At 62.5% G+C, this 57,671-nt stretch carries 33 protein-coding genes and 9 pseudogenes (2 of these 42 only partly in view); 23 read left to right on the top strand and 19 right to left on the bottom strand.

Features of this window, described 5'->3' with window-relative positions; translation table 11 throughout:
* From MTX23_RS30690 to MTX23_RS30680, 3 genes are all read left to right on the top strand, one after another.
* Positions 1-1,281 carry the 3' portion of a PQQ-binding-like beta-propeller repeat protein gene (locus MTX23_RS30690; RefSeq protein ID WP_280973841.1) on the top strand. 441 nt of this gene lie to the left of the window's left edge, so the window shows 1,281 of its 1,722 coding nt (coding positions 442-1,722); the start codon falls outside the window, past its left edge; its stop codon occupies positions 1,279-1,281.
* A gap of 93 nt (positions 1,282-1,374) precedes the next feature.
* Positions 1,375-1,743: a cytochrome c gene (locus MTX23_RS30685; RefSeq protein ID WP_280973840.1), complete on the top strand. Its 369-nt coding sequence runs from the start codon at positions 1,375-1,377 to the stop codon at positions 1,741-1,743.
* 39 nt (positions 1,744-1,782) lie between these two features.
* Complete coding sequence (locus MTX23_RS30680; protein WP_280973839.1) at positions 1,783-2,544, top strand: transporter substrate-binding domain-containing protein; 762 nt, start codon at positions 1,783-1,785, stop codon at positions 2,542-2,544.
* A gap of 205 nt (positions 2,545-2,749) precedes the next feature.
* On the opposite strand, the pseudogene MTX23_RS30675 reads toward MTX23_RS30680, so the two are convergent.
* From MTX23_RS30675 to MTX23_RS30630, 10 genes and pseudogenes are all read right to left on the bottom strand, one after another.
* Positions 2,750-2,901: pseudogene (locus MTX23_RS30675) on the bottom strand (N-acetyltransferase); the annotation flags it as partial.
* A gap of 29 nt (positions 2,902-2,930) precedes the next feature.
* A complete protein-coding gene (gene ugpC / locus MTX23_RS30670) occupies positions 2,931-4,022 on the bottom strand; it encodes a sn-glycerol-3-phosphate ABC transporter ATP-binding protein UgpC (protein WP_280973837.1) in 1,092 nt (363 codons plus the stop codon).
* A gap of 25 nt (positions 4,023-4,047) precedes the next feature.
* The gene (locus MTX23_RS30665; protein WP_280973836.1) at positions 4,048-4,899 is read right to left on the bottom strand and encodes a carbohydrate ABC transporter permease; all 852 of its coding nucleotides are present in this window, start codon (positions 4,897-4,899) and stop codon (positions 4,048-4,050) included.
* Positions 4,899-5,840 (bottom strand): sugar ABC transporter permease, encoded by a 942-nt coding sequence (locus tag MTX23_RS30660; protein WP_280973835.1) that lies wholly within the window; start codon positions 5,838-5,840, stop codon positions 4,899-4,901. The genes MTX23_RS30665 and MTX23_RS30660 overlap by 1 nt, the downstream gene beginning before the upstream one ends.
* A gap of 91 nt (positions 5,841-5,931) precedes the next feature.
* Complete coding sequence (locus MTX23_RS30655) at positions 5,932-7,266, bottom strand: extracellular solute-binding protein (RefSeq protein ID WP_280973834.1); 1,335 nt, start codon at positions 7,264-7,266, stop codon at positions 5,932-5,934.
* 457 nt (positions 7,267-7,723) lie between these two features.
* A complete protein-coding gene (locus MTX23_RS30650) occupies positions 7,724-8,125 on the bottom strand; it encodes a hypothetical protein (RefSeq protein ID WP_280973833.1) in 402 nt (133 codons plus the stop codon).
* Positions 8,122-8,622: pseudogene (locus MTX23_RS30645) on the bottom strand (HupE/UreJ family protein); the annotation flags it as partial. The pseudogene MTX23_RS30645 and the gene MTX23_RS30650, both read right to left, overlap by 4 nt.
* Positions 8,623-8,760: 138 nt before the next feature.
* Positions 8,761-9,300 (bottom strand): annotated as a pseudogene (locus MTX23_RS30640) (HupE/UreJ family protein); the annotation flags it as partial.
* Positions 9,301-9,356: 56 nt separating this feature from the next.
* Positions 9,357-10,325, bottom strand: coding sequence for a HupE/UreJ family protein (locus MTX23_RS30635; RefSeq protein ID WP_280973832.1), 969 nt, complete (start codon positions 10,323-10,325; stop codon positions 9,357-9,359).
* 5 nt (positions 10,326-10,330) lie between these two features.
* Complete coding sequence (locus MTX23_RS30630; RefSeq protein WP_280973831.1) at positions 10,331-11,227, bottom strand: peptidylprolyl isomerase; 897 nt, start codon at positions 11,225-11,227, stop codon at positions 10,331-10,333.
* A gap of 282 nt (positions 11,228-11,509) precedes the next feature.
* Here MTX23_RS30630 and MTX23_RS30625 point away from each other — a divergent pair, with 282 nt between their 5' ends.
* The 3 genes from MTX23_RS30625 to MTX23_RS30615 all read left to right on the top strand — a co-directional run bounded on the left by MTX23_RS30625 (position 11,510) and on the right by MTX23_RS30615 (position 14,692).
* Positions 11,510-13,450 (top strand): hypothetical protein, encoded by a 1,941-nt coding sequence (locus MTX23_RS30625; RefSeq protein WP_280978270.1) that lies wholly within the window; start codon positions 11,510-11,512, stop codon positions 13,448-13,450.
* 129 nt (positions 13,451-13,579) lie between these two features.
* Positions 13,580-13,957, top strand: a complete 378-nt coding sequence (locus MTX23_RS30620; protein ID WP_280973830.1) for a hypothetical protein — start codon at positions 13,580-13,582, stop codon at positions 13,955-13,957.
* 111 nt (positions 13,958-14,068) lie between these two features.
* Positions 14,069-14,692 carry a 2OG-Fe(II) oxygenase family protein gene (locus tag MTX23_RS30615; RefSeq protein ID WP_280973829.1) on the top strand — a complete coding sequence of 208 codons (624 nt, stop codon included), beginning with the start codon at positions 14,069-14,071 and terminating at the stop codon, positions 14,690-14,692.
* A 25-nt stretch (positions 14,693-14,717) separates the two neighbouring features.
* Here MTX23_RS30615 and MTX23_RS30610 read toward each other — a convergent pair whose 3' ends face one another.
* Positions 14,718-16,868, bottom strand: a complete 2,151-nt coding sequence (locus MTX23_RS30610) for a spermidine synthase (RefSeq protein WP_348637537.1) — start codon at positions 16,866-16,868, stop codon at positions 14,718-14,720.
* 1,157 nt (positions 16,869-18,025) lie between these two features.
* Here MTX23_RS30610 and MTX23_RS30605 point away from each other — a divergent pair.
* Positions 18,026-20,049 (top strand): annotated as a pseudogene (locus tag MTX23_RS30605) (TonB-dependent receptor).
* A gap of 372 nt (positions 20,050-20,421) precedes the next feature.
* Here MTX23_RS30605 and MTX23_RS30600 read toward each other — a convergent pair.
* The gene (locus MTX23_RS30600; RefSeq protein ID WP_280973828.1) at positions 20,422-21,099 is read right to left on the bottom strand and encodes a metalloregulator ArsR/SmtB family transcription factor; all 678 of its coding nucleotides are present in this window, start codon (positions 21,097-21,099) and stop codon (positions 20,422-20,424) included.
* Positions 21,100-21,282: 183 nt separating this feature from the next.
* Here MTX23_RS30600 and MTX23_RS30595 point away from each other — a divergent pair, with 183 nt between their 5' ends.
* From MTX23_RS30595 to MTX23_RS30565, 7 genes are all read left to right on the top strand, one after another.
* Entirely contained in the window at positions 21,283-22,023 is a 741-nt protein-coding gene (locus MTX23_RS30595) for a L,D-transpeptidase (protein ID WP_280973827.1), read from the top strand.
* A gap of 47 nt (positions 22,024-22,070) precedes the next feature.
* On the top strand, positions 22,071-24,536 hold the full coding sequence (locus MTX23_RS30590) for a thioredoxin domain-containing protein (RefSeq protein WP_280973826.1): 2,466 nt from the start codon (positions 22,071-22,073) through the stop codon (positions 24,534-24,536).
* Positions 24,537-25,192: 656 nt separating this feature from the next.
* Positions 25,193-26,764 carry a cytochrome c/FTR1 family iron permease gene (locus tag MTX23_RS30585; RefSeq protein ID WP_280973825.1) on the top strand — a complete coding sequence of 524 codons (1,572 nt, stop codon included), beginning with the start codon at positions 25,193-25,195 and terminating at the stop codon, positions 26,762-26,764.
* A gap of 195 nt (positions 26,765-26,959) precedes the next feature.
* Positions 26,960-27,421 carry a hypothetical protein gene (locus MTX23_RS30580; protein WP_280973824.1) on the top strand — a complete coding sequence of 154 codons (462 nt, stop codon included), beginning with the start codon at positions 26,960-26,962 and terminating at the stop codon, positions 27,419-27,421.
* Between the two features lie 1,395 nt (positions 27,422-28,816).
* Positions 28,817-38,110 carry an Ig-like domain-containing protein gene (locus tag MTX23_RS30575; protein WP_280973823.1) on the top strand — a complete coding sequence of 3,098 codons (9,294 nt, stop codon included), beginning with the start codon at positions 28,817-28,819 and terminating at the stop codon, positions 38,108-38,110.
* A gap of 447 nt (positions 38,111-38,557) precedes the next feature.
* Positions 38,558-40,192 carry a type I secretion system permease/ATPase gene (locus MTX23_RS30570; protein ID WP_280978268.1) on the top strand — a complete coding sequence of 545 codons (1,635 nt, stop codon included), beginning with the start codon at positions 38,558-38,560 and terminating at the stop codon, positions 40,190-40,192.
* Between the two features lie 10 nt (positions 40,193-40,202).
* Positions 40,203-41,558, top strand: coding sequence for an HlyD family type I secretion periplasmic adaptor subunit (locus MTX23_RS30565; RefSeq protein ID WP_280973822.1), 1,356 nt, complete (start codon positions 40,203-40,205; stop codon positions 41,556-41,558).
* A gap of 545 nt (positions 41,559-42,103) precedes the next feature.
* Here MTX23_RS30565 and MTX23_RS30560 read toward each other — a convergent pair.
* Complete coding sequence (locus MTX23_RS30560) at positions 42,104-43,075, bottom strand: hypothetical protein (RefSeq protein WP_280973821.1); 972 nt, start codon at positions 43,073-43,075, stop codon at positions 42,104-42,106.
* 17 nt (positions 43,076-43,092) lie between these two features.
* On the opposite strand from MTX23_RS30560, the gene MTX23_RS30555 reads away from it, so the two are divergent.
* Both MTX23_RS30555 and MTX23_RS30550 read left to right on the top strand, forming a co-directional pair.
* Positions 43,093-43,815, top strand: coding sequence for a GTP-binding protein (locus MTX23_RS30555; RefSeq protein WP_280973820.1), 723 nt, complete (start codon positions 43,093-43,095; stop codon positions 43,813-43,815).
* A gap of 11 nt (positions 43,816-43,826) precedes the next feature.
* Entirely contained in the window at positions 43,827-44,018 is a 192-nt protein-coding gene (locus MTX23_RS30550) for a hypothetical protein (RefSeq protein WP_280973819.1), read from the top strand.
* Here the strand turns inward: MTX23_RS30550 and MTX23_RS30545 are convergent.
* On the bottom strand, positions 43,957-44,730 hold the full coding sequence (locus MTX23_RS30545) for an alpha/beta hydrolase (protein WP_280973818.1): 774 nt from the start codon (positions 44,728-44,730) through the stop codon (positions 43,957-43,959). The genes MTX23_RS30550 and MTX23_RS30545 overlap by 62 nt on opposite strands.
* A 306-nt stretch (positions 44,731-45,036) precedes the next feature.
* Between MTX23_RS30545 and MTX23_RS30540 the strand changes: the two genes are divergently transcribed.
* Entirely contained in the window at positions 45,037-46,062 is a 1,026-nt protein-coding gene (locus MTX23_RS30540; protein WP_280973817.1) for a DUF1007 family protein, read from the top strand.
* A gap of 84 nt (positions 46,063-46,146) precedes the next feature.
* Here the strand turns inward: MTX23_RS30540 and MTX23_RS30535 are convergent.
* From MTX23_RS30535 to MTX23_RS30525, 3 genes and pseudogenes are all read right to left on the bottom strand, one after another.
* Positions 46,147-46,518: pseudogene (locus MTX23_RS30535) on the bottom strand (nickel transporter); the annotation flags it as partial.
* Positions 46,519-46,915: 397 nt separating this feature from the next.
* A complete protein-coding gene (locus MTX23_RS30530) occupies positions 46,916-47,674 on the bottom strand; it encodes an SDR family oxidoreductase (protein ID WP_280978267.1) in 759 nt (252 codons plus the stop codon).
* 80 nt (positions 47,675-47,754) lie between these two features.
* Entirely contained in the window at positions 47,755-49,032 is a 1,278-nt protein-coding gene (locus MTX23_RS30525; RefSeq protein ID WP_280978266.1) for an ROK family protein, read from the bottom strand.
* Positions 49,033-49,104: 72 nt separating this feature from the next.
* Between MTX23_RS30525 and MTX23_RS36495 the strand changes: the two are divergent.
* From MTX23_RS36495 to MTX23_RS30510, 3 pseudogenes are all read left to right on the top strand, one after another.
* Positions 49,105-49,930: pseudogene (locus MTX23_RS36495) on the top strand (sugar-binding protein); the annotation flags it as partial.
* 77 nt (positions 49,931-50,007) lie between these two features.
* Positions 50,008-50,673 (top strand): annotated as a pseudogene (locus MTX23_RS36490) (ATP-binding cassette domain-containing protein); the annotation flags it as partial.
* Positions 50,674-50,713: 40 nt separating this feature from the next.
* Positions 50,714-51,754, top strand: a pseudogene (locus tag MTX23_RS30510) (ABC transporter permease).
* Between the two features lie 319 nt (positions 51,755-52,073).
* Here the strand turns inward: MTX23_RS30510 and MTX23_RS30505 are convergent.
* Positions 52,074-53,513 (bottom strand): helix-turn-helix transcriptional regulator, encoded by a 1,440-nt coding sequence (locus MTX23_RS30505; RefSeq protein WP_280973815.1) that lies wholly within the window; start codon positions 53,511-53,513, stop codon positions 52,074-52,076.
* 145 nt (positions 53,514-53,658) lie between these two features.
* On the opposite strand from MTX23_RS30505, the gene MTX23_RS30500 reads away from it, so the two are divergent.
* Positions 53,659-55,296, top strand: a complete 1,638-nt coding sequence (locus MTX23_RS30500; RefSeq protein ID WP_280973814.1) for an isocitrate lyase — start codon at positions 53,659-53,661, stop codon at positions 55,294-55,296.
* 126 nt (positions 55,297-55,422) lie between these two features.
* On the opposite strand, the pseudogene greA reads toward MTX23_RS30500, so the two are convergent.
* Positions 55,423-55,906 (bottom strand): annotated as a pseudogene (gene greA / locus MTX23_RS30495) (transcription elongation factor GreA).
* Between the two features lie 266 nt (positions 55,907-56,172).
* Here greA and MTX23_RS30490 point away from each other — a divergent pair.
* Together MTX23_RS30490 and MTX23_RS30485 are read left to right on the top strand one after the other, a co-directional pair.
* The gene (locus tag MTX23_RS30490) at positions 56,173-56,646 is read left to right on the top strand and encodes a MarR family transcriptional regulator (protein ID WP_280973813.1); all 474 of its coding nucleotides are present in this window, start codon (positions 56,173-56,175) and stop codon (positions 56,644-56,646) included.
* A gap of 2 nt (positions 56,647-56,648) precedes the next feature.
* Positions 56,649-57,671, top strand: the start of a protein-coding gene (locus MTX23_RS30485; protein ID WP_280973812.1) for an FUSC family protein. It continues 1,029 nt past the right edge of the window; only the first 1,023 of its 2,052 coding nucleotides appear in the window; it begins with the start codon at positions 56,649-56,651; its stop codon lies beyond the right edge, outside the window.

Below are 57,671 nucleotides of genomic sequence, written 5' to 3'. Positions count from 1 at the left end.
GTCGGCACGGTAGATGGTCGTCTCATCGCCCTGAACATGAAGACCGGAAAGGTCGAGTGGGAGAACAAATTGCTCGACTCCGAGAAGCTGACCGTCGGCTTCACCGGTGCGCCGCTTTATGCCAAAGGCACGGTGATCATCGGCGCGCAGGGTGGCGAATGGCCGGGCCGCGGCCCGATCTTTGCTGTCGACGCCGCCACCGGCAAAAAGAAATGGGAGTTTCTGACGGTTGCTGGCACCGACGAAGCCATGAAGACATGGGGAAATGAGTCCTGGCGCACCGGCGGGGGTGGCGGCTGGATGCCGGGCACCTACGATTCCGAGACCAACACCGTCTGGTGGGGCACCGCCAACCCGGCGCCGCTCTACGACTGGTCGGGCAACGATTATAAGACGCAAGGTGCTCGCCCGGGCGACAACCTTTATACGAGCTCGGTGATCGGTCTCGATATCGATACTGGCAAGCTGAAATTCTATCATCAGGAGCTGCCGCACGATGCTTGGGACTTCGATAGCGCCGTCGGAGAGTTCGTGATGCTCGAACGCGACGGCCAGAAGCTCGTCGTGCACCCCAACAAGAGCGGCTACGTCTTTGTCTATGACCGCAACGCCGGCCTGAAGAACGTCTGGCGGCTCGTCGAGAACAGTAATTTCGTCAAGAACATCGATCCCAAGACCGGCGAACTGATTGGCCGCCGCGACTTCACGGCGGGGAAAGTCGACCCGCCGCTGTGCCCATACATTGGTGGCGGCTTCAGCTGGAACTCAGGCTCCTACAATCCCAAGACGGGCCTCTACTACAAGCTTGGCCAGGAATGGTGCATGAACCTCACGGTCATGAAGACGACGCCGGTGACCGTCCCACAGGCGCAGCTGAACATCGGCGCCGACTTCAAGTTGGCGCCTACTCCTAGCGGCGACATTTATGGTCACCTGGATGCGCGCGATCCTGTGACGGGGGCTAAGAAGTGGGAAGTTCGCTACCCCGAGCCGCCGCTCGGCAGCGTCCTGTCAACCGCGGGAAATCTCGTGTTCGTGCCTGACTCGCGCGGTATCCTTCATGCCTACGATGCCGAGACGGGAACCGAGCTGTGGAACCACTCCGACGGCACGGGTCATCAGGGCGGAATCATCAGCTACGACGTAGGCGGCAAGCAATATATCGCCGTCACCGCGGGATTCGGCGGCATGCTGTCGGATGACTACGCACCGACCTTCGGCGGCGTTTACAAGAGTATGCCGCGCGACGACGGCGCCCTGATCGTCTACAGCTTGAAATAGGCTGGTGGCACGATTTGTCGGGGAGCGGGCGCAAGCTCGCTCCCAGTGCGTTGAAGCGGCAGGAGCGACTTCACGACAAGGGAGCCGGACGTCATGAATTTGAAGTGGCAAATCGTGGCGCTGTTGCCGGTGATGGCGGCGGCCTATTTGGCAGACGCGATGCCGGCTCTGGCGCAGCAACAGCCCCAAGCGCAGCAGCCTGGCGGCGCTGCCGGGGGAAATGAGAATGTCAATGGCGAAGTGTTGTTCGCATCGACCTGCGGCTTTTGTCACTCTGACGGGGGCCGCCAGGCCGGCAAGGGGCCGCAGCTCATGAACGACTCCCACGATGACGACTTTCTTCGCAACCGTATCAAGAACGGCAAGGCGGGCGCGATGCCCGCGTTCGGAGCAACCTTCAGCGATGCGCAAATCGATGAGATCATCAAGTACATCCGGGGTCTCAAGCCTCACGAGGGTTGAGGCCGGCCGAGATTCGAGCCATCCGCACGGGAACCCGTAATGAAGACAGTTCTCTTAGCGTGCGCCATTGTCGGACTGACGACTCCAGTGCACGCACGATCCCTCGACGCCATCCGATCGGCCGGGGTGATCGGCCTGTGTGCGCATCCCAACTCGCTTCCGTTCGCGAGCAAGGCCGGTGATCCTCCCGGGTTTCAGATCGAACTGGGGCAAGCCTTGGCCCGCGAGCTCGGCGTCTCGCTGCGGCCTGACTGGACTATTACGCAATATCAGATGCGCAGCGCGGGCTGCGACATTGTTCTGGATGTCATTGCCGATCCCGAAGCTCAAGGCGAAACCCATCTGAGAATTTCAAAACCCTATTATCACACGGGTGTCGCGCTTGCGGTGCCCGCGTCGAGCAAGCTCACCTCGTTCAAGAGCCTCGACGAGCACACCAAGGTCGGGGTTCAGGTCGGATCGGTCGCCGCCATGATGATCGGTCAGCGGCATGTGCCGACATCGACCTTCGGGTTTGAAGCCGACAGTCTCGAGGCCCTGGCCAACCATGAAATCGATGCCGCGGCGGTCACGCCGACGGTGGCTGGCTACTACAATCTGACGCACCCCGAAAAGGCCGTTCGCATCCTGGGCCTCGCCGAGAGCGAGCCGAACCTTAGCTGGAATGTCGCGGTTGGCATGGTCCGCCCGGATGACAGCCTGCGCGAGGCAATTGATCACGCGTTGGAGCGGCTGCGTGCTGACGGTACAATCGACAAAATCTACAGCCATTATGGCGTGACACTGCAAAAGCCGAGATAGCCTCGCGAGTGTCTGATGTCTCTGCAGAGTGCAGCAATAGGCGGAAGCGGTTAAACGGGAAAACTCACTCTCGAAGTGCCCTCATCGCGGCACTTGCTACTACCGGCATCACGCGGCTTGCTGCTCTCGATGCCGGCTTTGTCGGTCCTGTGAGCACATGCCCTAACCTAGCCCCGTGCCTTGCTCCGATGGGGCCGGCGGGCGTCGACACGCCCTCGAATGCGTCGTCGACGAGCTCGAACACCAGGATGCGGCTGGCGTCGACCGGGCAGGGCATGGTGAGGCGCCCTATCGGTACCGGCTTGAAGCCGAGCGGCTGTAATGGGACTCGTCGGCGACCAGCAGCACCAGGCGGTTACGGCAAACTCGGTCACCGTGAAAAGCTTTCAGATTGCCGCTTGCGACACTCCGTCAAAGAAGTACAGCCGGTCGGGATTCACCGCGAGGCGAAGGCGGTCATGAACTTTCGCTTTGACGGTCGGCTCCACTGCGGCCACCATCGTGTTGGGGCCTACCTTCACGTCCAGGAGAATCTCGGAGCCGAGCTTCTCGATGACCTCGACCACGGAATCGAAGCTAAGGTCCGCCGTGTCGCCGCTAGACGCGACGCGAAGATCCTCCGGCCGAATCCCAAGTGTGACCTTCTCCCCCACATACCGCCGGAGCCGGTCCCCGATCCCCGCCGGCAGCTTGATGCGGATGCCCTCATGGCGAGCCCAGAGGGCACCCTCAGCGTCGGCCATCTCTACCGTGGCGAAATTCATGGCTGGGGAGCCGATGAAGCCTGCGACGAAGCGGTTAGCGGGCTCGTTGTAGAGCTCGAGCGGTTCCCCCACCTGCTGAACGACACCATCCTTCATGACCACAACGCGGTCGCCGAGCGTCATCGCCTCGACCTGATCGTGTGTCACGTAGATCGCGGTGGTGCCGAGGCGGACGTGAATCTTCTTGATCTCCACTCGCATCTGGATGCGCAGCTTGGCGTCGAGGTTCGATAGCGGTTCATCAAACAGGAACACCTGCGGATGCCGTACGATGGCGCGGCCCAAAGCGACGCGCTGCCGCTGGCCGCCGGACAGCTGCCGCGGCTTGCGCTGCAGGTGTTCCTGGATGCCGAGGATTTCGGCGGCAGCCTGCACGCGCTTGGCAATCTCGGTGCGGTCGAACCCCCGCATCTTTAGGCCGAAGGCCATGTTGTCGTAGACGCTCATGTGCGGGTAAAGGGCATAGTTCTGGAACACCATGGCGATGTCCCGATCCATCGGAGGCAGCTCGTTGACAACCCGATCGCCGATCAGGACCTCACCCGAAGTGATCGATTCGAGGCCGGCCACCATACGGAGCGTCGTCGTTTTGCCGCAGCCCGAGGGACCGACGAGAACCACGAATTCCTTGTCATGGATCTCGAGATTCACGTCCTTGACGGCATGGACTCCGTCAAACCTCTTGTTCAAGCTCCGTATGATGACCCGAGCCATGGCTCACCCTTCGGCGGATTTGTGGTTACCCCTTGACGGACCCGGTAATGCCGGCGACGTAATACTCGACGAAGAATGAATAGATCAGCGCCACTGGTACGGAACCAAGAAGGGCACCGGCCATCAGCGAACCCCAGTAGAACACGTCGCCGCGGACGAGCTCCGACGTGATGCCGACGGAGACCGTCTTCTGCTCCGGCGAGGACAGGAAGACGAGCGCATAGATGAACTCGTTCCACGACAGGGTGAAGGCGAAGATTCCGGCCGAGAGGATGCCCGGCACGGCGACCGGGAAGACGATGTAGACCATCGCTTGCCACCGCGTCGCGCCGTCGATGCGTGCGCATTCCTCGAGCTCGCGCGGGATCGCCTTGAAGTAGCCCATCAACAGCCAGGTGCAGAAAGGGATGAGGAAGGTGGGGTATGTAAGAATGAGCGCCCAGGGTGTATCGCCGAGGCGAAAGTTACGGATGATATCGGCGAGCGGAATGAACAGCAGCGTCTGCGGTACGAGATAGGTGATGAAGATGCCGGTGCCGAGGCTGCCGGCGAACGGAAATTTGAGCCGGGAGAGGGCGTAACCCGCGAGGAGCCCGCAGAAAAGCGAGATCGCCGTCGCAAGCACGGAGATGAAGAAGGTGTTCAGCATCCACCTGCTGAACAGCGTCTCATCCAGCAGGTACCGGATATGGTCAAAGGTAGGATGAAGCGTCCAGAAGGGTGTGTAGTTCGGCGCCATCCACGGCCGATAGAGCTCGGCGTCCGGCCGCACCGTCGTCACAACCATCCAATAGAACGGGAAGAGCAGCCCGAGCACGAACAGCGCGAGCGGGAGATTGAAGAAGACCCAACGTCGCCAACGCGCGCCCTCGATCATCAGTGTATCTCCACGCGGCGGATATAGAGGAGCTGCACGACGACGACGACGAGCAGCACCGGAAACATGGCGAGCGATATCGCCGCGCCCTCGCCCAGCAGACCCGTGCCGACGCCGATCTGATAGGCGTACGTGGCGAAGAGCTGCGTGGCGTTGGCCGGTCCGCCGCCGGTTAGCACATAGACGAGCTGGAAATCGGCGAAGGTCTGGATCACCGAGAACAACACAACAACCATGGTGACCGGCAGCAACAGCGGCCAGGTGATGTAGCGGAAGCGCTGCCAAGGTCGCGCTCCATCGATCGCTGCGGCCTCGGCCAGCTCCGGGTTGATGGTCTGCAACCCTGCCAGCAAGCTGATCGCGTAGAACGGAACTCCGCGCCAGATATTGACGATGATCACCGAGATGAGCGCAAGTCCGGGATCACCCAGCCAGTTGATGCGGGTGCGGATGATGCCAAGGTGAAAGAGAGTCCAGTTGATAACGCTGAACGTCGGATCGAACATCCACTTCCACGCAAAGGTCGACAGCACGGTCGGGATGATGAAGGGCAACAGGACGAAGGCGCGGGTTACGGCCTTCCCCCTGAAATGCCGGTTGAGCAGCAGAGCAAGCCACAAGCCCAGAGCCAGCTTAAACACGGTCGTCACCACCGTGTAGACGATGGTGTTCCAGACTGCGATCCTGAAGATGCTGTCGTTCAGCAGTGCCGCGAAATTCTGCAGTCCGACGAAACTGCCGGGTACGCCGACCTTGGCGTCACTCAAGGCAAGCAGCACGCCCTTGACGAAGGGATAAGCCATGAATAGGCCAAGCAGCACCGCCGTCGGCAGCAGTAAGAAGAAGGCGAACCAGCGCTCGTTCTCGAGGACTCGCGTGACGGCGCCGCGCCGCGGCGCGGTAGCATAACGTTTTGCGGCGACGACGGATTCGACGACCATCGAGCACCTCTCCGAACGGTCGGCCGGAGCGCAGCGCCCGCAGGCGGTAGCACCCGGGCGGCAACAAACCTACTGCGCCGAGGCAGATGCTTCAAGCGGCATGGACCCTCGCAACCTCGTCGTGCGCCCATTTCACCGCGTCCTGCGCCGGCATGCCTTGTATCGCCTTGGCAGTCATGTCGACGATGATGTACTTGCTCAGCACCTCGGCTGCCTTCCGGTCGGCCGGTCCGGCATAACCGGGGAAACGCCCGGCCCGCGCTGCTGTCCGGAACGGCAACATCACGGGGTCCTTGTCCCAGAGCTTGTCCTTCTCCCAGATTGTGGTCGCCCCAACTGAATAACCCTGCTGCGAATCGAACCACGGCTGATAGACCGGTTTCGAGGTGATCCAGCGCAGGAACTCCTTGGCGGGCTTTGGGTCCTTCACATACTTCATCAGCATGTTCGACATCGGCAGATGATAGCCGAACTGGCCGGCGGCGCCCTTTGGGAGCGGCGCGTGGAGGATATCCTGAAAAAGCGGCGTGCCGGTTTCGGTAAGGTAGACGTTGGGCTTGCGCTTGGCCTCAATATAGATCGAGGCGCCGTTTAACGTGCTGCTGATCGTGCCTGCGAGGAAGGCCCGGTTATTGCTGCTGTCGTCCCAGGCGAGCCCGCCATCGTCATAGGCGTCCTTCCAGAAGCCGACGGCGAAGTTGACGGAATCGACCGTCTCCTTCGAATTCAGCACCACCGTCTTGCCGTCCGCCTCGACCTCCTTGCCGCCCCATGACCAAAGATAGGGATAGGCATAAGTCGGCGGGTCGCCAAAGCTGTGGCTGACCGCCTGACCGAAGGGCCGCTGCTTCGCCTTGAGCTTCTTGCCGGCCTCGCGGTATTCCTCCCAGGTTTGCGGGAATTTCGGCGCGTCGTAACCGATCTCCGCGAACCAGGACTTGCGGTACGCCAATTGGGCGCCGAGCACACACCACGGCACCGCGATCCATCTCTTGCCGTCATTGGCGACGACGCGCGATGCTTCGTAGAAGCCGCCTTGCGCCTTGCCGATCTCCTCGGCCACGTCGCTCACATCGACGACGCTCTCGGGATAGAGCTGGGCCCAGTTGTTGAGCGCGCAGATCACGTCCGGCCCGTTGCCGGACTGAATTGCCGAGGTGGTGCGCGCCTGGATGTCATTGCCGTTGATCATCTCGATGTTGAGCTTGATGCCAAGCGCCTTCTCGCATTCGGGTGTGATCACTTTGCGCAGCACCTCGTCTGACGCAGGAACGAAATCGTTCCAGCGCAGCCAATGGATCGTCGTCCCTTGTGCGTAGGCCGGCGCTTGCTTCAGGGCGAGAATTGAAGCTATTCCACCGGTCCTTGCCGCGACTGCGCCCCCACCGGAAAGCGCAAGAAGCTTGCGTCGAGTTATGCGGGCCATGATGGTCCTCCCTGTTGTTGGTGAGCCGAGTCCTCCGTTTTCTTAGTCTCACCAACACACTTGGGAGTGGTGGATTTGAAATTCAATGACGGCCCGGGTGACAGTCATTCCTGACGTGCTTGCTGCGCTGCGGGCCGGCCGGCCGTCGTCGAGACTGGCGGGGAGAGCAGCAACTGCAGCGCATCGACGATGCAACTGCGCCGAGCGCACGTTGAGACATCTCCACCGGGGGGATTGGTACTGTTCTTGGGCGATACTAAAGTAGCATTCTGAGGGGCGTGCTTGCCTTCAAACGGCTGCGACGTTGCTCGTCAACGCGATTCTAAGGTCCAGGGTCTTTCGACGCTCAGGGTGAGAGACGTAAAGGCTAACCGCACTGCTGCTCACGACAAGTCGGCGAAGGGCCATTCGAAGTCGATCCAACTGCAGTTCCACGACGATCAGTTTCCCCAAGAACTCAGGGCTCGTGAGAAGATCGAAGGCGCCGCAGCTCTCGATTTTGGCGTCGAATGGACGTGTACACCTTGGGGCCGGCAAGGAGTGGGTGACCAGCGGCGCCCGCCGTGCCGAGGCCGCTTCGCGAACTGAAGCTGTTCATGGTCACCGGGGCATTGCCGCTCAGCGACAGGCGGTCGCCGCTCGACAGCGTCGTACCGCCGGATCCCGGCGCCATCTGGTTGTCGACGCTGTCCAGCGGGCTGGAGGAGGCCCCTCCCAGGAACATGTCGGTCAGAACCCGCGCGATCCGCTGCGCCTCGCCGTACTTCACCCAGTAGACGTGAACCGTGGTGCGGGCGATGTCGTTGCGATCGAGCCGCTTGATCCAGGTCGCCGCGGCGCGTTCGCGACGCGAATTCACGAGGCGAGCGAGAGGCCGGTCATCATCATGCCGACTGCCGCGATCCAGCCTCCGAGGGCCCGGATTGCGATGCCGTGCCATGCCATCGGAGAGCCAGTTTCCCTGAACGTGACGGTCAATGCCATGACAAGCGTGATCACGGCATAGCCGACGCCGGCCAGTCCAGCCGCAAACAGGAGTCGATCGGTCTGCGGCACGAGGTCACCGGCATTTGCCGCTCCACGGGTGACCGCGAGGACGAACGCCATCGTGCACAACAGGAGTGTGGGAATGCGCAACGCAGCCGCGAGCAGCAGCCCGACCAGAAGAGTCATGCAGGCGTTCACGGCAGGGCCTCCCGCAAATGTGCCGAGAACGTGGGCTGAGAGCAGCCCGGTCAACAGACCCACCGGGAAGACCAGGACCAACCAGCGCCCCCTCGCTGCTCCGAGCGACCCGGCCAGCACGCCGAGCGAGATCCACAAGATCAGGTCCTGAAGGTCCGTAAGGGGATGCAGGGCGCCTTCATAGAAATCACCGAGCCGCAACGAGACGATATGCGCGCCCGCCGGCCGCACGCCTGCGAACAGAACTCCGATCGCGATCGAGATCCGCCGGCTTGCAGCGATCATGCGACCGCTCCAAGAGTTTTGGGCGAGGAAATAACCTCCGAGGAGGGCGATGATCGCTCCGAGCCCCTGGATCAGGAACTCACCCGTGCGCCACTGGGTCAATGTTCCGATCGTGATCCCGCAAAAGTGGAGCAGGCCTGTGGCAACGACGAACCCGAGGCCGTAAGCCAAAGGGTTCGCAGAGGTCGGAAGCTCTGCTCCATGTGCGTGGCCGTGAAAGATCGCAAATACCGCAACGATGGCGGCCGCCACCACGAACGGCACGCGCAGCCTGAGAGCAACCGCCGCGCCGAGGACCAGGGCTGACAAGGCGATCACCACTTCCGGCGCCGGCAACGGGATCTTCATGACGCCGAGGACACCGCCAAGCGCCATCACCAAGGGGAATGTGATGGGCAGCACCCAAAGGGCTGGCGCACCAAGCTGCGCGCCCCAAATTCCCACGGCCACCATCGCGATCAGATGGTCCATGCCGGTCAGAGGGTGAAGCAGCCCTTGCGTGAGGCCGCCGCCGACGCCTGACTGCTCATGTGCAAACGCCGGCTGCGCGAGCAGCAGGACCATACTGGCTGCGAGAATCCTGCTGGCGCAACCAATCGACATGGTTCGCAATCGTCTTGTCATGTGATCACCAGAACCCGGACAAGCCGGCCAAAGAACCAGAACATCGAGATCGAGCCTATCCCGTAGGCGGGGAGAGCATCGCCCCAGCGCGGCAACACGGCGTTCAGCCGCCGATGCGCCCACATCAAGGCCAGCACCAGCAGCACGAAAGCGACCTGTCCGATTTCGACGCCGACGTTGAAGAAAAGCAGTGCCGCAGGCAGCAGACGGCGTTCGAGTCCAAGTCCCGCCAGCGCGCCGGCGAAGCCGATGCCATGGACCAGACCAAAAGCGAACGCGACGGCCCAGGGATAGCGCGCGGTCAGGCCGATCTCGCCGCGCTGCTGCTTCACGATCTCGACGCCGACGAACACGATGCTCAGCGCGATGCACGCGTTGAGCGGGGCCTCGGGCAGGCCGATCACGCCGAACGCGGCAAGGGCCAGGGAGACACTGTGCCCGATGGTGAAGGAGCTAATCGTCTTCACCAGCTTCCAGCCGCCGCGTACGATCCAGATCAATCCCAGCACAAAAAGCAGATGGTCCGCTCCGAGAAGGATGTGGTCGATGCCGTAGTTCACATAGGTCTTGGCGAGTTCGAGCCAGGTCTGCCATGTCGGCGCATCGCCGCCCAGCAGCGAAACCGACGGATTGGCGGCTGAAAGCGTATAGCTTTGCGGCTCGCCCTTGATGGGCAGAACCTTGATCAGCACGGCCGACAGGCCGGAGCCGAGATTGGGAATGCTGATCGAGCCAACCAGTCCTTTCTTTCCGCAATTCATCTCCGGCATCTGGAGGAAGCAGTGCGGTGGCACCCGCAAGTCGACGCGATTCGCGCCGATGCCCGGCTCGGCAAGCCAGCGGCCGATGAATGCACCGGGCCGCACCTCTCGGAACTGCAGCACGCCCAGCGAGGCTTCATGCGCCTTGATTTGCGACGGCAGGATGACAGCGGCGAATACGAGCAACCCCCACAGACATCGCATGGCGATCACTCGTAACGCACTTTATAGCTGGCCTTGAGGCGATTGATTGCCTCCCATGCCTGTCGGTTTGTTTCTTCCGAGAGCCAGAGCTTTGTGGCCTGCTCCTTCACGCCTTCGAATTTGGCGAGCGTACCCTCGCGATGGGAATCCAGGCGGACCACGTGCCACCCGTCCTTCGATTGCAGCAGGCTCCATTCTCCTTGCGGCAGTTTCAAGAGTCCGTCGCGGAAGGCTTCGCCGAAGGCAGGAGACAGGCTCGCAACCGGGCGTGCGAGACTCGCTCGCGTCTGATTGCGGATCTCCTCGGATTCGCGCTGCGACAGAATGTCGTCGAGCCACCGTCGCGCGGTCACTTCATCGGCGGCGGGCGTGTAGTAGAGGCCGACCGTCTCGGGCTGGTCGAACCGCTCGTGATTTTTTGCGAACCACCCGCGCAATTGTGCTTCGGTCGGTTGCGCGACGTGGACCTGCTCGAGGAGCAATTCCTTCAATTTGAAGACGATGCGGTCGTGAATCATGTCGTCGCCGCGATCGACGCCGAGCGCCTTCCCCTCACGATAGAGGATCTCGTCCGCGACCCAGTTCTCGATTCTGCTTGCCAGTTCGGCATCGGTGGGGGTGCGCTCCTTGTCCTCGTCGAAACCATCGATGAAGGACTGACGGAGCGCCCGGGTTACCGTGATGGCTTTGTCATCCTTCGCGGGCGGATGCAGAACAGCATCGGCGCCAAAGATCAATGCGCCGAGAATGGCGAAATGCACCAGTGGTTCGCGCTGCAGAAACTGCATGACCGATGACGCAATCGAGCGTGAGGGGCGTGTTGCTGTATCTGCAGAATTTTCTGCACGGCGATCGGTCTGTTGGCTTGGCGATATTGCGAAAGCTTGCGTGGCGTCGGACATCACTGACTTCGACATATCTGTTTCACAAAGCTGTCATCTTGCGATGTTCGCTTGTTGACGGCGGCAGTCTTATGCAACGGGCTGCATGTCTTGTCACCGACCGCGACAAAAAATCGCGAAAAATTCTTTGAGCTAGAAATTCAGCCGAATTCGGTTCGCGACGGCCACTCAAAATAAAACCTTCACCAAACTGTATCCGAGATTTGCTTTGGTCCGGCGCGGACGCGGAGATTGCGCGAGCAGCATCGTCCTCGATATCGATGAAAATTTACTGGGGCTATTATCATGGCATCTACTTCCAAAATCCTGGTGACTGCAGCGGCTGCCTCGCTGGCGCTGACGCAGACGGCTGCGGCTGATCCGAAGCCGAAGGGCAATCCGTATGTCGCGGGCGACATGCACAACCACAACACCTGCGCCGACGGCTCGGTGTCGGCGAAGTACTCCGTCGATCGTTCGGTCGCTTCCGGTGTCGCCGCCAGCGGCGGCCAGAACTTCGATCTCGACTGGTTCACGCTTGGCAACCATGGCGGTTCGGGCAACCGTGACTGCCGCTTCAGCGACAACAGCGCCAATCTTCCGGGCGACACCACTCATACCTGGGATCAGACGCTCGGCCAGACCATTGACGGCGTCACCGTCACCAGCCTCAAGGGCACGCCGAATGGCAACAACATGTGGCGCTGGCAGTCGATCGAGGAAGTCGAATATCGGATGATCGTCGGCCGCACCCACATGTACAGGAAGGTTCTGGTCGAGGGTCTGGAATGGGTCACCCCGGGGCACGAGCATACCGACGTCGCGGTGCTCTCCGGTCAGACCCCGGCCGGCTACAATTCCGGCAACGCCAGCAAGATGGCCGAATTCGAATTTCGTTTCGACCGCAGCGACACCGACGCCATTGGTCCGGTTGATGCAAACAATCAGCAGGTCTGGACCGGCAAGGACAACGTCAACAACTCCGGCGATGCCGGCCATGCCAAGGCGCTTGCGGGCCTCAAGTGGTTGCAGGCGAACCACCCGCGGGATTCGTATGCGATCCCCACCCATACCGAACGGCAGGGGCCATACAGCTCGACCGGCAACAAGGGCTTCAACATCGAGAGCTTCCGCGATTTCAACAACGCGGCTCCGACGGTTGCATTCGGCATCGAATCGCCCGGCCACCTGGCGCAGGGCGGCCTCAACGGCGGTTCTGGCTCTTACGGCTCGGGCGCGGTCGGTGGCGGCACGTACGGCATGGCCGGCGTCTACACCGCCAAGGTCGGTGGCCTGTGGGACGGTATGCTCGGTGAAGGCCGCAACTTCTTTAATTTCGTCAGCTCCGACTGGCACGAGCGTGGCGTGTATGGTGCTCGTGACGCATCCACGTCGTCGGACTTCATGCCCGGCGAATACACCAAGCTCTACGTTCCGAACACCGACAACTTCTCGTCGCAGTCGATCATCGACGGCATGCGTTCGGGCAACTCGTATTCCGTCAACGGCGACATTATCGGACCGGATATGGTGTTCCGCGCCAAGGCTCCGCGTGACGGCGGCTGGAAGACGATGGGCGAAACCATGGTCGTGAGGCCAGGCGACAAGATCCAGGTCGAGATGGAGATGACCGTTCCGGCCAGGAACAACAGTCCGTACAGCTTCAACAACCCGCTGCTTGCTCAGGTCGGCATAAGCCAGCCGCTGAACAAGCCGTCACTCGACCACGTCGATCTGATCACCGGTCAGATCACCGGTCCGATCGATCCGACCAACCCGCTCTATAAGGGGCCGCAGCCGAATGCTGCGGGTGTTGCCGGCGCGGCGATCGTGTACAACACCACCACGGCCATCTCGCAGCAGTTTTCTGCCACGCAGATGCACAGTGAAAAGCAGAAGGACGGCTCGACCCGGCTGCGCTTCACGACCACGTTCGTGGCGGGCAACACGCCGTTCTACATTCGTGCTCGCGGAACGAACATTCCGCCCGCGACGCCGAACGTCACCGACAGCGCCGGCAATGCGCTGCTCGACTCCAACAACGCCAAGGTGGACTGCTCCGACGCGGCCTGCCCGGCGCACATGGAGGCCGTCAACGGCGTGAAGAAGGTGACCCACGACGTTCAGGCCTACTCGAACCTCTGGTTCTACGCCAATCCGATCTTTGTCCGGCCGGAAGGTTCTCCGAAGCTGCTCGTTGAAAAGAACGCGGAGCTCGCCCAGAAACTTGCCAGCAAGAACTAAGCTCCAACTGAAGCTATCGCTGGCGGGGCACGTTGTGCCCCGCCAGCTTCTTGTCCGGAGACAGGTGACGGGACTTTTGCCATGCGCCTTCCGGCCATCAGGACTATGGATCGACCTATGTTGTGCCGGATGAATATGTTCGCGCTCTGTTTTGCCGCCTACCTGGCGTGGGGCGCTGCGCCGGCGGGCATCGCTCGGGCTGTTGCTGCCGGCTCCGAACCCACCAGCGAAGAATGTCATGCAAAGGTGGAGGAGGCGCGTGCGCTGGCGGAGACTTTGCCCGTGCAGCATATGTCCCGGTATTTTGCCGAGCGATATTTGGAGCGGTCGCTGGCCGAAGACGGCAATGGTGAGTTCGACGAATGCATGGAGTTTGCCGAGAGCGCGATCCTGGAAGTCCGGGAGTTGCGTCACGACTATCCCTTGGGAACGAAGCTGAATGTGCTTGGCCCCAACGAGTACCCCACCGAGGTTGGTAGCAAGTTTCAATCAGGTCGGGGCAACTGAAGTATTTTCCTTGTGAGAATGTGCACTTGCGGGCGGGTGCGTCATCTCAATGTCATTCTCACCCGCTTTATCGTCCACTCACATTTTCAGTACCGGCGTGGGCTTTGAAATATGGACCAGATCGAGGGGCTTTTTCCGATTCCCGTGATGCGTTCGCCGGGACTTCTTCCTCAGGAACTGATCGACGCGGCGGCTTTGGTCATCCGCAGCGCCAAGATCGAAACCAATCTGCGTTCGGGACAGCTCTTCCACACCCAGGTTGCCGATCCGCGCGAAAACAATCTGTTTCAGGAAATCGCCGATCGGACGATCCCCAAGCTCATCGATTTTGGAGAATTGCTGTTCGGCGAGAGGCTGGCATGGTCGGTCAAGGAGATGTGGACCAACATGCTCGAGACAGGGGGAAACCAGACGCTGCATTCCCACGCGAACAGTTTCATTTCGGGTATTCTCTATCTGACGCCTTCGCATCCTGCAAGCAACACGGTGTTCGTGCGGCCTCCGGGCGGTTTTGAATTTTCCTTCCGCCATCACACGCGCAGCGCGACGATCGGGCCTTACAACGCGGGCAAGTACAAGCTGCCTGAAATCGAACCGGGCGATCTGGTTCTTTTTCCGAGCTACCTCTATCACGAGGTGCCGACGAACCAAGGCGAGCAGCGGATGACGATCGCCTTCAACGCAATCCCCAACCAGCTTGATTGCTGGGGTTACCGGATCACCTTTGCGCCTTAGGTGGCCCTGTCGGGCGTGGCATCCGCTACTCGCCAAATGCGCGGGTGAGCAGCTCCTTGGCATCCGTGCGCGACGGCGCCGCATCGTTGATCGCGCGCAGAAGGCGTGCAGCAGCCGCGCGATCGGATGCTATCAAGGATTTCGCCATGCCCATCAGAGGCCCGTAAGCGGGTTCGAACTCGGCACTGAGGCGAACCGAATCCAGTAGTCCTGGAGCCGCGGCGGCGATCAGCGCGGAACCGCGAGGATCACCCGGCAGGGCCGCACCGGCCTCAAGAAAGCGATTTCGCGCCTGCCAGTAAGCGGTCAGTCGACCGCTCCAAATTTCGCGCTCCGGTGGAGCCAGCAATTCGGCCGGCTCGGGCCGAATTGCGCGGACGACGGAAAGCAGCAGCGACCATGGCGGCGCCGACAGTGCGAGCACATTTCGCCGTGCATCGAATGCCACGAAGGGATAGTCGTCGCTGTTGCGCGGGCCCTCTCCGGCAAACGAAGCGAGGGCGTTCCGGCCGCCGAGAAATTGACCAAGCAGGTCAATCGGTGTGTCGAATCCCAGCGGGCCAACAGCCGACCGGATGCGAGGATCGAGCAGCCGTGCTGCGAGCGCGCCCAGATCGAGATGGCCTTCATTGCTCGGACCGATCAAGGCGAGCATTGGCGTGCGGACGCTGTAATGATTGAGCCACGCCGAAGCGTTGGGATAGACCGCAAGAAATCCGCGAATGATCGCGCGGAGGGACGGCAGATCGAGCTGGTATAGTGGTAACCATTGGCAAAAGATACCGCCCGGCGCCAATCGCTCCTTGACGGCTGCGAAATGCTCGACGGTGTAAAGCGCCCCGCTTCCGTCGAGCGCTGGGTGGAAAAGATCGGCGACAATCACGTCGTAACTGTCGGAATCGGCGACCACGAACCGGCGCGCGTCTGCGACGGTCAGCCTAGGCGGTTCACCGGTGACGGCCGGATTGGCAAACCAGGGCAATAGGTCGACGACCTCGCGCGACAGTTCGACCCCCTGGACCTTGAGGTCAGGCATCTGCGTGGCACCAGCCACCGTCGCACCGGTCCCGATACCCAGAAACAACGCCTTACGCGGGCGTTCATGCAGCAGCAGCGGTAGCATGGCTTGCCGATAGTCGGAGCGGACCGAGTTCGTGCCGCCCATGCGGAAGCGGCCGTTGACCTCCAGATAACGAGCGCCGGTTGCATCATCGACGACGCTCGCGGTCGCCATCGACCCTTCCCTGACGGCGAGCAGCTTGGCTCCAGCTGGTACCTTGACGAGGGTTGGCGCAGGCCGAAGCAGCAGGGCGAGAGCGATACATGCGGGGATCGCCGCTTGAAGCACTGCAGCGCGCCTGATCGGCAGCAGGAGCAGGTAACCCAGCACGATCAGGACGAGCGAGGTCCAGGCGCCGAATGCCGGGATCAGAGCTTGAGTTGCCACCAGCGGGGCGATCGCCGCCCCGATGCTGTTGACGCCCACCGCCCAGCCGAGCGACCCTCGCCGATCGCGCACCTGTTGGGCGAGGTGGCCGAACAGGGCACCCATCGCGGTGGCCGGCAACAGGAACAGCACCATCGCAATCGCGAGCTCGCCCGCGATTCCGGCTTCGCCCGCGGTATCGGCGATCCTGGCAATGAAAGGCGTGAAGACGGCGGTGATTAGACAGGCGGCCGCCGTTCCGGCCAATAGCGGAACGAGGCTTTCGCTTCCGGTATGGCGTCCGACTCGCTGCCAGATGAGGCCGCCGGCCGCCGTGCCGAGCAAATAGACCGCTAAGAGACCGGCGAACGTATACACCGTGTCCTGCATGAGCTGTGCGGCAAGCCGGACGACAAGGACCTCGAACGCGATTCCCAACAGGCCAGTGGTGAAGAGCGTGGCGCCGAGCCGCAGGTCGCCGAAACCGAGCCTGATCGGCTTCTCGAATTCGGGCCGGCTGCGATCGCGAGTCCATCCGGTCATGAGGGCGGTCAGTGCGCACAGCCCGTTCAGTCCGGCGAGACAGATCAAGGTCCCGGAGAATCCAAGCGAAGGGATCAGGAGGAAGGAGGAGACAAGTGTTCCGGCCACCGCGCCGGCGGTGTTAGCGCCGTAGACGCCGGCACTGACCTTTGGATTGCGCCGAGCTTCCCGCGTCATGCGTTCCAATGCGGCGAGGGTGCCGCCCATTGCGACGGTTGCGGGTAGCAGCGCGAGCGTCGGCAGTGCAAAGCTGGCGGCCCACAGCAGCACCGGCGGCGGGGCGGTCCCGATCAGAAGGGCCAGCATGCGACCCGCAGCGGGAAGCAGCCAGATTGCCGCCAAGCCCCATGTGCCGACCACCGCTTCGAGGACGGCATAGACGTGTCGAGGTGAGGATGCGCGACGGATCAGGCCGTCGAGGGTGAAGGCGCCGAGCGCAAGCCCGGCAAAAAAGCCGGCAATCGATCCGAGAACCGCCATCATCTCGGTGCCGAGCGCGAGGCTGAGCTGGCGCGTCCACACGATCTCATAACCAAGGCCCGCAAAACCGGACGTCGCGACGATGGCGATGAGCGGCCAACCAGGGACGGTTCGGCCCGCCGGTGCTGTCGGCGTCTCCGTGTCAGTCGCTACGGCGGCGTCGGTTCGTGAACGCATCCTCTCGACATTCAGGGCGGACTGCATGCTTTCGTCCCTGGTTTCAGATCCAAGACAGCCGCAAGGGACCGCCAACCGCGCGCATCTCACGTCCGAGGGGAGACGGTGCAAGCGTGTGGATGAATGTGCTCGCGATCCCAACCCGCCGGGAAATCGGCAAGCGATCACGTCAGAGCACCCGTTCGATCGCAGATTATTTCATTTGTCATGACGGCCATTTGACAAGCCGAGACATTGCCCCTCGGCTTGTCGGTCGGTATGACGTTTAGCGGCTGACATCACACTGTCGCCTGATCGGGTTAAGGGCCCTTCACAGAACAGAACTCCGGACGGGCCGCAGGACCCAAGCCGGTAGACGTGGCGCTCTTGCGAGCGCCGTGAGGGGGCGGCGCGTGTACGGCGTTCGGCGCGAGTTGTCGCTCGCAGCAATGGTGATGCTGGCATTTCAGGTATCGGCTTGGGCGCAGTCACCGCCTGCTCCCGACACGTCGAACACGGATATCATCGGGGCGACCCCACCAACTGTCCTGCCGCCTGTCACGATCGAAGCGTCGAGCAAGCCATCGAGAGCTGCCAGGCCTTCCAGACTCATCGCTGGGACCCACGCGCGACCGACGCAACACAGGACCGCATCCGATCACGAGCCGGCGCCCGTTGCGGTGCCGGGTGCACCTAACGTCGGCTCCGGACCTGTCTCACCGCTGAGCATGGCGAGCCAGATCACCCTATCAGGGCAAGAACTCAACGCGCGTCCGGCGACACGACCGGGCGAGGTGCTTGAGGCCGTGCCAGGACTGATCGTGACCCAGCACTCGGGTGAGGGCAAAGCCACCAGTATTTTTTACGCGGCTACAATCTGGACCACGGAACGGATCTCGCGATCTATGTCGACGACGTCCCCGTCAACATGCGAACGCATGCGCATGGCCAGGGCTACGCCGACCTCAACTGGCTAATCCCGGAGACGATCGGCGCGATGGACGTGCGCAAAGGTCCGTACTTCGCCAATGAGGGGGATTTCGCTTCGGTGGGCAGCGTGCAAATCGGCTTGATGGACCGCACCGCCGGGGGCCTTGCGCAAATGACGGCCGGCAGCTTCGGCTACCGCCGTCTGCTCGGCATGGATTCGGCGAACGTTGGCGACGGATCCCTGCTCGTCGCCGGCGAGATCGGCACCTACAACGGTCCCTGGGACAATCCGGACAACGTCCGCAAGCTGAACGGTCTTGTGCGCTACAGCGAGGGCACGTCGACCGAGGGAATCTCCGTCACCGGAATGGCATACTCCAACGGGTGGAATTCGACCGACCAGGTGCCACAGCGGGCGATCACGAGCGGCACTTTGGACCGATTCGGATCGGAGGATCCCAGCGACGGCGGCAACGCCAATCGATTTGCGCTCTCGGCGCGCGTGGCGCAGAGCGACGATATCGGTGGGTGGAAGGCGAACGCCTATGTCGTGAGGAGCCAGCTCGATCTCTTCAACAACTTCACCTATCTCCTCAGCGATCCCGTGCTTGGCGACCAGTTCCACCAGCATGACGATCGGGTGATGGCAGGCGCCAACGTCGCGCGCACGCTGAACGGCTCCTTCGCAGGACTTCCGATGCAGACCACTATCGGCCTGCAATCGCGCTATGACGCGATCGACCTGGCGCTGACCAACACCTTTCAGCGGGGCTTCCTCTCCAACATCCGTAGCGACAAGGTCGCCGAGGGCAGCGTCGGCGTCTATGCCGAGAACACCGTGCGCTGGACCGATTGGCTGAGGACCACCGTTGGCTGGCGCGGCGACTGTTATGCTGCCGAGGTCACCTCGCTGTTCGACCCCAACAATTCCGGCCGCGTGAACGCGGCGATCGGCAGCCCGAAATTCCGGATGGTGCTGGGTCCCTTCAACCAGACCGAGTTCTTCTTCGGCGCCGGCTACGGCATGCATTCGAACGACGCGCGCGGCGCGACGGCGACAGAAGACCCGAGCGATCCCGCCACAAAGCTCACGCCGTCGCCGCTGCTGGTGCGCACCAAAGGCGCGGAGGTCGGTGTCCGCAGCCGGCTCGTTCCTGGCCTCGACACCTCGCTCAGCGTCTTCATCCTCGACCAGGACTCCGAGATCCTGTTCTCGGGCGATGCCGGCGACACCGAGGCAACCCGCGCCAGCCGCCGCTATGGCTTCGAGTGGACCAACCATTATCGCCCGAAATCCTGGATCGACATCGACGCCGATCTCGCGATGACGCATGCCCGTTTTCGCGGCGACGACAGTGAACAGGCGGCGGTCTACGCCTCGCTCGCAGGCTATCCCGAGGCGCAGATCGGGAACGCGCCGGGCAACGACATCCCGAATGCGCCGGCGATGGTGGCTTCCGCCGGCGTCACGCTCGGCGAGAAGGCCGGATGGTTCGGCGTTGCGCGCTGGCGCTATCTCGCCGCGAGCCCGTTGACGGAAGACAACGCGTTCCGCTCCGCAGCCACGAGTATCGTCAATGCGCGGCTCGGCTACCGGACTGACAATGGCTGGCGCATCCAGCTCGACGTGCTCAATCTCTTCGATACCAAGGCGAACCAGATCACCTACGCCTATGGGTCGCTGCTCAAGACCGACAGGCTCTTCAATCTCTGTAGCGCGAGTGGCGCGCCCGTCGCGGTGTGCCAGAACGGGGTGATGGACTACGTGCTGCATCCGGTCGAGCCGCTGACGTTCCGGCTGACGATGGCGGGCACGTTTTAGCGCAGAACGACCTCGAGGAGATTGTGTCTGCCGTGGTTGATACGGAGTTGCCTCGGGGCGCCGGTAGCCAGCTGCATTCGTCAGCCCGGCCCGCGCTGCGTCGTTGGCAACAAAATCGGCCGGATTACGACCACCGGCTCAGTCACCGAATTCACGATCCGCTCGGACGGTAGCGGACCTCACAGTATCACGACCGGGCCAGACGGCTCGCTGTGGTTCACCGAGTATTATGGGAGCAGGGTAGGGCGCTTAGTGCTTCCTTGATCGGCGGCGACTGGCTGTACTGATTGTGATTTCGGGGTCAGCGTGTCCAAAACGCATTATCATCGCGGAATGCGATCGAGCTGATCCGCAACGAAACGTCTCCCGCCTTCAGTGCTGGGACGCAGCCCGCCTCTCGATAGGAAGGCCAGCGGCCAGCCACTCGGAGAACCCGCCATCGAGACGCCGCACACGGAAACCCAGTGGGCGGAGAATCTCGATGGCGTCGTACGAATAGACACAATATGGACCACGGCAGCAGGCCACAACGTCCTGTCCTTTCGGGACTTCCTTCAGCCGTTGCTTGAGCTCGGATACCGGGATGCTGACTGCCCCGGGAAGATGCCCCGCGGCATATTCTTCTGCGGGACGCACATCGAGTACGACGACCGCGCGCTTACGCAGGCGAGCGCACAGCTCGTCTCGCGAAACCGGCTCAAGGCTGTCGCGGTCGCGATAATACCGCGCAATCACCTGGCTGATCTCGGCGATGTTGCGCTCGGCAACCTGTCGCAGTGTCCTGATTAGCGTGATTACCTCGGGATCGGCCAGGGAATAGATGACCTGCGTTCCGCTCTTACGGCTGGTCACCAGACCGGCGCGCCGCAGTTGCTGCAGGTGCTGGGAAGTGTTGTTGATCGTAAGGTGAGCGGCCTGGGCAAGACGTTCGACGCTGCGCTCACCCTGAATCAGGATGTCGAGCAGTTCCAGACGATGCTCGCTGCCCAACGCGCGCGCCAACAGCGCAAACTGCTCGAAAGCCAAAAGCTTGGGTCTGCGTTCCGCCATCGCCTCTGCCCTTGTATCGCCTCTTTTTTGACTACACTATTCCGGTTATAAATGGAATAATAAGATGTGGGGTGGACGGTCGTGGTGGTGGTGGTGGTGCTGCCATCCGGCCAGGGTGGCGCGCCGCCAAGTGCGTGAATTGGTTCCATCGCTCTCCACAGTTGAGCACACCGGAGGGGTGCAATGAACCGTCGTACGTTCTGCATCACACTCATCGCCGCCTCGATCGGAAGTCGCGCCTCAGCTCAAAACTGTGATCGCGATCTCTGGTGCGAGGGATCGGTTAGATCGCAGCTCGGGCCTATGTCGAGAGAGCGGGCAAATGAGCCAACCCAAACCGGGTTGCAAACCGATATCAACCTCGCTCAATACGCGGCCATTTATGGCCGGATCGAGAGCGAACCCTTTCCTGTTCCGGCGGTCAAGCTATCCGATATTGATCCGCGCTACCTCCGCCAATTGGTCAACTACTCGACCGATGCGATTCCGGGAACGATCGTTGTCGATCCGCACCGTCACTTCCTGTACCTGATGAGGGAGGATGGCACAGCGCTCCGCTACGGCGTCGGCGTCGGACGCGCGGGCTTCGCCTGGTCCGGCGTCGCGGCGGTCCACGACAAGCGGGAATGGCCGGACTGGTATCCGCCCAAGGAGATGCTGTGGCGGCAGCCCGAGCTCATGGAACGGGTGAGCGAGCTGCAAGGCGGCCTCGGCATGCCCGGAGGCCCGCGCAATCCGCTGGGCGCCCGCGCCATGTACCTTTGGCAGGGCAACAAGGACACGCTTTATCGAATCCACGGCACCAATGAGCCCTGGACGATCGGCAGGAGCGTCTCTTCGGGCTGCATTCGCATGATCAACCAGGACGCCATTGATCTCTATCAGCGCACCTCGATTGGCGCCGAGGTTGTGGTGCTGGCGTAGCGCGTTACGGCCTCATGTGGCGACAATCGTCAACAAGGATAATTGCAATGACCCGGTTCGCAGTCGGGATGGTCAAGCGTCTCCTAATGCGAAATTGCATCCGCCTTGCTATCGTGGCCGGCATGGCTTGGCCTCACGTGAATGCGGCGCTAGCCGAGGATGCGGCGGGGAGCGGACAAAATCCTTCTGCGGCACCACATGAACACACCAACAAGCTGATCGACTCCAACGATCCCTATTTGCTGTTGCACGCTCATAATCCGGTCGACTGGTATCCCTGGGGTCCTGAGGCATTCGCCAAGGCAAAAAGGGAGAACAAGCCGATCTTCCTCTCGATCGGCTACAGCACCTGCTTCTGGTGCCACGTTGCCGAGCGGACGATCTATTCCAATCCGGAGATCGCGAAACTGATGAACCAATGGTTCATCAACGTGAAGGTCGACAGCGAAGAACGGCCCGATGTGGATCGCATCTACATGCTTGCGCGCGAGATCATGACCGGAGGCGGCGGCTGGCCGAACAATCTGTTTCTGACGCCGGATCTGAAGCCCTTCTATGCCGGCAGCTATTTCCCGCCGAAGGATGATCCCCGCGCCGGCCCGGGATTTCCAACCATTCTCGCCGCGCTCAATCAGGCATGGTCGTCCGACCGGGCTAAGCTGCTCGGCGTTGGCGAAAACGTCATGACTGCGCTGCATCGTCTGCAGTCGGCCATGAGCGGCCACGGCACGGCGCCCGTCGATCCGGCCGCATGGCTGGCCAAGGCTCGAGACAAATTGTTGTCGCAGTTTGATCCGCTCCAGGGCGGGCTTGCGGATCGCAGCGGCACCAAATTTCCCAATGCGCCGCGCCTTGCCCTTCTGCTGACCGACTACCAGCTCAATCGCACGCCAAACGCCCTATCGAGCGTGTTGACGACGCTCGATGCCATCGCTTTCGGCGGCATCCACGATCAGCTTGCCGGCGGGTTCCATCGCTACAGCACCGAGCCGTCATGGTCGGTCCCGCATTTCGAGAAAATGCTGTACGACAATGCGCAGCTGCTGCAACTCTATTCGACGGCGTTTCAGCTCACCAAGAAGCCGCTCTACCGGGAGATCGCCCTCGAGACCGCCCGGTACCTGGCAAAGGACATGATGGCGCCGGAAGGCGGCTTCTACACCGCGCGTGATGCGCAGCTCGATGGTGTGGAAGGGGCAGGCCATTTGTGGACGCACGGCGAGATCGTATCGATATTGGGCGCCAAAGAGGCCGAGCGGTTTCTCAGTATCTATGGATTGACGCCGCTGCCGAGGTCGGATGTCCCTGATATCGCCCATCCGCAGAGCGTCAATGGCGAGCCGCCGGCCATTTTGAGGCTGCGTGTACCGATCGACCAAGCGCTCAAGGACGTCGGCTTCAACGATACTGCAGGGATGCTCGCTGCATTCGCATCGGACCGAGCTGCGCTGATGGCGGTCCGGGAGAAACGGCCGCAACCGGCGCGTGACGAAAAGGTGGTGGTTGCGCTGAACGGGCTCACGATTGCCGCGCTCGCAGAAAGCGGACGAATCCTGGACCAGCCCGAATTCGTCGGTTGGGCAAAGGCAGCCGCCGACCGGCTCTGGTCGCTCGCCTTTAACCAAAGGACCGGCACGCTCCAGCATGAGGTCTTCCGTGGTCAGGCACAAACGGATGGCTTTCTGCAGGATTATGCGTCGCTCGGCTCGGCTTTCATGGCACTGCTCGACGTGACCGGCGAGAAAATCTGGCAGAAGCGCGCGGCTGAGCTCGCCGACCAGATGCTCGGTCGGTTTGGTCGTTCGGATGGATCATTTTTGACCACGCACACTGAAAATGGCGTTCTGATCGCGATCGGAGATGAGGGTGACCTGGAAATGCCGTCCGGCACGTCGATGGCCATCGATCTTCTTCTCAGGTTGTATAAGGCCTCCAGTGAAGCGCGCCATCTCACCGCAGCGACGAACGCCGTCCGCCAATTGAGCGGTGAATTCCAGGATCGTCCGGAAGCATGGGCATCTGCCATCACCACCCTCAATCGTTTTCCGCTCCCATCCAGCCGCGAAAGCGCGGCGGTTGCAAACGCGACGACGGGGATAAATCCGCCGGGAGATCTCCGGGAGCTCGCTTCGGCCGATCACGTTCAGGTGGCCGCTTCCGTGAAATCGGTCCCGGACGGAGATGCGATCGTCGTCACGGTCAGGGTGGATGACAACTTCCACATCAACGCCAACCCGGCTTCTTACGACTTCCTCATTCCGACTGCCCTGGAGTTCAAAGGTGTCAAGCCGGCGAACGTTGAGTATCCGAAATCGGTTCGATTTACCTCGCGGTTCGCGCCCGAAGGCCTCGATGTTTACGAAGGCTCGACCGCGATCGTCGCCACGTTTCCCAAGGGCAGTCTGCAGGGGATTGACGCGATTCAAGGCGCCGTCACGGCTCAGGCCTGCACCAAACTAATCTGCCTGCCACCTTCGACGTTGCCAATTTCCATCGCCGTGAAAGAGAAGTAAGCCGATTCAGCCTGATCAAGGCCGACAATCAGACGACAAAAGCCATTCACAGGCAAAGCTTCTTCGCCCCGCTTGGGCGACACTCAAATCATGGCCATCATGCCGTCCGATCTTCGAGAGACAGTAAAGCTCTATCTCGATCGGAAAATCCGCTACTGGCATTCGCGGGGCGATGGCAAAGCGAGAAAGCGGGCGGATAAGCCTCAAAAGAAGTTGACCCAGAGCGTGATTAGAACGCCTCAAATTGCACCGACCCGAAACCGGCGGTACGACCGTCGCCGGACCCAACTTTCAATTGGCATCCCGTGAGGCTGTTATCCTTACCATTGCGTCTAGCACTGCTCGCCATGCTGTTGGCTTCGGCTCTCTTTGGCGCAGCGAGGGCCGAAACGAGCGATGTCGAAACCACGTGGCGACTATTGGATTACATCGCGGTGGATTACGCAGGCGCCGTGTCGCATGGTACGGTTACGAGTCCTTCCGAATATACCGAGCAGAACGAGTTCGCTGCGACCGTCGCTGCGAAGCTCGCTGCGCTCCCGCCCAAGCCGCAACGGCAAGCGCTTGCGACCGAAGCCGCTCGCCTGCAGCGCGCCATCGCCGACAAGGCTGATGCCGAGCAAGTCGCAACTATAGCGCATGGTCTGGCGGCAGCGTTGCTCGCGGCCTACCCGGTGCCGCTGGCGCCGAACAAGGTTCCGGACTTCGCACGTGGCGCGACGTTGTTCTCTCAGAACTGCGCCGCCTGCCATGGCGAGGCCGGCGACGGCCATGGACCAGAAGCCGCCAAGCTTGGCACCCCGCCCATCGCGTTCACCGACGTCGAACGCGCCCGCCAACGCAGCGTGTTCGCACTCTACCAGGTGATCACCCAGGGGCTCGACGGAACCGCGATGCCGAGCTTCGACAGCCTGCCGACCGATGATCGTTGGGCTTTGGCGTTCTACGCTGGTCGTTTTTCCTTCCCCGATCCCGCTGCGGCGGAAGGCGGACGGCTGTGGGGGCAGGACGCCTCGCTTCACCGGCTAGTTCCCGATCTGAAGACACTCGTCGGCACAATACCCGCAGCGCTCGCCAGCAAGATCGGACAGGACAAGGCCGACGCTCTCATGGCTTATTTGCGTCGCCATCCCGACGCGGTCATGCTGCAGCAGGGCGGAGCCCTGTCGCTGGTGCGCGGGCGTCTCGCCGAGAGCCTTGCCGCCTATCGAGCGGGGGATCGCCAGCACGCCGGTGACCTGGCCTTGTCCGCCTATCTCGATGGCTTCGAGCCGGTAGAGCCGACGCTCGGGACGCGCGATCGTCCGCTCATGGAGCGGATCGAGGGGGCGATGGGCGACTACCGCGCCGCCATCCAGAGCGGAGAAAGCGCGGATGCGCTGGCTGGGCGCGTGCAGGTCCTCGACAACCTTTTCGATGACGCCGAGGCGTCGCTTTCGCTCGATTCGGCAAGCGACCTCTCGACGTTTCTCGGAGCGGCGACAATCCTGCTGCGGGAGGGATTGGAAGCGCTATTGATCGTCGTTGCGATGATCGCCTTCCTCCGCAAGGCCGAGCGGATGGAGGTCATGCCCTACGTCCATGCGGGTTGGGTAGGCGCCCTCGTCGCGGGCTTCCTGACCTGGGTCGTCGCGACCTGGGTGATCGGGATCAGCGGCGCGAGCCGGGAGCTGACGGAAGGATTCGGTTCGGTCTTCGCCGCCGTCGTCCTGCTCTCGGTCGGCATCTGGATGCACGGCAAGGCGCAAGCCGATCAATGGCAACGCTACATTCGCGAGAAGGTGGCGAAGGCGCTATCCGGTGGTTCGGCCTGGTTTCTGTTTCTGCTCGCTTTCATCGTCGTCTACCGAGAGGTGTTCGAGACGATCCTCTTCTACGCAGCGCTGTGGACCCAGGGAAACGGCGGCATGATCCTCGCGGGCGCGCTGAGCGCGTGTGCGGCGCTGGCGCTCGTCGCGTGGGCGATGCTGCGCTATAGCCGCCGGCTGCCGATCGGCAAGTTTTTCACCTACAGCTCATGGCTCATGGCGGTCCTGACGGTCGTGCTGGCCGGCAAGGGCATTGCCGCCCTGCAAGAGGCCGGCATCGTCAGCATCGCACCGTTACGCCTGGTACCGCGTATCTCGCTGGTGGGGCTGTTCCCGACCACCCAAACGGTCGCGGCCCAGGTACTCATGATCGCGGCTCTGGCTATAGGCTTCGCTCTCAATCGTCGAAAGGTCGCATAGAAGAATGGATCGAGCTTTGGTCGGTGCCAGCGGCGTTCTCCGCGAGAACATCGCGACGAAATCGACGAAACGCCCCAAACGTGAGGGACGCGTGTGCTACAGCAAGAAAAAAGTCAGCGACTGGTTTCGGTATGCAGGGGGCGCATGTCCAACAAACTTTGCGAATTGCTCGCTTAACCATCACGGAATCGAGTGATGCAAGTCGGCAATGTGAACCCTGCTGGAGTTGATCCGACTAGGCGTAAATCGCACCCAGCCCACGGCTCCGCTAACGACAACAGCCGGCCCTGGTCGCCCCCAAGCCCAGCGCCTCGGCTCAGTTGCGACATTGAGCAGGATGAGCAGCTCATCTCCGCCCATTATCCGCTTGAACGCGAGCACGTCGTTGTGCGACCGAACCCGTTGGTAGCCACCCTGCCGAAGGCACGGGCGAGTTCATCGAAGGCCGACAAGCCGACGAAAGAGATGCAACGTCGAGCATTCGTCGAACTGCTGCGCGCCAACGTCGCGCGAGCCATGCGTCTCGAGCGGCAGCCATGGTTCACTCGTCGTGAAGCCGCCCCTTGGATTTCCGTTACAGCGCATGGGAGCCCGTTCGGGATCTCCCGAAAAATCTTTCCGGATATCCCGCAGAATCCATACGCATCAATGTCGTAAGGATGATGAGCACGTGGGCGCCAGATCCGTGCGCGACGATGGTATAGGCGACATAGACGCTGAAAGCAGGCAGGGATTTCCCATGCCAGTTTCCCACCAGAAGCGTCCGTAATCCTACGGGAGTATCAGACGAGCGCAGTTAATGATGAAAATGCATTCAATGCGCATGACATATAGACGGTCACGCAATTTTGCGTCAAAGTGTCCAGAATTAGACGTAAGGCTTTGTCACCGGCCAACGGCATCATCGGGGTCCGGCGGCAAATCCAAAGACGATACAAAGCAAGAATTTTCAAACAGGGTTTTTACGCAGGTGGGCGGCTGCGGTACCGCTCACCCCAGCCGAGCAGGGGTCGAAGAGAGCGTTCGGAAGCATTTTCACGTAGATCGAGCCACTGAGCGGATTTGAGTAGCGGCAACTGCTCGGTCCATGCGCTCCAGTTTAGCTTTGGGGGCGCGGCACTTTCGGTGAAGGCTGGAGGCGAATGCGTTTCGCGCCTGCTCTGCGATTGCGGAGTGAGGGAGTTGCGCGTTGTGTTGCGTCGTTTTTGTCGCAAAGGCCGCCGAGCCGCCGTTCCATCGGTCCACTTCCGGATCCGTCTCGCGGGTGTACACGCCAGGTCCTGCGAAGTATCGAGCCCGCCGTCACCGCCCCGGGCAGGCCGCTGCGCATCGAATGATCTTCGGCTGCCGACATTCTGGCTCGCCTGCCGGCGCTTCGCGCTCGATCGCGCACCTCCACGACATGCAGCCTGCCCGACGCAGCGGCCGCTTATCCCGCGATTTCCACCGATTCTCACACCAAAGCATTCATCCACACGATTTGAGAGAGCAGCTTTCATGACCAGCCGTTTGAACACGAATGCGAGGCCGATCCTCAACGCAACCGATCGCGCCATGGAGCCCGCTCATTCAGGCATGACCAGCGCTACACCCAAGCGCGAAATCGCTTTTATCGATCCAGGCATCGATCACCTCCAAACCTTACTGAAAGGCATGCGGGCCGATGTCGAGCCGATCGTGCTCTCCAAGGACGAGCCTGCGATGCGACAGATCGCTGGCGCGCTAAAGGGCAGGGGGACTCTGGAAGCCATTCACGTCATCGCCCACGGAAGGCCCGGCGAAATCGCCTTCAGCTCCGGATCGCTGTCCCCTGAAACTCTTCCCGACCACATCGATGAGCTTGCCCTGATCGGGGCAGCTGTTGCCGATGGTGAGATTCGGCTGTGGTCTTGCCAAACCGCCCGGGGCACCCGCGGTCGGGCGCTCGTAGCCGCCATCGCGCAATGCACGCAAGCTGACGTACGAGGCTCAAGCAATCTCGTCGGATCCTCTGAAGGAGGCGGAAGCTGGACTCTCGACACAACTGCAGTCGCTCCCATCACAAGCGAAGGCATGGTCAGCTACCAGGGCATTATGGATACCAGCACCGGCACGACGGTCGACAACCTCAATGTGCTTGATGCGATCAAGACCAATGACACCAGCGGCATCGAGTACATCTACTGGGCCGATATCAGCACATTCCTCACGACGAGCACCAATGCGACCCAAACTGTTACGATTCAACAGGCGTTCGAGGCGGGCCAGCTCCTGCTCACGTTCCAGGTCGGTTCGTCGTTTTACACCATCGGCTATAACAGCACTGCCTCCGTCTACTATCAGAGCGGGCTTCCGGCGGGGTTCTTTCTTGAGCAGACCGACCAGTACGGAACGCCCGTTAGTCAACTCGACCCGATTACCGGTCAGACGGTCACGGGATCCGCGCAGCCGTTGCTTGAGGGCTTCACCGGCTCACTTGCTGACTTCGTGACGCAGGTCAACAATGTGAAGGTGAACAACGTCTCGCTGTTCACCGGCACCACGCAGTTGATCACCGATACGATTGATGGCAGCGCCGGTAAAGATAATATTCAGGGCATCGCAAGCAACGCCGCCATTCACAATATCATCCAGGGTGGGAGCGGTGCAGACGTTCTCACCGGCGGAATCGGTTCTGATTATTTCGTCTTTGCAAAAGCCACCGACTCGCCCGTCGCGGGGCAGCTGAATTCAAGCGGACAGCTCGCTCAAACCTGGGACCAGATCACTAATTTCCAGGTTGGCACCGACAAAATCGATTTCAGCCAGCTGATCAACGACCAGTCGGTCTCGAGCGCGGGAGGCGTGACCGCGTTCGCGGCTGGGCTTGCGGAATTCCGCTGGTTCGGCGCGCAGCCGGCGAACACATCCTCGATGGGATCGAGCAATGGCTACGGCGTTTGGTACACCCCCGACGGATCTGGTGGGGTCTATGTCTATGCTGATACCAACGGGGACGGCGCCGCCGATCTGAAATTCCAAGTCTCAGGGGTCACGGCGCTCAATCCAAGCGACTTCATTGCAGTCGACCCGCCCAGCGCGTTCACGGTCCACATTAATCCAATCGAGTCGGCCCAATCGAATCCCTGGCTCATCAATCTCGCCGATGCAAATGCTGGGGTCACCGTTACGGGGACGGCGGCTCACTTCACGTCCAGCGCTCAGCTCATCGTTACGCTGAACGGTCACGACTACACCGCCACTGTCGCGACCAACGGCACCTGGTCCGTTGTCATTCCAACGGGAGATCTGGCGCACGCCTCCCTGTCAGACGGCACATATACTCTTACCGCCGCAGTGAAGGTTGGTAGCTCGATCGCCGCTTCAGATTCCCATTCGGTGAGCGTCGATGAGACGCCGCCGAGCGAGACCATCAGCTCGACCATCGGGACCGACACCGGGCTGACCACGACGATCAGCAGCGGTGGTCTGACCAAGGACAACACGCTGGCGCTGTCGGGCACGGTGAGCGACACCAATGGTGTGGCCTCGGTGCACATCTTTGACGGCAGCACGGACCTGGGTGCCGCGTCGATCAGTGGCAACACCTGGACGTTCACGACCAGCGCACTTTCGGACGGGCCGCACAGCTTTACAGCGAAGGCGGTGGACGTCGCCGGGAACAGCACCACGACGGGACCGGTGACCGCAACCGTCGACACCACGACGCCGGCGGCGACCGTGGCGCTGACCCACGACACCGCGGGCGCCGGCACCGCCGGCACCACCAGCGACCTGCTGACCAGCGATGCCTCGCTGACGGTTTCCGGCCAGGAGAGCGGGGCGGCCACCACCTATTCGGTCGACGGCGGCGGCTTCAGCTCGAGCTACGATCCGACCAGCCTGCTGGACGGCAGCCACACGGTCGTGGTGCGCTCGACCGACCAGGCCGGCAACACCGCCGACAAGTCGATCACCTTCACGCTCGACACCACGACGCCGGCGGCGACCGTGGCGCTGACCCACGACACCGCGGGCGCCGGCACCGCCGGCACCACCAGCGACCTGCTGACCAGCGATGCCTCGCTGACGGTTTCCGGCCAGGAGAGCGGGGCGGCCACCACCTATTCGGTCGACGGCGGCGGCTTCAGCTCGAGCTACGATCCGACCAGCCTGCTGGACGGCAGCCACACGGTCGTGGTGCGCTCGACCGACCAGGCCGGCAACACCGCCGACAAGTCGATCACCTTCACGCTCGACACCACGACGCCGGCGGCGACCGTGGCGCTGACCCACGACACCGCGGGCGCCGGCACCGCCGGCACCACCAGCGACCTGCTGACCAGCGATGCCTCGCTGACGGTTTCCGGCCAGGAGAGCGGGGCGGCCACCACCTATTCGGTCGACGGCGGCGGCTTCAGCTCGAGCTACGATCCGACCAGCCTGCTGGACGGCAGCCACACGGTCGTGGTGCGCTCGACCGACCAGGCCGGCAACACCGCCGACAAGTCGATCACCTTCACGCTCGACACCACGACGCCGGCGGCGACCGTGGCGCTGACCCACGACACCGCGGGCGCCGGCACCGCCGGCACCACCAGCGACCTGCTGACCAGCGATGCCTCGCTGACGGTTTCCGGCCAGGAGAGCGGGGCGGCCACCACCTATTCGGTCGACGGCGGCGGCTTCAGCTCGAGCTACGATCCGACCAGCCTGCTGGACGGCAGCCACACGGTCGTGGTGCGCTCGACCGACCAGGCCGGCAACACCGCCGACAAGTCGATCACCTTCACGCTCGACACCACGACGCCGGCGGCGACCGTGGCGCTGACCCACGACACCGCGGGCGCCGGCACCGCCGGCACCACCAGCGACCTGCTGACCAGCGATGCCTCGCTGACGGTTTCCGGCCAGGAGAGCGGGGCGGCCACCACCTATTCGGTCGACGGCGGCGGCTTCAGCTCGAGCTACGATCCGACCAGCCTGCTGGACGGCAGCCACACGGTCGTGGTGCGCTCGACCGACCAGGCCGGCAACACCGCCGACAAGTCGATCACCTTCACGCTCGACACCACGACGCCGGCGGCGACCGTGGCGCTGACCCACGACACCGCGGGCGCCGGCACCGCCGGCACCACCAGCGACCTGCTGACCAGCGATGCCTCGCTGACGGTTTCCGGCCAGGAGAGCGGGGCGGCCACCACCTATTCGGTCGACGGCGGCGGCTTCAGCTCGAGCTACGATCCGACCAGCCTGCTGGACGGCAGCCACACGGTCGTGGTGCGCTCGACCGACCAGGCCGGCAACACCGCCGACAAGTCGATCACCTTCACGCTCGACACCACGACGCCGGCGGCGACCGTGGCGCTGACCCACGACACCGCGGGCGCCGGCACCGCCGGCACCACCAGCGACCTGCTGACCAGCGATGCCTCGCTGACGGTTTCCGGCCAGGAGAGCGGGGCGGCCACCACCTATTCGGTCGACGGCGGCGGCTTCAGCTCGAGCTACGATCCGACCAGCCTGCTGGACGGCAGCCACACGGTCGTGGTGCGCTCGACCGACCAGGCCGGCAACACCGCCGACAAGTCGATCACCTTCACGCTCGACACCACGACGCCGGCGGCGACCGTGGCGCTGACCCACGACACCGCGGGCGCCGGCACCGCCGGCACCACCAGCGACCTGCTGACCAGCGATGCCTCGCTGACGGTTTCCGGCCAGGAGAGCGGGGCGGCCACCACCTATTCGGTCGACGGCGGCGGCTTCAGCTCGAGCTACGATCCGACCAGCCTGCTGGACGGCAGCCACACGGTCGTGGTGCGCTCGACCGACCAGGCCGGCAACACCGCCGACAAGTCGATCACCTTCACGCTCGACACCACGACGCCGGCGGCGACCGTGGCGCTGACCCACGACACCGCGGGCGCCGGCACCGCCGGCACCACCAGCGACCTGCTGACCAGCGATGCCTCGCTGACGGTTTCCGGCCAGGAGAGCGGGGCGGCCACCACCTATTCGGTCGACGGCGGCGGCTTCAGCTCGAGCTACGATCCGACCAGCCTGCTGGACGGCAGCCACACGGTCGTGGTGCGCTCGACCGACCAGGCCGGCAACACCGCCGACAAGTCGATCACCTTCACGCTCGACACCACGACGCCGGCGGCGACCGTGGCGCTGACCCACGACACCGCGGGCGCCGGCACCGCCGGCACCACCAGCGACCTGCTGACCAGCGATGCCTCGCTGACGGTTTCCGGCCAGGAGAGCGGGGCGGCCACCACCTATTCGGTCGACGGCGGCGGCTTCAGCTCGAGCTACGATCCGACCAGCCTGCTGGACGGCAGCCACACGGTCGTGGTGCGCTCGACCGACCAGGCCGGCAACACCGCCGACAAGTCGATCACCTTCACGCTCGACACCACGACGCCGGCGGCGACCGTGGCGCTGACCCACGACACCGCGGGCGCCGGCACCGCCGGCACCACCAGCGACCTGCTGACCAGCGATGCCTCGCTGACGGTTTCCGGCCAGGAGAGCGGGGCGGCCACCACCTATTCGGTCGACGGCGGCGGCTTCAGCTCGAGCTACGATCCGACCAGCCTGCTGGACGGCAGCCACACGGTCGTGGTGCGCTCGACCGACCAGGCCGGCAACACCGCCGACAAGTCGATCACCTTCACGCTCGACACCACGACGCCGGCGGCGACCGTGGCGCTGACCCACGACACCGCGGGCGCCGGCACCGCCGGCACCACCAGCGACCTGCTGACCAGCGATGCCTCGCTGACGGTTTCCGGCCAGGAGAGCGGGGCGGCCACCACCTATTCGGTCGACGGCGGCGGCTTCAGCTCGAGCTACGATCCGACCAGCCTGCTGGACGGCAGCCACACGGTCGTGGTGCGCTCGACCGACCAGGCCGGCAACACCGCCGACAAGTCGATCACCTTCACGCTCGACACCACGACGCCGGCGGCGACCGTGGCGCTGACCCACGACACCGCGGGCGCCGGCACCGCCGGCACCACCAGCGACCTGCTGACCAGCGATGCCTCGCTGACGGTTTCCGGCCAGGAGAGCGGGGCGGCCACCACCTATTCGGTCGACGGCGGCGGCTTCAGCTCGAGCTACGATCCGACCAGCCTGCTGGACGGCAGCCACACGGTCGTGGTGCGCTCGACCGACCAGGCCGGCAACACCGCCGACAAGTCGATCACCTTCACGCTCGACACCACGACGCCGGCGGCGACCGTGGCGCTGACCCACGACACCGCGGGCGCCGGCACCGCCGGCACCACCAGCGACCTGCTGACCAGCGATGCCTCGCTGACGGTTTCCGGCCAGGAGAGCGGGGCGGCCACCACCTATTCGGTCGACGGCGGCGGCTTCAGCTCGAGCTACGATCCGACCAGCCTGCTGGACGGCAGCCACACGGTCGTGGTGCGCTCGACCGACCAGGCCGGCAACACCGCCGACAAGTCGATCACCTTCACGCTCGACACCACGACGCCGGCGGCGACCGTGGCGCTGACCCACGACACCGCGGGCGCCGGCACCGCCGGCACCACCAGCGACCTGCTGACCAGCGATGCCTCGCTGACGGTTTCCGGCCAGGAGAGCGGGGCGGCCACCACCTATTCGGTCGACGGCGGCGGCTTCAGCTCGAGCTACGATCCGACCAGCCTGCTGGACGGCAGCCACACGGTCGTGGTGCGCTCGACCGACCAGGCCGGCAACACCGCCGACAAGTCGATCACCTTCACGCTCGACACCACGACGCCGGCGGCGACCGTGGCGCTGACCCACGACACCGCGGGCGCCGGCACCGCCGGCACCACCAGCGACCTGCTGACCAGCGATGCCTCGCTGACGGTTTCCGGCCAGGAGAGCGGGGCGGCCACCACCTATTCGGTCGACGGCGGCGGCTTCAGCTCGAGCTACGATCCGACCAGCCTGCTGGACGGCAGCCACACGGTCGTGGTGCGCTCGACCGACCAGGCCGGCAACACCGCCGACAAGTCGATCACCTTCACGCTCGACACCACGACGCCGGCGGCGACCGTGGCGCTGACCCACGACACCGCGGGCGCCGGCACCGCCGGCACCACCAGCGACCTGCTGACCAGCGATGCCTCGCTGACGGTTTCCGGCCAGGAGAGCGGGGCGGCCACCACCTATTCGGTCGACGGCGGCGGCTTCAGCTCGAGCTACGATCCGACCAGCCTGCTGGACGGCAGCCACACGGTCGTGGTGCGCTCGACCGACCAGGCCGGCAACACCGCCGACAAGTCGATCACCTTCACGCTCGACACCACGACGCCGGCCGGCGGCACGCCGGACCTAACCGCGGCCTCCGACTCGGGAGCGTCGTCGATTGATAACGTCACCAACGTAACGGCGCCGAGCTTCACGGTGGCGCTGAACCTGACGGTTGCGGTTGGCGACACGGTCGAGCTGCTGCTGGGCGGCTCCTCGTTCGCTCATCCGGTGACGCACACCATCACCTCGACCGACGTCAGTGCCGGCAGCGTGACCCTGACGGTCGCGAGTGGAGACCTTGGCGCGGACGGCAGCAAGTTGATCTCGGCCAAGTTCACCGATCCGGCCGGCAACACCTCTACCACATCAGCACTGGCGATCGCAGTCGACACCGCGGCGGCGGCGCCGTCGGCGCCCGACATGACGGCGGCGACGGATTCGGGCTCCTCGAGCACCGACAACATCACCAACAACACCACGCCGGTGTTCACCGGCAGCGGTGCCGAGGTTGGAGCGACGGTCACGCTTTATGACACCGACGGCACCACGGTGCTGGGCACCGGCGTGGCGGACGGTTCGGGCAACTGGTCGATCACCAGCTCGACGCTATCGAGCGGCAGCCACACCCTGACCGCCAAAGAGACCGACATCGCCGGCAATACCAGCGCGGCCTCGGCCAGCCTGGCGGTGACGATTGACACCGCGGCGGCGGCGCCGTCGGCGCCCGACATGACGGCGGCGACGGATTCGGGTTCCTCGAGCACCGACAACATCACCAACAACACCACGCCGGTGTTCACCGGCAGCGGTGCTGAGGTTGGAGCGACGGTCACGCTTTATGACACCGACGGCACCACGGTGCTGGGCACCGGCGTGGCGGACGGTTCGGGCAACTGGTCGATCACCAGCTCGACGCTATCGAGCGGCAGCCACACCCTGACCGCCAAAGAGACCGACATCGCCGGCAATACCAGCGCGGCCTCGGCCAGCCTGGCGGTGACGATTGACACCACGGCGCCGGCGCTGACGACGGTGGCGTTGCATACGCCGTCGACGAGCTCCACCAATGCGGACAGCCTGGTGTTCCGCGTGACGTTCAGTGAGGCGGTGACCAACGTCGATACGGCAGACTTCGTCGTGACCGGTACGACAGCGACGGCGACCAACGTCTCGTTGGTCAGTGCCGGCGTGTACGACGTCACCGTCTCCGGTGGTGACCTGGCTAGCCTCAATGGCACGGTCAGCCTCGCATTGAAGTCGGCGGGCGGTGGCGCCACAATTAACGATCTCGCCGGCAATGCGCTGACCAACTTTGCGACGACCGGCAGCTCGGCCAGCTATACGGAAGATAACACGGCGGATGCCGCGCCGACGCTCAGTTTATCTTCAGTGTCCAGTAGCACGAGTTCGAACGACTTTACCGCTATCACGCTGACTGTGGCTGGGTTCGACACTGATATTGCATCTGCAACGATCACACTGACCGATCAACATGGCGACACGGCCACCCATACGCTCACGGCTGGGGAGCTTTCCACGGCGGCCACGACTGGCTCGGTGGCAATATCCAGTTGGAGTGCTGGCCTTACAACTCTCCATAAGAACGACATCATCAGTGCTGCAATTCAAGTGAACGATACCGTAGGCAATACGGCCAACCATACCGGAACATTCAATAAAAATGGTATCCTGACTGCTCCAGCAGGAACAGCAGGTGAGCCAATTAATCTGGCGCTTACCGATCCCCCCGACCACCTTGGCACAATCGCAGTCACGGTCTCAGGTGTTCCAGCGAGCTGGACCTTGAGCGAGGGTACCAACAACGGCGACGGCACCTGGACGGTTCAGACCCACAATATTGCCGCGCTGTCGATCACCACGCCCAATGATTACGCCGGTGCGCTGGTGCTCAATGTGGTAGAGACCTGGACCAATGCCGATGGCAGCACCGGAAGCGCTACCATTGTCGACAACGTGGAGGCGTATGCCAAAGGGTCACCCATCTTCGCGTGGTCAGGCGACGATAACTTGTCCGCTTCGAGCGCGAACGACCTCCTGGTGTTCTCGCAGCCGATCGGTCACGACGTGGTCTACAGCTTCGACGCGATGCACGATACGATCGACCTTATCGGATACGCCGGCTTCACGACGCTTGCCGACATCCAGGCGCATACGGTCAACGACGCCGCCGGCAACGCCGTCATCACGCTGGGAGACGGTCAATCGATCACCCTGCAAGGTGTCGATGCTGCCTCGCTCTCGGCCAATGACTTCGTGTTCGATCAAACTCCGGTCACCGACATTTCGGTCACCATGACGATCGATGATGGCTCCATGCTGCCGCTCAGCGGCATCATCCACAACGCCGGCACGATCGAGTTGCAGGCGTCCGGCGACGACACGCTGCTGCAACTGATCCAGACCGGCATCACGCTCAATGGCGGCGGCCAGGTGGTCCTGTCGGACGATGATCACAACATCATCGCCGGCACGGCGCCGAACGTCACGCTCGACAACGTCGACAACGTGATCTCCGGCGCTGGCCAGCTGGGGGAGGGCAGCCTGACGCTGAGCAACGAGGGCACCATCGATGCCACCGGTACCCATGCCCTGGTGATCGACACCGGTATCAACGTGATCGCGAACGCAGGCACTCTCGAGGCCACCGGCAGCGGCGGTCTTCTGATCGACAGCGCGATCGCGAATTCGGGCTTGTTGTGGGCGAACGGCGGCACGGTGACGGCGCTGGGTGAGGTCAGCGGTTCGGGCACGGCCGAGATCAGCGGGACCGGAACAATGGAGTTCGGAGCGGCGTCGGCTGCCAACGTCACGTTTGACGCAAACGCCACGGGTCACCTGATCCTGGACGATGCCTTCCATTTCACCGGCACGGTCAGTGGCTTGACGGCCAACGACGACATCGATCTCAAGGGTATCGGTTTCGGTGCAGAGACCACGGTGAGCTTCACGGGAAACCAAGCGGGGACCGGCGGCACCCTGACGGTGTCGGATGGTGTTCACACCGCGAACCTCGTCCTGCTTGGCCAGTATGATCCGACGGGCTTCAACGAAAAGGCGGACGCAACGAACGGCACGGTGGTCAGCTATGATCCGCACCACATCGCGTGAGCGACGCCACTGGCGTCTGCCTGGAGCATACCGGGCGTCCCCACCCGAACTGTGATTTGCCGCTATGTGCGATGCGGCAAATCACAGCCGGCTCGACCAAGCCGCGGGGAGCTTCCCGCGCGATCAGGTCGTGACATTGACGCCGGCAGAGGAGGTGCTGCGAACCTATTGCAAGCCGCCATCCCTGTATTTTGGGAAGGCGAAAATCCCGCAGGTTTACCGTCCCTGCGGTTTTGACCCGTCGACGGCTTTCCGTCGGGCGACCGGCTATGCTAATAAATTCAGATCGATTGATTTATTTGCAGCTTTCATCGCTGATTTCATTGACGGTCGACATTGTAGGGGGCGGCTTTTCCGCCAGGCAACTAGGTGATTGTTCCGCGTAAACCCCCGGACGAACTCCGGCAATTGCTGCAGGCCTGCAAGGGCTATTTCGCCACGGCTGCAATGTTCAGCCTTGCCATGAACCTGCTCTACTTGGCCGGCCCGCTCTACATGCTGCAGGTTTATGATCGCGTGATCTCGAGTGCCAGCGAGATCACACTGCTCATGCTCACCATGGCCCTGTTGCTGGGTTACGGAGCACTTGCAGGTCTCGACGCTATACGCGCGCGCGTACTCACGCGCGCCAGTGTTCGCCTGGACCATCAAATCGCACCGCGCGTGATGACCGCCGTTATCGATCGCTCGCTGAGAAGCGGCAGCATGCGTAGCCAGCTGCTGCGCGATTTCGACGCCTTCCGCCAATTCATCACCGGCGCTGGAATTCACGCTGTTTTCGATCTGCCCTGGGCGCCCATCTACATCCTGGTCATTTTCGCATTGCATCCGTTCCTGGGCGCCTTTGCCCTGGCTTGTTGCATCATTCTGATCCTGATGGCCCTTCTCAATGAATGGGCGGTCAGGGCGCCGCTCTCCGAGGCCAACGAGGCGGCGAGCCGGAGCTACAGTTTCACCGAGATGAGCCTGCGCAATACCGAAGTGGTACGCGCCATGGGGATGACTGCCGGTCTGTTGCGACGCTGGAGCCGCGACCGCATTCGGATGATCGAGCGGCAGGTCACCGCCAGCGAGCGTGCGGCCACCATGCAGAGCATGATCCGCTTCTTGCGGCTCTCCATGCAATCCTTGATCCTGGGACTTGGCGCCTATCTCGTGATCGAACGTCTCACCACCGCCGGTGCGATGTTTGCGGCGAGCATCCTGCTCGGGCGTGCGCTCCAGCCCATCGAGCAGATCGTCGGGTCTTGGCGCGGCCTCGTCTCAGCTCGCGGTGCCTTCTTGCGGCTGCGCGAGTTGTTGGCCACTAATCCACCGCGTGAAGCTGGGCTGACTCTACCGCGCCCGGAGGGACAGCTTTCCATTGAAGGCCTGTCGTTCGCGGCGCCGGGGACTTCAAAAGCCATTCTGCGCGGGATCAACTTCCGGATTGAACCGGGAGAAGTGCTAGGCATCATCGGACCGTCCGGCGCCGGAAAATCCACGCTAGCTCGCCATCTCGTAGGTGTGCAGGCGCCTTCGGCAGGCGCGGCCCGCTTGGACGGTGCCGATATTTCGACCTGGATCAGGTCGTCATTGGGTCAGCACCTAGGCTACCTTCCGCAGGACATCGAGCTGTTCGCCGATAGCGTCGCCGCGAACATCTGCCGGTTCAACGATGGCGACGACGGTGCGATTATCGCTGCAGCAAAAATGGCCGGCCTGCATGAAATGATCGTGCGGCTGCCTGAGGGCTACGACACTCAGGTCGGGGAGGGCGGTGTAATTCTCTCCGGCGGCTATCGCCAGCGCATTGGTCTGGCCCGGGCGGTCTACGGCAATCCGAGCCTGGTTGTGCTTGATGAGCCGAGCTCGAACCTCGATTCAGAGGGTGACGCGGCGCTCGCCCATTGCATCCTCCAGCTGAAGCAACGTGGAACCACAGTCGTGCTGATCTCGCACCGGCCCGCCACAATTGGCGTTTGCGACAGGATCCTGGTGCTGCGTGAAGGTGTCGCCGAGATGTTCGGCCCGCGGAATGAAATCCTGTCGCGCTTGACGCGACCAGTGCCGGTCTCGCCCGTTCAGGCCGCGGCGAGTTAGGGGGCGTCGCATGGCCCTGTTGGATGCCGTAAGCAGCACAAGGACGCCGGCTTCGGGTGCGCCCCGCCAAAACAGCGGCCCGAACGACTCGATCCGACGGATTGCGCTGGTGGGATGGCTGATCATCGCCCTGTTCTTCGGCGGGATTGGGACTTGGGCAGTGACGGCTCCGCTCAACGGCGCCGTGGTCGCGAATGCCGTGATCAAGGTCGACGGCAACCGCAAGAGCGTCCAGCATCTCGACGGCGGCATTGTCAAGGAATTGCATGTCAGGGAAGGCGAGCGCGTGCGCGCCGGTGACCTCCTGATCGTGCTCGACGAGACCCAGGCCCGCGCCGAATATGAAGTGCTGACGCAAGAATACGCCGTTCTGCGGGCAACTGAAATCCGGCTCCTGACCGAACTCGAGCATGGCTCCGAGCTCGTGATGCCGCCGGATCTTAAAGCACGCGCTGACGATCCTTACTTCAAGAGCGTCTGGACCGGACAGCTCAATCAGTTCCAGAGCCGTCGGATTTCGCTGGAAGGGCAGAGAAGCGTGGTCCGTGAGAAGATCAACCAACTCGTCTCACAGATCGTGGGGGCGGAGGCGCAGGTCAAATCGTTTACCGACCAGATCAACTCCATTCACAAGGAAGCCAATGATATTGCGCCCCTGGTCGAACGGGGTTTGATCGCGCGACCGCGAATTCTGCAATTGGAGAGAACGGCCTACGGCCTTGAAGGCCAGATCGCGGATACAAAGGCGAACATCGCCAAGGCGCGGCAAGCGATCGCCGAACAGGAGCAGCAGATCGCGCAGCTCGACAACGATCGGATGACCGACGTCACCAAGGATCTGCGCGACACGCAAGCCAAGCTTTTGGAGGTAATTCCCAAGGCGCTGAGCGCCAAGGCGGTTTTAGGCCGCATGGAGATCCGGGCGCCTTATACGGGACGGGTCGTCGGTTTGAGCGTATTCTCGGTTGGCGGAGTCATCCAGCGCGGAGACAAGATCCTAGACATCGTTCCGGATGAGGATTCGTTGACGATTGAAGCGCAGGTCGGTGTCGAGGACATCAGCGATGTGCATCCGGATATGCGCGCAGAGGTTCACCTCACCGCTTATAAGCAGCGCATCGTTCCGATCATTCATGGCGACGTGATTCAAGTCTCGGCCGACCGTTTGACTGACCCGAAAACCAACGCGCCCTATTATACCGCCTTCGTGCGGATCGACCGGAACGAGCTGGCGGCCATGCCGAATATTCGGCTGTATCCCGGCATGCCTGCAACAGTGATGATCCCGACCGTGCAGCGCACTGCATTTGAATACATCGTTGGGCCGCTTGTGATGTCGTTCAACCAATCGTTCCGGCAGAAATGACACGCCATCGTGCGGCCCTTGATGTACGTCGCCGCCGTGCTTTTGCGAAGTTGTGCAATCAAGACACCCAGGGTCTGCAATCCCAGCTTCAGCACGATCGCCAAGTGCGTGCGCGGCGGGTGCAGCGGCGCGCACGACACTAGTGCAGTCCATGCGCACGAACCGATCTATTATAAGAAACAAGAGGAGGGAGAGAGGGCGCGAGCCGCGCGGCAGTGACGGTGCTGTCATATCTTCGCCTCAGACCGGCGCGCCTCAGGCCCGAGGCTTCCGATCCGCGCGCACGGAAGCGGGCGATGTCGAGTGATCGGGAAAGGAGAAGTTGGCCAGGTTGAGATCAGGCAGCTGTCCTAATGCACTGGTCTCGCGGGAAGCCGATGGGCTTTTCCTGCGAAATTGTTGCTAACGGAGCTGCTAATGGTTGTGCCAGCCGCGCCGTCATCTCGCGCCACATCGGAGTCCGCAGGGTCCGCTGGTCGAGGGGTGGCGGCAGCGCTACATCTTGAGGCAGTCGCGGATTTTGAGCCCGAGTAGCGCGACAGAGTTTACCGCCCTTTGCAAGTCGGCGTCGGCCGTTGCGGCGGTGCCGGATGATCCTTCTTGTATTGAGCGAGGATCGGCTCGAGGGTCTGCTTTGGCCAAAATTTCGGAACGCGGATTTCTTTCAAACAGGCAGCGTTCCAATATAATCCGACGCCCGACGGCGACCGGCCGGCCGCAACCGCCTGCGCGACGGCGTCGACGTCGGCGGCGTCAGGATAGACGTACAGCGTCGTCGGATTGTCCTTCACCATCGCGATGATTTGCGCTGCGTCCGATGGCGACCAACTGGTGCAGCCGTTGCTGCGGCCGCCCGCGTAATCAACCAGCGTTCCGAACGGAACGTAACCGTCGTGGTTTGCGTACGGACTGCGTGGATCTTTTCGAAGACAGACGTTCCTCAACAACTCTGCCGGATGCCCGCCGATCTCGCGCTGTCGGGCGTTTGCGGTCTCGCCTTCGCCGTCAAACTGAACGAACGAGCGCATCAGAACCGCGTCTTGTTTCGCCGAGATGCGGTAGTAGCCTTTGAAGGACGTCTTCGTCTCGCCGGTCACATAGGCCCCGCCGGCCGTCAGTTCTGAATCCAACGCATTGCCGAAGTTCTTCGCGCACCGTCTTCCGTTGGCGAAATCCGCGATGCCCTTTAAATCGCGACCGCCGCCGTGACCGGCCGAAATCGCACGAAACGATCGGTCGGATTCGCAGATAACGTAGAACCGGCGCCCCAATTTGCCGTCGCTAAAATCGTTGGGACGCGTCGCGTCCATCGCGAAGTAGCAGGTATTTTTGACCGTGCCTTCGCTCACCTTTCGTAGGTAAAGTGCCCGGGCCCTCTGCAACACCACTGGCGCGATTTGATCTTCGCCTTCGCCGACATGGGCCCTCATCCAGACCGGAATGCCGGATGATTGCTGCGCGGCAAAAGACCATGGCGACGCCAGCAAGACGATGACGAAGAGGCTGAAGATATTCATGATCAGAAGGACGGATCTTGACCGCACGAGATCAATTCTCCTGTCGATGCGTTTTGCATGCTAGTTCAAGCGTCGCGGCGTGTTCAAGCGCACAGACCTTCTTTGTCGACGACGACGTCCGCCGCAAGACCAAGCTTGACGCTATCGTCACAGTCGCGGACGCCAAGCACCTGCTTGACCAGATCGACCGGACCCCTGAAGCGCAGGAGCAGTTGGTGTTCGCCGACGTCGTTCTCGTCAACAAAGTCGATCTTGTCGACGAGAAGAGTCTCGTGACGATCGAGCGCCGCATCCGCAAGATCAATCCTTACGCGGCGATCCATCGAACCGAACGCTGCAGCCTCCCTTTCGACCAGGTGCTAGGGCGGGACGCCTTCAATCTTGACCGCATTCTCGAGGTTGAGCCGGGCTTCCTCACCGAGGAGCACGATCACGAGCACGACGACACTGTTGCCAGCCTGTCGCTGATCGCCGACCGCCCGATGAATCAAGCGACATTCATCCCGTGGATCAACAATGTCGCTCAACGCTTCGGCACCGATATCCTGCGCATGAAGGTAATCATTGCATTAGCGAACGACGACCGGCGATTTGTCGTTCAGGGCGTCCACATGCTGATCGAAGGTGGCAGCCAGCGTGCGTGGAAGAAGGACGAGGCGCGCCAGACCCGGCCCGTTTTCATCGGACGCGATCTGCCCACGGACGTGCTCAAGCAAGACTTTGAGGCTTGCTGCGCCTAAGGGGAGTGCAGATGGGAGAGATCGTAGGATTTGTTTCGAAATCCGAACTCGATCGGGCGCGTCTGATCCGGGAGGCCCGCGCGATCTACGACAGCATATTTCCGCCGGTCGATGCGGCCGGCGAGTGGCGGGACGCTCGCGTTACGGAAGGGAGGCAAAAGGGCGGAACGAGCCCACTCCATCGAAAAGAAACGGCCGGATGACGGAAATGACCGCATCCGGGAATTCCTCATGGAGAGACAGTTTGCCCTTCTCCAGCCGCTCCAGCCGAACATGCGGCAAAGTCGCCAGCGCTTCGATTTCGCCGCGCGAGCGCGCTGGGGTCTCGTGCCCATAGACCACCAGTGTCGGTTTGTCCGCCTTCCGCACCAGGTCGAGAAAGTCCTCGCGGCTGGCGACCCGATCGAGGTATCCGGTCACAAACCGCACCGAAGCGTGGCGTGCTCCCTTTGCCTGTGTTACCGCAAGCTTGGCGGCGAGGCGGTCGCCAGAGAGCCAGTGCGCCTCGCTATAGACGTGCTCGCGCGCCATGCTCGTCACCACAAAACGACTGACATTGATCCGATAGAGCAACTGGCCGATCAGCGGCCAATCGATCGCCGCTCGCACGCGGGCGAACCAGGGGCGATAGCCCATCATCGTGGGGAGGGGCCCTCGCCAGGTCGGCGCGAGCAGCACGAGGCGGTCGACCGCGTCGCGGTGGCGCGCCGCATGATGCAGCGCATAGGTCGCCGCATGTCCGGCGGCGACAATCATGCGTGTCGTCGGCGACATCTGGCTCAAGAACCAGTCCAGGAATGTCGAAAGCATCTCGGGCGACCAGTCGGCGCGCGGGCGCGGCAGGTCGCCGAATCCAGGCCAGTCGACGGTTGTCGCACGACAGTCGGATGCCAGTCGCTCGAGCAGCGGATACATCTCGGCTCGCGTCGAAATCGAGCTGAGTGCAGGCAGCAGGATCACGTCCGGACCGTTTCCCGCGCTCGCCATTCCGATCGAGAGCGCCCGGCCTTCCCACCGATACTCGATTGTGCGCTCAATAATCATGTTCAACTGCCCTTGTGTATCGACGTCGTGCCGTGGCGCTTCGCTTTGATGGCGCTCCTGCCGGCAGCACGCCATGGCGCTGCTTTGTCGATGGCAAGGACAATTATAGCCTATGGATCGCCATATTCTTTTGGTCCCTAGTCGCGTCAGAAGGGGAACAGGGCGTTGACGAAGTTCATGCCTGCACGGGTTTTCGTGCAGCGCTGCGGAGCCAGTCTTGCGCTTGTGGCGCTCACGCTGCAGCTTGTGCTGTCATTCGCCCACGTCCACAAGGATGATTTCGCTTTCTCCGGGCGCGCTCGCCTCGACGTCGCGAGCGTCGGGCAAGCCCGGCCGCAACGGCAGACCGCCGAACGGCATCCGTCGCGGCTGGCCGATGACGACGAACACTGCACGATCTGCTTCTCGAGCTTCCTGTTGGCGAATTCGTCGATACCGCATGCGCCGGCAAAGCTGCCCTTGCTCCAATGGGACAACCTCGATCGTTCGCCCAACCCCGTTCCGGATATCGCAATTCAGCCGCGCCGCGTGGCCTTCCTGTCGCGCGCGCCGCCTGGCAAAATAGTCATGATAAAACGGCTCTATCCCTCCTTCTGCGCGATGCTCCTGCTCGCGTTATCCGTCCACCGCGGGCAGGCGCATCCCCACGTCTGGGTCGCCTTCCACAGCGAAGTGCTTTATGCGGCGGATGGCACCATGACGGGCATTCGCCACGCCTGGACCTTCGACGACATGTTTTCCGCTTATGCGCTTCAGGGTATCCCCCATGCCAAGAAGGGCCAATACACGCGCGAGGAACTGGCGTCGCTCGCGCAGACCAACGTCGATTCACTGAAGGAGTATGCTACCTGTGCGCGCGCCGACGGCAAGAAGCTGAAATTTTCGGATCCGGTCGACTACTGGCTCGAATACAAGAACGCCGCCCTCACCCTGCATTTCACCCTGCCGTTGAAGGCGGCGGCCCCGGCGAAGGCGACGCAAATCGAGATCTACGATCCCTCCATCTTCGTGGATTTCGAGTTCGCCAAGGACAAGCCGGTGTCCTTGAGCGGGGCACCGCAGTGCCTGCTCACCTACGATCTGCCGCATCAGCCGACACCGGCCGAGCAGGCGCGGCTCAGTCAACTCGATGCCGTGCCGCTCGATCCCTCCAGCACCTATGGCGAGACCTTTGCCAACAAGATCCTGGTGAAGTGCCCATGACCAGGTCGCGTGTTCTGATATCGGCAGGGCTGGTGGCGGTCGCGGCCCTCTGTGCCATCGATGCTGCGTCGGCGCGGGGCGCGCTACGACAATGATGGCAACGAGGGATTGAATGCCCGCCGACACAAAGGACAGAACAACACCACGGCGCCAGGTCTCTTCGTTGGCGACGAGATAGGAGGAGATCACGGCCTTGCCGTGGCCCGGCCCGACGGCATGGAAGACGCCGTAGACAAACGAGATGCCAAACAGGCTCCACATCGCCGCTCCATCCTGCTTGCTCGCTTTGATGAAGCCGGACAGCGAACGGTAAAAGGCCGCCTGCTCGGCGAAGATCCAGCCCATCAAGCCTGAGGCCAACGCAGCGGTTGCGGGATGAGGAGCGCCAAAGGGCGCCGCGATCAGCGCGCGGCAACTCGCGAGCCGTTTCGCGAGCGTGCGGGCCGGATTCGGCATACTCGCAATGAGAGCGATCGAGGTCGGCGCCACAGCCGTGATCGTTGCGTTCGGCGCCTTGTTGCTGGTCGGCTACATGGCGAGCGAGCAACTCTGGATGTTCACCGGGTAGGCCCGACACCATCGTCCCAATCGGATCCAGCTAAAGCGCGATGAGATTGGGTTGAATCGTCATCGCGCTTTAGCTCCTTGTTTGAGCATGATCTTTTCGGAAAACCGCTTCACACTTTTCCGGATCATGCTCTAGCTTCGGCAAGACGCTTGGACTTCGGTCGTGCGCAGTTTTAGCTATGCCGCCGTTTCGTCCCCAACGGCGAACGCACTTCGTCGCGCGCTTCAGACTCGACACGCATCCGTCGAACTCGCCAGACTTCGACAACGCAGTCGGCAAATATGGTTAGACCCAGCCGCCATCGACGATGTAGCTCTGGTTGGTGCAGACACCGCTGTCGTCGGCGGCGAAGAAGAGGACGACGCGAGCGATATCGTCCGGCATGAGCTTGCGCTTAAGGCATTGGCGCTGCATGAGTTCGGCCTCACCTTCAGGTGTCAACCACAGATCCTGCTGCCGCTGGGTCATGATCCATCCGGGCAGGATGGAATTGACCCGCACGTTGTTCGGCCCAAGATCGCGGGCGAGCGCGCGGGTTAGCCCCTGAATCGCCGACTTGGCGGTGGTGTAGCAGGGCATGTTGCCCTGGCCGATCACCCAGCTTACCGAGCCGATGTTGACGATCGAACCGCCTCCTGCCCGGGTCATGTCAGGCGCAACCGCCTGGGCGCTAAAGAACTGATGTTTCAGGTTGACGGCGATCCGCTCGTCCCAGAATTCCGGCGTGACGTCCTCGATCGTGTGACGGTCGTCGCGGGCCGCGTTATTGACCAGGATGGTGATCGGCCCGAGCGCCTCGCGGACGCCGGCGACCGCGCGTCTCAGGGCGCCGATGTCGCGCAGATCGGCGTGCTCGAAGTGCACGCTGGCATGCGCCGGCAGGCTGGCCAGCAGTTGCTTTGAGGCCTTCACATCGATGTCAATGAAACCGACCCGCGAGCCCTGGCCGACGAACTGGCGGACAATGGCCTCGCCGATACCGGAACCGCCGCCGGTCACGAGCACGGTCCGGTCCTTGAGGCTTGGATAGATGGCGCCCTGCATTGGCATCCTCTCGATTTTGGCGCCTGGAGGGCGTCGGTTGCCTTGCTGCGGCTCAAACACGGGGCCGCAGCTCCTGGTATTCACTGGGTCGTCTCCATGTGGCTTCGATCCACGACCCGCAGGGTCCGCCGCACCATGCCGTCGACAATTGCCGCCGACTCGCTTGGACGCACATATATCGCCGTGGACTTGAGCAGCCATGGCAACACTGCCTGATCGAGCCGCTCCTCATAGGCGCGGCGCATCATGTCAAATGCCTGCAGGCCGGGACCCGCCAGGATGACATGATGCGGGCGTAGCACCGATATCGTTGTGGCGACCGCCTCGGCAAGCGCGTGGCCTGCCTGCCGGAATAGGTGCTCGAGACGAGGGTCGCCGCCCAGTGCTCGCTCGCACAGCAGGGCCATCTGCGCCTCGGACGGCTGCTGCAACACCGCCGGCGGCCGGTCGAGAAAGGTGCGGGCGTCGCGGTAGAGAGCGTAGTCGGCGAGATAGGCCTCGATGCAACCGCGTTGACCGCGCCGGCATTGCGGACCGTTCGGCGCCAACTTGACATGGCCGATCTCACTGCCGGCGCCGGCACCCCAGCGCGCTTCACCGTCGACGACGATGCCCATCCCGACGCCGTGGCCGACCATGATCGTGGCCGAGAGGCCTTGTGCCAGTGCCGATTCCGAGGCTGCGAGGGCCACCGCAACTGCAACAGCGTCGTTCGCCATCACGACGTCGACGCCGAATACCTGACGGATCGGCTTCACCAAGTCGACGTCGGTGATCGAGAGCGCCGGACTCCACAGATGCCGGCCGGTGTCGGCGTTTACGATGCCCTGCAGCGCAATCCCGATTCCCAACAGCCGATGCCGCGGTGTGGCTGTCGCGTCGAGCATAGCCTCGATCTGTGCGATCACGAGATCGCACAATGCGCCTGCATCGAGAGCGCGTGTCGCGAGCGCAAGTCGCGATTGCGCCAGGCCAGAGCCACTGAAATCCGCGATCAGTGTCTCAATCAGGTTCATGCGCAGCGAGACCGCAACGATGCGGCCAAACTCAGGGTTCAGGGTCAGCAGCACCGCTGGCCGGCCACGGCGACGGCCATTCAGCTCGTCCGCATCCTCTTCGTCGGTGTCGTCAGGCCACGACGTCGCCGCACCCGTGTCGGTTTCGGCCTCGCAAAGCAGTTCTTCCGCTATCAGTTTCGACGTGATGGCCGAAATGGCCGGGAAGCTCAGCCCCGTACTGCGTGCAAGCTCCACGCGCGGCAATGGCCCTTGACGTCGCAAGACTTCGACGAGGCGGCCGGGGTTCGATCCGCGGGTCACGCTTGAGGCACGTCTCGGCGGCTCAGGTTGCTCAACCATGCTGGGCATTTTTTAATTCGCTGAGTGAAGTTAATCAATGTGCGTGACGTCTTTTAGTTCGCGATCTGAAACTGGACCATCGCCGGGCGCGGGCTTGAGAAGGCGCAGAAGGAGCATCCGGACTACAATATCGAGTTGATCGTCACCAACGAAGGCACCGCGGCGGGCCAGCGGCGTGCGTTGGACGACCTCTTGATGCGCGGCGTCGCCGGCATCTCCATCTCTTTAGACGATGCACAGCACGCAACCGAAGAACTCAACAAGGTTGCGGCGAGGACCGTGTTGATCACGACGGATAGCGACGCGCCGCAGAGCAATCGTCTCGCTTATATCGGCACCGACAACGTCGCGGCTGGGCGGCAGGCGGGCGAGGAAATCAAGAAGGCGCTGCCGAACGGCGGCAAAATCGCGTTGTTCGTCGGAACGATGGACGCTGACAACGCTCGCGAGCGGGTGCACGGTATCAAGGAGGCGATCGCCGGCACCAAGGTCGAACTGGTCGACGTGTTCACTGACCAGGTGGACTTCGCCAAGGCCAAGGCGAACATGGAGAACGTGCTCGTCAAATATCCCGACATTGCGCTGCCTGTGGAGCTACGAGACACCGCTGATCTATGACGCGGTGAAAGCTGCGGGCAAGGCCGGCAAGGTGAAGATCGTCGGCTTCGACGAGGACCAGCGCACGCTGCGGGGCATTTCCGACGGGACGATCGAATCCACGGTCGTGCAGCAGCCGTAAGAGTTCGGCTACCTCTCCGCCAACAACATCATCAAAACGTTGAACGGCGACAAGTCCTGGATCCCGGCGGACGGCAAGCTGATCGTGCCAACCAAGGTGATCAGCAAGTCCAATGTCGCGGAGTTCACCGCAAATCTGAAGGAATTGCTGAAGAAGTAACTTCGGCGTGCTTCAACGCCCGGCTGCCACAGGCCGCCGGGCGTCGTGCGGGAGGAAACGCTAATGACAGACACGCTGCTCGAACTCGCCGGGACCATGCCGCAATGATCCGGCTGATGATCGGCCGCGACCTGAAGACGCTGTATACGCCGCCGGCGCGGTCGCCGCAGCAGAGCGGTTGCGATATCGCCGGCCTCGTGACGGCCGCCTTTCCCGACCGGCAGATTAACCTTTCGGTGCGGCGCGGCGAGATACTCGGTCTGGCCGGGCTCGTGGGCGCTGGCCGCACCTCCCTTGCCCGCGCGGTGTTCGGCATCGATCCGCTGCTGGGTGGCGAGATCAGGATCGACAACGCGCCGGTCGGTGTCGCGTCGCCGCGGGACGCGATCAGGCAAGGGATCTATCTGGTGCCGGAGGACCGCAAGAAATCCGGACTGGTGCTGGAGCTGCCGATCCGGGAGAACGTGTGACGCTCGCGAACTTGCTGAATTATGCACGGATGTGGCTGGTCAACGGCGCGGCCGAGCGCAAGGTCGCGAAGGAACAGGCCAGGAGCTTGTCCATAAAGGCGCCGAGCATCGATATGGAGGCTGATCGTGATGATCTCCTCGGACATGGAGGAGGTCATCGGCGTCTCCGACCGGGTAGCTGTGATGCATGAAGGCAGTGTCAGCGGCGTGCTGGAGCGCGAGCAGTTCGGCGAATACAACGTGTTGCGGCTTGCGATGGGCCAGGTACTGGAAATCACGGAAGCGCTGCGTCATGATGAAATAAGAACTCGGCCTGTTTCTGCTTCTGGCGGTGGTCTCCGCCATCACGGGCGCGATCAATCCGGCCTTCCTATCATTGGTGAACTTGCTGAACCTGGCCAATCTGATATGCCTTTCGGTGTGTTCGCGCTAGGCGAGGGGCTCGTGATCATCACCGGAGGCATCGATCTTTCGCTCGGCTCGATGTTCGCGCTGCTCGGTGTCGTCTTCGTCGACCTTCTGACGACTTATCAGATCTATTGGCCCTTCGCGCTGTTGCTGGTCCTGCTGGGCGGGCTGGCGCTGGGAGGTATCCAGGGTTTCCTGATCACACGGCTGAAGATGCATCCCTTCATCGTGACGTTTGTGCGGGTTGCTGATCTATCGCGGCGTCGCGCGCTACTACACGAGCGATTCGACACGCGGCTTCGGCTACGGTGACGAGGCGAGCACGCTGCGCAACATCGCCTCCGGCAATCTCGCGGGCATCCCGAACACCTTCATCTTCATGATCACCCTGGCGCTGATCCTTGGCGTGCTGCTGCACCGCTCGGTCTACGGGCGCTGGCTCTATGCGGTGGGCAAGAACGAGGAGGCGGCGCGCTTCTCCGGTATCAGCACAAATGTCGTGATCGCGACCGCCTATATCGTCAGCAGCGGACTGGCCGGGATTTCGACCGTGTTGTTCGTGTTCTACACCAACTCCGTCTCTCCGAGTTCGTTCGGCAACTTCTATGAGCTCTATGCGATCGCGGCTGCCGTTCTCGGTGGGTGCAGCCTGCGCGGAGGCGAGGGCTCCATTCTCGGCATCGTGCTGGGAACGGCGCTTCTGCAGGTGCTGCAGAACCTGGTGAATATCTTGGGCATCCCCAATTCCCTGAACTTCGCCGTGATGGGGACGGTGATTCTGATCGGTGTGCTGGCGGATCAGCAATTGCAGGCACGCCGGCGGCGAAAGATGGCGCTGGCCGGCCTGGCCCGTACGGCGCCGAGATCCACGCTTGTGCAGGAAAAGCAGAGCGCGTTGCCGCGCGGCGCGGCTGCGCTGCCAACGAGAACGGGCGACCATGCATGAGAGCTCAATACAGGGAAACCAAGACCAGGCGCTCCAAGGGCCTCGGTGCGCGTTAAATTTGATCTTCGACCTCCAGTTGAAAAATCGGCGTGTGCTGGGGACGAGCACGTTCCAGGCTGGAGGGCTTTGGGCGGGAACGTGACACAAAAATAGACAAAGCCAAGGGCATTCGGACACGGGCGGGATGATTGACTGGTGGGCAGCTCGAGCGGCTCGTACAACGCCGAGGCTAGGCGTTCGCACGGCGCAGTTTTCGACAAGGCCCGAACGGACCCGCTGCATCGGATGCGTCGACAACGGCGTTCACCTTGAGAAGATTTCAGTCCCCGGAGAACCCGAAGGGGACGCTTGAGGTCCTGAAATCGTCGGGAAGAATCTCGCGTCCGATTGGCGGCGCCGATCGTGCGGCGCATTTCGGGCGGTGACAGACGCGGCATGCAACGCCGATCGGCGTCGGCTCGTCCGCACGCGGACCTTGCCCGTCGCGGGTATAGATCAACTGTCCCGCATGCTCGGCAGCGCAGCCGATCGCGATCGCCCGCTCCACGCGGATCGCGCCAAACGAACCTCCGCCGGCGGTAACAGTGCGGGCGATCGAAAAGAAGCGCTGTCCATCGGGTAATTCAAGCCATTGCGTGACAATCTGGCGTGGTGTCCTGAAGACGCCGTGGACAGACCAAAGCGGACACGCGCCTCCGTGCTTGGCAAACGGGAATCCCGCACCGTCAAGCAGCTTGGAAATGTTGCCGGCCGGATCGACGCGGATCAGAAAGAACGGGACCTTCTCAAGCCCTGGCCGCTGCAAGGTCGTAAGGCGATGCGCCGTCTGTTCGAAGCTGGTGCCGAATTGACGCGCCAGCGCCTCTACATCGTAACGACGCGTGTCGACGGCTTTCGCAAAGGCGGAATAAGGCATGATGAGAGCGCCGGCGGCGTACGCTGCGAGCGCCCGGCGTGCCAGCAATTCAGCGCTCTTGGTCGAAAACTTGCCGGCTTCCAGTGCCGCGCCAATCTCATCTTCCATTTCGAGATAGGCAAGTTGCTTGGCCAACTGAAAGTTGAGGCTTGCGGTATCGAGCGAGTCCTCAAGCAGGAGCTGTCTGCGATGGAGGTCCAGCCGCCTGACCGAGCCGAGCATGACGTTCGGCGGCAGATAACGCACTTGAAGATTATGACGAACCCGAAACCGTTCGATGAATCCAGCCGGTCCGGAAGGTGCCTGGACGAGACGTTCGGCTGCATCGTCCAGGTTGGCGAAGTTATTGCGGCGTGCGGCAAGAAACCGCCTGACTTCCGCGACCGGGTCGTTTGCGTCAAAGCTCTCCTGGCCCGGCAACGATGCGGCGCCCGTCAGCTCCGGAGCGCTTCGCTCCGCGAGCGCCAACTGTTCTTCGCGATAGGCGGTGTAGAGGCGAAGGAATGCCTCGGTCATTCCCGGATAGCTGATGGCGAGGTCGCTGATTTCAAGCGCAGGGATATCGATGTCGGAAAACATCGGCTCCTTCAGAATGGATTGCATGCGCGCCGTGTGATCGGCGCCGCCGTCGCCGGCGAGATCGGCCAGGTCGATTTTGTAGGTGCGGGCCAGACGAAGCAGCATATCCGCCGTCACCGGCCGCTGATTGCGTTCCAGAAGCGCGACGTAGGGGGCCGATATTTCCAGGTCGGCCGCCATGTCCGCCTGGGTCAGCCCGAGGTCGCGTCGCAGCCGTCGCAGTCGTGGTCCCATGAAGACGGAGCGGGCGCTGGAGGTTGTCATATCGAATTCTCACGCAATGTAATGTTCTTACAACAATACACCACATTCTTGTAAAGTGTGACAAGTTTTCTGCGGGATGACTGGCAACCGGCGAGGTGGTGCGTACAAACGCTCCAGATTTGTCGTCACCGAAGGGATCATGGACATGAACTTCCAACCGCGCGGGATCAGCGACCGGGCCATCCAGGGACTGGCGTCCTATCAGAGCGAGATTGAGGCGGCCGAAGCGCTGCTCAAGACCAAGCCGACGTGGAACGGTGTCACCGCCGAAGCCGTGGCGCGGATGCGCCTGCAGAACCGCTTCAAGACCGGTCTCGACGTCGCCCGCTACACCGCGGCGGTGATGCGTGCCGACATGGCCGCCTATGACGCTGATAGCACCAAGTACACCCAGTCGCTTGGTTGCTGGCACGGCTTCATCGCCCAGCAGAAGCTGATCTCGGTCAAGAAGCATTTCGGCACCACCGATCGTCGCTATCTGTACCTCTCGGGATGGATGATTGCGGCGCTCCGCTCCAAATTCGGGCCGCTGCCCGATCAGTCGATGCACGAGAAGACCTCGGTGCCAGCCCTGATCGAAGAACTCTACACCTTCCTGCGTCAAGCGGACTCCCGCGAGCTCAACGATATCTTCCGCGCGCTCGATGCGGCCCGCAAGGCGGGCGACAAGGCGAAGGAAAAGGAGCTGATCGAGAAGATCGACAACTTCCAGACCCACGTCGTGCCCGTGATCGCCGACATCGACGCCGGCTTCGGCAATGCCGAGGCGACCTACCTGCTCGCCAAGAAGATGATCGAAGCCGGCGCGTGCGCGCTGCAGATCGAAAACCAGGTCTCCGACGAGAAGCAGTGCGGCCACCAGGACGGTAAGGTGACTGTGCCGCATGACGTCTTCCTGGCCAAGATCCGTGCCTGCCGTCACGCCTTCCTCGAACTGGGCGTGGAAGACGGCATCGTCGTGACCCGCACCGACTCGCTCGGCGCCGGCCTCACGCAGCAGATCGCCGTGAGTCACAAGCCCGGCGACATCGGCGATCAGTACAACAGCTTCCTCGATTGCGAGGAAGTGACGGCCGAGAACGCCAGGAATGGCGATGTCATCATCAACCGCAACGGCAAGATGATGCGTCCGAAGCGCCTTCCCAGCAATCTCTATCAGTTCCGTCCCGGCACCGGCGAAGATCGCTGCGTGCTCGACTGCATCACCTCGCTGCAGAACGGCGCCGACCTGCTGTGGATCGAGACCGAGAAGCCCCACATCGAGCAGATCGCCAAGATGGTCGATCGCATCCGTGAGGTGGTGCCGAACGCGAAACTGGCCTACAACAACTCGCCTTCCTTCAACTGGACGCTCAACTTCCGTTGGCAGGTCTACGATGCGATGAAGGAAGCCGGCAAGGACGTCAGCAAGTACAACCGTGCCGAACTGATGAAGGCGGAATACGACAACACGCCGCTGGCGATCGAAGCCGACGAGCGTATCCGTACCTTCCAAGCCGATTCGGCAAAGCGCGCCGGCATCTTTCACCATCTGATCACGCTGCCGACCTATCACACGGCTGCTCTGTCGACCGATAACCTCGCGAAGGAATATTTCGGCGAGCAGGGCATGCTGGGATATGTGAAGAACGTCCAGCGGCAGGAAATCCGTCAGGGCATTGCCTGCGTCAAGCATCAGAACATGGCGGGATCCGACATCGGCGACGATCACAAGGAATACTTCGCCGGCGAGGCTGCTCTGAAGGCCGGTGGTGTCCACAACACGATGAACCAGTTCAGCTAACATCGAACGGATCGGTCTGGAGTCAGTTGGACTCCAGACCGATCGACTCGGCCGTCGCCGGGCGACACGCTCAATGCCCGCGATCTCCACCTCGATGTGAGGTGCCTTGCTTGTCGGTCCCGATCGCTATGAGATCGCGACGACTTCGATGTCCTGTCCCGACGCTTCGATTACGTCTCCGACGGACTTGCCCATCAAAAGCCTGGCGATCGGTGAAACGAAGGAGATCATCCCCTTGTTCGGGTCGGCCTCGTCCTCGCCTACGATTCGATAGGTCTGGATGCGTCCGTCATCGCGGCTGAAGGTGACTGTGCTTCCAAAGCAAACGGTATCAAACGTCGTCGGCTCCGGGACCACCTGAGCCGTCCGGACCCGCTCCGCGAAATATCGTGCATCTCGCAGCGGCAGCGCGCCTTGCCGCCGCCGCTCGTTCACATCGTCGATCTTTTGCGACGTCTCGTAGGCTTCCTGCGCCGCCTTCAACTGGGCTTCCAGGGCCTTCAGGCCTGCCGCCGTGACGAGGTTCGCGTGGGGCGAGATCCGGGCGGTTCGGCAGCTGCGTCTCGGACGCGGTCTCGGCACTTTCTTCCTTGGTGAATGCGACGCTCACGCCTGGAACTCCCTGCACAAGGCACACGCCTACGCGTCGGCCCCTCGCATTTCAGATAGCGGCTGCGCCAGCCGACGGCCAGTCCCTGACAGGTAGCGGGGAAGCGTCAGGAGCGGCACTGGGGGCAGTCTTCACCGGAAAGTTCCTTGCGTGCCGCTGCCGTCAAGCCCGGGCCGTCCCGCGCGGCCATTCGCATTTTCGTGATATCCCGAAATATCTCTGCCTATATAGTTGTAGGCTAATAGTTTGTATCCTATCTAATTTGCATGGCTCCATCGCAAGCCCATATCCACGCTGAAATCGGCCGCCTGATCACGAGGCTCGGCCGGATCTGGCGCCGCGAGTCGGACCAGGCACTGTCGGATCACGGCCTGTCCTACGCGACCGCGATTCCCCTACTGGTGCTGTCGCGACAAGGGGAAAACGTCCGTCAGGGGGTACTGGCCGATGAGCTCGGGATCGAAGGGCCATCGCTGGTGCGGCTGATCGATCTGCTGCAGACCGAAGGGCTCGTGGAGCGCCGCGAGGACCCGACCGATCGGCGCGCCAAGACGCTGCATCTCACCGCTGCCGGCGAGGCGAAGGTCGAGGAGACCAACCGGATCTTGCGCCGCGTGCGGGCCAGTCTGCTGAAGGATATCGGCAGCGACGAACTTGCGATAACGTTCGAGACGCTCCAGCGCATCGAGCAGCGTGCCAGCCGCCTGCAGGAACCTAAGGCTGCTCCAGAGGCGAAGTAGTCATGCGCGCGGAAGAGCCGTTTCTGGTCCGCCACGCGGACATCATTTTCGCTCTGAAGACGTTCGCCGCGTCGATCCTGGCGCTCGTGATTGCGTTGGCGCTGGATCTGCCGCGACCCTATTGGGCGATGGCTACCGTCTACATCACCTCGCAACCGCTGGCCGGCGCGACGAGCTCCAAGGCATTCTTCCGCGTGATGGGGACACTAATCGGCGCGACCGTGACGGTTGCGATGGTGCCGAACCTGATCAATGCGCCGGAACTGCTGTGTCTCGCGATTGCGCTCTGGGTCGGGCTTTGTCTTTATCTGTCGCTGCTCGACGGGACCCCGCGCAGCTATGTCTTCATGCTGGCCGGATATACCGTCGCGCTGATTGGCTTTCCGTCCGTGGCCGAGCCGGGAAACATCTTCGATACCGCAGTGGCGAGGCTCGAGGAGATATCGCTTGGCATCATCTGTGCCAGCGTGGTGTCAACAGTGGTGTTTCCTCGCAGCGTCGCGCCGGCCGTTGGCGGCCGCGTCAGGAGCTGGCTGTCGGATGCGCGCCGCCTGTCCCGCGACGTGCTGCTTCAACACGGGACCAGCGAGACGCACCGGGTCCAGCGCCTTCGCCTTGCCACCGACATCGTCGAGATCGACACACTGGCCACTCATCTCGCCTATGACCGGCTGGCCGAAGCCGGTGCCGTGCGCGGCCTCAGCGAGGTCAGGTTGCGCATGCTGATGCTGTTGCCGGTGATTACCTCGATCGAAGATCGACTTGCCGCACTGGGCGAGGGCGCGCTGCAAAGGCAGCCGGAGCTGAGGCAACTGCTCGGCGATCTCGGCGAATGGATCGTGAACGAGGATCGTTTGCGGCAATCCGGGGAGCGGATCCGTGCTGCGATTGCGGAGCGGCAGTCCGCGCTCGACGGCGTCGCGCCTCGGGAGCGCATCATCACGATCAGCCTGCTGTTGCGGTTGCGCGAGCTTGTCGACATCTCGGCCGACTGCCGCGCAGTGGGCGATGCGATCGCGGCCGGC

Source organism: Bradyrhizobium sp. ISRA436, assembly GCF_029910015.1.
Taxonomy (GTDB): Bacteria; Pseudomonadota; Alphaproteobacteria; order Rhizobiales; family Xanthobacteraceae; genus Bradyrhizobium.
This window is presented reverse-complemented; position numbering and strand designations above follow the sequence as displayed.

Coding starts and splice junctions, on each gene's coding strand:
- MTX23_RS30525 (WP_280978266.1), bottom strand. CDS start 49,032: ATGGTTGAGCAACCTGAGCCGCCGAGACGTGCCTCAAGCGTGACCCGC.
- MTX23_RS30680 (WP_280973839.1), top strand. CDS start 1,783: ATGAAGACAGTTCTCTTAGCGTGCGCCATTGTCGGACTGACGACTCCA.
- MTX23_RS30575 (WP_280973823.1), top strand. CDS start 28,817: ATGGTCAGCTACCAGGGCATTATGGATACCAGCACCGGCACGACGGTC.
- MTX23_RS30615 (WP_280973829.1), top strand. CDS start 14,069: ATGGACCAGATCGAGGGGCTTTTTCCGATTCCCGTGATGCGTTCGCCG.
- MTX23_RS30655 (WP_280973834.1), bottom strand. CDS start 7,266: ATGGCCCGCATAACTCGACGCAAGCTTCTTGCGCTTTCCGGTGGGGGC.
- MTX23_RS30560 (WP_280973821.1), bottom strand. CDS start 43,075: ATGAATATCTTCAGCCTCTTCGTCATCGTCTTGCTGGCGTCGCCATGG.
- MTX23_RS30620 (WP_280973830.1), top strand. CDS start 13,580: ATGAATATGTTCGCGCTCTGTTTTGCCGCCTACCTGGCGTGGGGCGCT.
- MTX23_RS30685 (WP_280973840.1), top strand. CDS start 1,375: ATGAATTTGAAGTGGCAAATCGTGGCGCTGTTGCCGGTGATGGCGGCG.
- ugpC (WP_280973837.1), bottom strand. CDS start 4,022: ATGGCTCGGGTCATCATACGGAGCTTGAACAAGAGGTTTGACGGAGTC.
- MTX23_RS30610 (WP_348637537.1), bottom strand. CDS start 16,868: ATGGGCGGCACCCTCGCCGCATTGGAACGCATGACGCGGGAAGCTCGG.
- MTX23_RS30600 (WP_280973828.1), bottom strand. CDS start 21,099: ATGGCGGAACGCAGACCCAAGCTTTTGGCTTTCGAGCAGTTTGCGCTG.
- MTX23_RS30580 (WP_280973824.1), top strand. CDS start 26,960: ATGCAAGTCGGCAATGTGAACCCTGCTGGAGTTGATCCGACTAGGCGT.
- MTX23_RS30540 (WP_280973817.1), top strand. CDS start 45,037: ATGCCTGCACGGGTTTTCGTGCAGCGCTGCGGAGCCAGTCTTGCGCTT.
- MTX23_RS30660 (WP_280973835.1), bottom strand. CDS start 5,840: ATGGTCGTCGAATCCGTCGTCGCCGCAAAACGTTATGCTACCGCGCCG.
- MTX23_RS30490 (WP_280973813.1), top strand. CDS start 56,173: ATGGCTCCATCGCAAGCCCATATCCACGCTGAAATCGGCCGCCTGATC.
- MTX23_RS30545 (WP_280973818.1), bottom strand. CDS start 44,730: ATGTATCCGCTGCTCGAGCGACTGGCATCCGACTGTCGTGCGACAACC.
- MTX23_RS30500 (WP_280973814.1), top strand. CDS start 53,659: ATGAACTTCCAACCGCGCGGGATCAGCGACCGGGCCATCCAGGGACTG.
- MTX23_RS30665 (WP_280973836.1), bottom strand. CDS start 4,899: ATGATCGAGGGCGCGCGTTGGCGACGTTGGGTCTTCTTCAATCTCCCG.
- MTX23_RS30635 (WP_280973832.1), bottom strand. CDS start 10,325: ATGCGATGTCTGTGGGGGTTGCTCGTATTCGCCGCTGTCATCCTGCCG.
- MTX23_RS30570 (WP_280978268.1), top strand. CDS start 38,558: ATGTTCAGCCTTGCCATGAACCTGCTCTACTTGGCCGGCCCGCTCTAC.
- MTX23_RS30630 (WP_280973831.1), bottom strand. CDS start 11,227: ATGTCCGACGCCACGCAAGCTTTCGCAATATCGCCAAGCCAACAGACC.
- MTX23_RS30590 (WP_280973826.1), top strand. CDS start 22,071: ATGACCCGGTTCGCAGTCGGGATGGTCAAGCGTCTCCTAATGCGAAAT.
- MTX23_RS30550 (WP_280973819.1), top strand. CDS start 43,827: ATGGGAGAGATCGTAGGATTTGTTTCGAAATCCGAACTCGATCGGGCG.
- MTX23_RS30505 (WP_280973815.1), bottom strand. CDS start 53,513: ATGACAACCTCCAGCGCCCGCTCCGTCTTCATGGGACCACGACTGCGA.
- MTX23_RS30595 (WP_280973827.1), top strand. CDS start 21,283: ATGAACCGTCGTACGTTCTGCATCACACTCATCGCCGCCTCGATCGGA.
- MTX23_RS30530 (WP_280978267.1), bottom strand. CDS start 47,674: ATGCAGGGCGCCATCTATCCAAGCCTCAAGGACCGGACCGTGCTCGTG.
- MTX23_RS30565 (WP_280973822.1), top strand. CDS start 40,203: ATGGCCCTGTTGGATGCCGTAAGCAGCACAAGGACGCCGGCTTCGGGT.